This window comes from Saccharopolyspora spinosa NRRL 18395 (assembly GCF_000194155.1).
GTDB classification, from domain to species: domain Bacteria; phylum Actinomycetota; class Actinomycetes; order Mycobacteriales; family Pseudonocardiaceae; genus Saccharopolyspora; species Saccharopolyspora spinosa.
This window is the reverse complement of the sequence record NZ_GL877878.1, coordinates 2964554-3021703: the sequence shown is the minus strand read 5'-3', so window position 1 is coordinate 3021703 and position 57150 is coordinate 2964554. Positions and strand designations below refer to the sequence as shown.

Below are 57150 nucleotides of genomic sequence, written 5' to 3'. Positions count from 1 at the left end.
GATGATGGGCGACTGCCACACCCGGAATCGCGACGAGATCCAAGCGCTGTTCAACGGCCTGGAAATGATCGAACCAGGCCTTACGTACCTCTTCGACTGGTGGCCCGACGGCCCCCGCCTGACGGAACCCTCCGACGCGGAGCACAACTTTCTCGGCGGCGTAGCCCGCAAGCGCTGACCGTGCTTCCACCGAGTGGCTGTTGGTTCTGTGGCGGGACCGGGGGCTGCCACGGCGGTGCGGGGAGGCGGCCGCCAGATGGGGGGAATCACGAGCAGTTGGAGCACGTGGCCAAGATCGCGGAACTGCCGAACGTTCAGTTGCAGATCCTGTCGTTTGAGGCGCGAACCTACCCGTCCGTGCGTGGTAAGTCCTGTACGACGTTCCGCGTGGAGGCTCCCGGCAATGCTGGGTCTTTCGAGTTCGGAAGTACCTCGACTTCGTGAGGATGTCGAGCTGTACAGCCGCCTGTGGAGTCGTCTGGTTGGCGCCGCACTCGATCCGGTGGCATCCAGGGATATGGTGCTGGAGGTAGTCGAGCGCTACTGTGCCCAGGCACAACCCCAGAAGACAGCGCAGGTGGACGCTCAGCGAAGCGGGGTTTGGCCGTGCGGGATTGCCCGCCGTGGGGCGGCGGTTCAGGTGCAGGCTTCGGTTGCCTCTGGTGGGCGTGGTCTCGGGATTGTCCGGCGGAGGATGTTGTTTTGTTCGATGCCGGTTGGTCGGCCGCCCGGTCTTGGCGTTCGGACAGCATCCACGGTGGAGGGTTCGGTGAAGGTCGGGCGGCCGTTGACCATCGTGATCTGCCAGTTCCGGCTGTGGACGGCTCGGTGGTGGTGGCCGCAGAGCATCACCAGGTTTTCCAGGTCGGTGCTGCCTCCATCGATCCAGGATTCGATGTGGTGGGCGTCCGGGGTTCCCGGCGGGCGGTCGCATGACGGGAACGCGCACGTGCCGTCGCGATGCAGCAATGCCGCGCGGAGGTGGGTCGGGGCGGTGCGTTCGGTGCGACCGATGCTCAGCGGAACGTCTTCGCCGCCGAGGACGATCGGCAAGATTTCTGCGTCGCAAGCCAGGCGGCGGACGTTCTCGGCCGTGATCGGCTGGTTTGTCGCGGTGAGCGTGCCCGGCAGGCCACCGGTTTCGGCGGAAGCCAGACCGCGCTTGAGGTCTTCGAAGTCGATCGCGACCGTAATGTGCGGGCGTTGGCCACCGGAGCGGGGAACGCGGTCGGACGCAATCGCGATGTCCAGCACCGCTTCCAGTGCATCCGCATTGCGTTGGCCAGCCGTGCGCGGATCGTGCTCGCCGTCTTCCGAAGGACGCGGGGCCGCCAGCGGTTCGATGACGGCCCGGAACTTCGCGCCGGTTTCACGGTCGAGGCGGGCATTGATGACCGTCATCCCGTCCGCTGCCGTGCCGTAGTTCAGTTCGCGGATCTTGCGCTGGGTTTCCTCCTGCCGGAATGCCCCGTCCTGATCGAAGTAGTACCGAGTCCGCTCGGCCAGCCGGACCAGGTGGTGCGGCGCGAACTTGACGGCGTAACCGGCGAGCATCGCTTCTGCCTGTGCCAGCTGGTCGATGCTGCTGATCGGGGCCAGGCGGCGAACGCCGTCCACGATCACGCGCGCATGCTGCAACGTGATCGCCCCCGAAGCAATCGCCTCGGCAGTGGCCGGAAGCTCCGCGGGTACCGGCGCTCCTTGCGGCGTGGTCCGCTCGGTTGCCATGCGGGCTACCAGAACACGACTTTTCGCCTCGCCTGGCGCGATGTTGAGCATCTCCTGCAACCACACCTCGGTCCTGCGAGCGCTGTGCTCGGCATGAAGCCCGCGACGCTCGGCCTCGGCGATGGCCTTCAGCTGGGCGGCCATCGCCGCGCGCATGGTGGCCTCGGCCTGACGGATCGCCTCGCGGAGCTCGGCATCGGAGCGCGCGGCCATAGTCGACTGTGGACTCTGCATCTCCACAACCGACCCCGAAACCAACGCCAAGCTATCCATGCCACCAACTATCCCGACCTCGAACACCTGTTTCATCACTCGATCAGGTACGAGATCAAGAAGTCTCCGGCGTAGCACCGTCGATCCGAGCTGACGTCTCAAGGGGACCAGCCTTGGCGACCGGTGACAGGGCTTGGTGTTTTTCGGGGGATTGACCTGGGTTTCAAAGATCGACGCGAGAGGTTCCCGGAGGAGATCGCTTGCTTGGCCTTCGTTGATCTTGCACCCCTGCTATTCCCCTTTGGCCTGCTGTTTTAGTTTGCGAGTGGTTCTTACCTGGGGGTGTCGGCATTGCGCCGCTCGCATTTGGATGACTGAGCTCGCCTCTGGGGCCTGGACATCGCCGTTTCTGGTCCGTGGTGTCGTCGGATGGCGAGTGAAGGCGTGGGCTCGACGCGAGCAGATACCCCCTTTCCGCCGGAGCGTGCGGCTGAGATACCGGTGGCGATGGGCCGGCCTACGCCGGGGGACGCGCCATCGACTGTGTTGTTGAGCCGGATCACTCCGTTGCGCCGGACTGAGCGGTCGACCTCGATCCGTCGATGTCTACCTGTGGCTAACGTCGCTGGGCAAGATGACCGGCGGCGTTACGCGATGCCGTGGCGGCGACTTCTAGTAAATACCCTCAATCGGAGGTACGAAACCATCTTTTGCGCATGAATCTTGACTTGGCGGGCGAATTTTGATAATGAAGGCGTAATTTTCGGGGATCTAGTGTGATTTCCTTGACGTCTTGAGAATTCGAGCTCTACCTTAATCGCGGTCGGGGGATAAGTGCAGCTGACTACCGAGTACTGGGGAGTATCAGGGTCATGCACAGTTTCAAACGGGCAGCGGTTGTGACTGCAATTTCCGCCGGATCACTATTGGCGGCCGCGGTGCCAGGCTTGGCGGCGACTTTTGGGTGGAAAATGACCGGTGTGCACACCGGTTTTACCTCGAGGTCCTGGGATCAAGGAGCCGGTACCACCAGCATCAGGGTCAACTACTGCAAGTTCGGTTACCCGGGCGCGGGCACTCCGGATGTCGACCTCGAGCTCTGGTACAACCGGTCTTTAGCGCCCGACTACCGCACGGCGGTTGGTACCTACGCTTGCCAGGGCGGCTTCGGTGGAGACCGGTTCTTTGGCAACCAAGCCGCAGGTCGTTACTACTTTCGGGTGGGTGACACTGGTGGCAACAAGTTCGGTTTTGGCGCTCACGGCGCGATAGGGTACCCGGGCTGAGAGTAACGCCGGTCCACGCTTGCGGTGGAGTGGGCCGGCACGCTCCGGTTATGAAGCTCATCGGTTTCCTCCTGACTGATTGTGAAAAATACGTCGTGAGTGTTGTTCGCGTCGACAAGGTGAGTCATTCGTACGGGTCTCACGCGGCTTTGTATCGGGTATGCCTGCGTCTTCCTGTTGGCGCGACGGCATTACTCGGGCCCAACGGTGCCGGCAAAAGCACATTGCTGGGGCTGCTGTCGTCAGCGCTGCGCCTTCAACGAGGCTCGATCGATGTTGATGGGCTGACCCCGGGGCGAGATTCGAGGCGCTACCGAGAAGCGATAGGTTTTCTTCCGCAGCAGTTTTCAGTGCCTCATCATTTGACGTGCGCGGAGTTTCTCGAACTGTCCGCGTGGTGGCGAAAAGTCGCTAAGCGGAATCGCAAGGACGTGGTTCGGCACGCGTTGCGCGCGGTAGAGCTGGAAAAGCGAGCCGCTACCAAGATCGGTAAATTGTCCGGTGGGATGGTGCGCCGTTTGGGGATCGCCCAGGCGCTGGTGAACTCACCTAAGGTTTTGTTGCTCGATGAACCGACAGTCGGGTTGGATCCACGCCAACGTGCTGGTCTGCGGGACGTGATCGTTGATCTGGCGCGGAGTCAGACGGTTCTGGTCAGCACACACCTCGACCAAGGCCGCGTGGTGTTCGACGGGGATCTTGCGGAGATGGCGGGAAAGCCCGCACCCACCGCGCCAGATCTGGATCGAGCCTATGACGATTTGGTCGGGGACGGTGAAGCGGTGTGAGTCTCGCGGGGATCGTCGTGCGACGCAGCACTGCCCTACCGGCCGCTCCGCTGATCGTCGCTTTCGGCTGGTTCGCTGGAAAACAGCTCGAAGAGCTGTGGGCGGTCGACTGGGCATTGGGCTCGGGACAGGTCAACAGATCGTTGTTGTGGCCGGTCGCGCTGGTAGCAGCCGTCGCGGCCTGGGACACCTCTCGAATGCGTCGTCTGGACGCCGACATGCTAGAGCGCACGTATCCGCGGTCCGGGATCGCGTACTTCGTGTTGAGCGGTGTGCCGGCGTTGGTCGTCGGGATGTTGTCTTCGGTGGCGGTGTTGCTCGCCGTAGCGACGTCGATGCGCGGCGGTGGCCAACCATTGTGGCTGTACCTGCTGGTCGCTGAGCTGATGTTCGTCGCGGCCGTGGCGATCGGTGTTGCCGGCGGTTACGTTCTGCCTCGGTATCTTGCCGCTCCGGCGGTGGGTATCGGGCTCTGGCTTCTCCTGGCCTATGGCTCGATCAGCGACAACACCGTCATTCGCCGGCTGGTTGTGAGCGACATCGAGTGCTGTGATGTCTCGCAGGACTTGGTGGTGACCACGCTTGCTGGACAAGGCTTGTGGCTCGTTGGCGTTGCGGTCATCTGTGCCGCGATCGTGTGCTGGCGTCGTCCGCGGAAAGCGTGGAGGTTCGTCGGACTGGCCGCTGTGGTGATCCTGTCTGGGTTCGGATTGCTGGACCGTGGCAACTTCCAGTTGCTGACGATGCGGCAACCACGCGAGGCGGTGTGCCAGGATGTCACTGGCGTGCGCGTGTGTATGTGGCCTGAGCACCGTGACCAGCTTCCTCGGTGGTCGGCCCTCGCACAGCAGTACCGTGCGATGTTCTCTGATCTCGGTCCACAACCGGTGTCGTTCGCTGAAAATGGCACGGACTGGTCCGCCGCAGCTATGCCGATTGGTGTGATCCGCCCTGGCCAGTCTGACCAGGATCTGCTTCAGTCTCTTGGCCTTTCAACGCTGCAGTACCCGCCGGAGTGTGCACGTGTGGATGCCGGCCAACCAGCTGTGATGAGCTATCGCCTCTATCCCGGCATGGAAGGCCGTGACCTGGTGGCGGCATGGATGAATCATCGGATCCGTCCGGAACTGCCGCCCAGATTGCTCGGAGCGCCGGAGCGCACAAGCGAGGTCGAACGACTGTTGGCAGCACCCGAACCTGTCCAACTAGACTGGGCGCGGCAGGCAATTCGCGCCAACAGCGACTGTGCTACTCCCGCACCGGAGCTGCCGTGAGCATCCTTGGCCTGATGCTGCGAGCCACGCATTGGCCTCTGTTCGCCGTGGGATGCCTGTGTTTGGCGTCGGTGAACGCGTTTTTTGGCCCGGAACAGTTGCCGGTGCCGGTACCCAACGTTGGACCGATCGAGATCCCGTTGGGATTGTTCAGTCCCTTGGTGATGGCCTGTCTGATCGGGATCCACCTGAAGCCGCCGACTCAGTTGTGGGACACCAGTTCACGCAGACACTGGCTGATACGGGCAGGACAGGCATTCGCTGCGTTCCTCCCTGCGCTGCTGGCATGCACGCCGCTGCTGCTGCACGGCGAACAGCTTTGGACAGCTGCGGTGCGCAACACTATTGGGCTTGGCGGGATGATCCTGCTGGCCACCGGCGTCATTGGCGCGACAAGAAGCTGGATGCTGCCCTTCCCGTACGTGCTTGCCGCATTACTGCTGGGCTCGCACGGAAACACATTCGTCGGAGGCCGACCAAGTCACGGCTGGTGGGCCTTCGTAGTCCAGGACGCCAACGACATCCGCGGTGTTCTACTGGCGGGCGCGCTGCTCTCGATCGGTCTCACCGTTTTCCTGCGTTCGGGACCACGCATGGAAAAACACAGTTGACGTCAGGAGCCGCGACCTCTGGACAGACCACGAAGGGACAGTCATGGGAGGTTTGCGGAGACTAACGTGGCGGTCTGGGCGTTGTCGGGAACCGCGACACACCAGAGCGTCGGGTCGCCACCATGACCGATTGGTGCAGGAGTCTGCCGACGGCAGGCCGTGGCGAGGGCTTTGAGCCTGATCGAGACGAAGCCGCTAGTGGTGGATGTTGCTGGTAGCGAAAGACCAGCCGCCGGACGGCCTCAGCTTCACCACTCCAGCTAGGTGGCACCGAACCGGAGTTCCGGCCGTCCGCCGCCGAATGGGGTGCTCAGCCGCCGCTGATGCTGCGGGCGTCGTGCAGCAGGTCGGTGAGGAAGTCGTCGGGACGTACGGCCTCGACGTTGTGGTCTGGAAGCGTTTCGGGCGAGAAGCCGCTGAGGTTGTAGTTAACGATGAGATCTTGAAACTGCGGGGTACCACTCGGCAAATCAAGTATCCCGCCAGCATGGCGAAAATGGCCGCTAGAGGAGCCAGGTGACAGCGGCAAGCACGACTGCCACGGCGAGCAGGACCACGCCGAGGACCAGGACAGTTCGCCGCGGAGCAGCTGTCGCTCGGATTTCCGGCCCCTGCTTGAGCCACGATTCTCCCCAACCCTGCGCTGGCCCGCCGTAGGAACCGGGCGGCAGGTGCTCCGGTGACGGCACCCAGTCTGCGCGGTCCGGGACCTCCAGCCAGGTCGGCTCGGGCTGCGGCGGAACGGCCGGTGCTTGCGGAGGCGGCGCGGTCGGCGTCGGCGGTGGGGCGGGGGAGGCCGCGCGGCGTTGCAGCCGGAGGCCGTACACCGTCAGGATCAGCCCGACGAGCCCGATCAGGGCCGACAGCACCGAGCCTAGCTTGTCCGCGATCTCCAGCACCCGAACAGATTGCCAGAACACCACCTGGAAAAGGGTTAGGCCAGCTGGATTCCCGGCCATTCCCCGGCCGCTGCCATCTGCCGCGTCACCACCGAGATGCCCTCCCGAACCGCCGCCACGGCGTCCCGGGCCGGGTAGTACTCGACGGCATTGCAGACCGCGACGCTCCGCGAGATGACCGGATTGCGGATTCGCCGCACCCCGAGCTCCCGGTGGTTCGCCTGCTCCGCGACGCTAGACAGCGGCAGGATCGTGCACGCCTCGCCGCTGGCCGCGATGCGGATCATGGCGCCCAGCGAGTCAACGTCCGCGACTATGGACGGCACCAGGCCCTGCGCGGTGAAGGCCCGATCGATCAGCTCCCGCAGGTTGCTGCGGCCGCCCGGCACCACCAGCGGAGTGTTCTGCAGATCCACCAACCCGATCTCGTTCTCGTCGGCAGCGGGCGGTTTCGGTTGCCCGATGAGGAAGAGGTCCTCCGAGTACAGCAGGGTCTCGGCGGGGCGGACGGTGTCGTCGTCGCGGTACAGCACGGCCAGGTCGAGGCGGCCGAGGGCCAGCAGCTCCTGGATGTAGCCGCTCATCGACTCGAACAGCTGGAGGTGGATGCCGGGGTGGTGGGCTTTCGTCCAAGAGAACAGCGCCGGTGCCAGGCGCACCGAGACGGTTGTGGGCAGCCCGACGGCGACCGGTCCGTGGATGCGGTCGCCGCTGAGCACATCGCCCGCGATGCGGTCGAACTGCCGGACCAGCTGCTGCGCGTCGCGGTAGAGGGCCCGGCCCGCCGCGGTGGGCGTCACGCCGCGCGGCCCGCGTTCGAGCAACCGGACCCCGAGCTCGGATTCCAGGTGGGCGATCCGCTGGCTCAGGGCCGGTTGCGACACGTAGAGCTGGGCGGCGGCGCGGGTCAGGCTGCCGGAATCGACGACGGTGATGAAGTCGCGCAGGTGGGCGATGTCCACGTCGACCCCCGTTCAAGCGCCTCGTCCACGAACCTCGAGCCGGATTCAACCACGCATCGTCCGGAGCGTTCGGGGACGCCGGTTTCGCGCGAAATCGTCGTTTGGTGGGGCGGGGACGCCGGTTTCGATGCTCGAAATCGCCAAGCCATCTCGCCGCTCGACGCGACGTCAGTCCGCCGCCCGCAGCAACCGCCGTGCGCGTTCGACCACGGGCCGGTCAATCATCGCACCGTCCAGCGAAACCGCAGCTCCGAGCGCCTGCGCGTCCGCTTCGACCACGCGCCGCGCCCACGCGACATCCTCGGGGCTCGGTCGCATGGCGTCGCGGACGACCGGCAGCTGCGCTGGGTGGATGCACAGCTTCCCGCCGAAACCCCACTCCTTGGCGCGGCGCGAATCCCGTTCGACGGCTTCGGTGTCGTTGATCGACGGCGTGACACCGTCGAGCGGCGAGGGCAGCCTGCACGCCGCGGACCACCGGACCAGGTCGCTGCGCGAGGTGTCCAGCGCCGCGTCGCCCGTGACGCCGAGGTCCAGCGCCAGGTCGATGCTGCCGAACACCAGCCTGACAAGTCCCGGGGCGGCGCAGATCTCGCCGAGGTTGACGAATCCGCGCGCCGTTTCGACGAGGCCGAGCACCGGGCTTCCGGTGGCTTCGGCGGTTACCTCGACGTCCTGCGCGCTTTCGGTTTTCGGCAGGATGACGGCGGCAGGGCCGAGTTCCCGGCAGAGCGCCACGTCGTCGTCGAACTCCGGGCTGCTGCGCCCGTTGATACGCACCGCCACGCTGTAGCCGATCGGCCACGCGGAGCGCAGGTTCTCCCGTGCCGCGGCCTTGGCATCCGCCGGGACGGCGTCCTCCAGGTCGACGATGACGACATCGGCGCCCGCCCCGGCGGCCTTGGCGAACCGCTCAGGACGTGAGCCCGGCACGAACAGCCAGGTGACCGCGTTCTGCATCACACCACTCCGTCTCGAATCAAATCGTCCACATCGGACTCCCGGCGGCCGAGCTCCGCCAGGATCTTCCTGGTGTGCTCGCCGACGTCCGGGATCGGATCCATCCGCGGCTCGGGGTTGACCGGCCCGGGAGGTGCCAAGGCGGGCACCGGGCCGCGCGGCGTCTGCACCTCGTGCCACCGGCCGCGCGCCGCCAGCTGCGGGTGTTCCCACACGTCGGCGAGGGTGTTGACGCGGGCGCAGGCGACCGGCACGGAGGTCAGCAGCGCGGTCGCTTCGTCGCCGGTCAGGGCAGCGAAGCGGGCGGCGATGATCTGGCCCAACTCCTCGCGGTTGGCGTTGCGGTTGGCGTTGCCCGCGTAGTCGGGGTGCTCGGCGAGCTCCGGCTGCCCCAGGAACCGGTCGCAGAACGCCCGCCATTCCCGCTCGTTCTGGATGCTCATCATGATGACCTTGCCGTCGCCCGCGATGAACGGGCCGTACGGGTAGATCGTCGCGTGCGCCGCACCTGCGCGCGGCGGCTGCTCGGCGCCGTCGTAGGTGTAGTAGAGCGGGAACCCCATCCACTCCACAGTGGATTCCAGCATCGAGACGTCGATGTGCGTGCCCTTGCCGGTGTTCGCGCGTTCCAGCAGCGCCGCGAGGATCGAGCTGTAGGCGTACATCCCGGCGGCGATGTCCGATACCGAGATGCCGACCTTGGCCATGTCGTCGCCGGAGCCGGTGACCGACAGCAGCCCGGCTTCGCTCTGCACCATCAGGTCGTAGGCCTTCATCGACTCGTACGGGCCGCCCCGGCCGTAGCCGGAGATGTCGCACACGACAAGCCCGGGGTTGTCGGCCTGCAGCTCCTCGGCACCGAGCCCCATGCGGGCCGCCGCTCCCGGCGCGAGGTTCTGGATGAACACGTCCGCGGTGCCGAGCAGCTGGCGCAGCACGGCCATGCCGCGCGGGTCCTTGATGTCGAGCGTCAGCGATTCCTTGCTGCGGTTGACCCACACGAAGTGCGAGCTCAACCCGTTGACGCGGGAGTCGTACTGGCGCGCGAAGTCGCCCGCGCCCGGCCGTTCCACCTTGATCACCCGCGCTCCGAGGTCGGCGAGCTGCCGGGTGGCATAAGGCGCGGCGATGGCCTGTTCGAGGGCCACCACGGTCACGCCACGGAGCGGTTGCACTTGCTTCCCACCTCTCAGTACAGGTTGGCGTGGGCGATGAGCGCCACGGTCACCGTGATCGCGCCGCCGATGCGCGTCGCGATCTGCGCGAACGGCATCAGCGCCATGCGCCGGGTGGCGCTGAGGATCGCGACGTCGCCAGTGCCGCCCATGCCGGTGTGCGTGCCGACGACGATCGCGGTGTCGACGGGGTACATGCCGATCCAGCGACCCACCAGGAACGCGGTGGCCATCATGGTGCCCACGGTGGCGACGATGGTGATCACGGTGGCGACGGTGAACGCCTTGAGCAGCTCGTTCCACGGCGTGGACGACACCCCGATGGCGAACAGCAGCGGGTAGGTCACCGCTGTCGACATGAATCCGTAGACCAGGCCCGAGTGGTGTTCGAGGCTGCGCGGCAGCCAGCGGCTCAGCTTCAGCAGGAGGCCAGCCGAACAGCGCGTGCGTGGCCTCGCCCAGCAGGTACAGCGCGACGGCCATGAACCCGGCGGCGGCCAGCTGGCGGATGTCGAAGGCGACGTGCCCGCGATCGGCGAGGTCGAGCTCGTCGTCCTCGGTGGGCTGGATCTTGCCGAAGCCGGTGGTCTGCGGGAAGCGCTGTCCGATCATGGACAGCACGCTGGAGAACACGATCGCGCAGACGTTGGCCAGCAGCACCACCGGAAGCACCTGCGCCAGAAGCGTTTCCGCCTGGCCGGCGCCGGACTGCGCGTAGCCGAGGGTCAGCGGGATGGCGCCCTCGCCGAGGCCGCCGCCCATCACCGGCACGACGATGAAGAACACGGTCCGGTGCAGGTCGCCGGTGATCGCCCAGCCGACCAGCGAGCCGGCGACCAGCGCGGCCGCCGAACCCGCGGCCAGCGGCACGAAGATCTTGAGGAAGCCTCTGATCAGCACCGTGCGGTTCATGCTCAGGATGGAGCCGACGATGATCCCGGCGATGAACACGTACAGGAAGTTCGTGGACTTGTAGAACGTCGAGATGTGCTTGGCCAGGTCGGCGGGGATCCACTGCGCGGCGACCAGGAATGCGGGCAGGAAGGTCACCAGGATGACGGGCCCCCCGATCGAGCGGAAGCCCGGGATGCGCCGCCCGACCTCGTAGCAGGTGTAGCTGCAGACGCCGAGCAGCGCGGCCATCGTCGGGATGTCGGCCGCCAGGTCGTCCTGCCAGGCGAGCACCGCGAGCACGACGACCAGCAGCGCGTAGAACGGCAGCGGGATGACACCGATCCGGACCGACCAGATGGGCCGGGGTTGCTCGGTGGGAGCCACTTGCTCTGCCGATACCGCGTCCGGGGGTGATGCCATCTCGCTACCTCCTCGTAGGGATAGCAGGCATCAAACCCCCGCCCCCCGGGCTGCGAGTAGAGGCCGATTCCCGAGGTGGGCATAAGCCGCGCTGATGGCTCGGCTGCCGAATCGCTCCTACGCCGGTGCGCGCAGGAGGCTGGCGACCAGGCCGCGGGCGTAGTGGGCGTCGGTGCCGTGGGGGCGGAACAGGATGCGGTACATGATCGGGGCGACCACCCGGTCGAGAACGGCTTCGACGTCGGGGGCGGGCTCCTCGCGGGCAACCGCGCGGGCGAGCATGACGTCGATCTGCTCCGCGGCGTAGGCCGAGCACTGGCCGGCATTGCCGCCGTCTGGGGAGCCGAGCAGAGCATCGCGGAGGTAGGCGCGCCCGGGCGGCGAGCTCATCTCGTCGAGGAACTGCTCGGCCCATGCGGTCAGGTCGGCCGTCAGCTCCCCGTGGTCCTCCGGGGGAGTCTCGGGGCGGAGCCGCTCGACCGCGACGTCCGACAACAGCTCGTGGAGATCGCCCCAGCGGCGGTAGATCGTCGACGGGGTGACCCCGGCGCGGGCGGCGACCAGCGGCACCGTCAACGCCTCGCGCCCCACCTCGGCGACCAGTTCACGCACGGCGGCGTGCACCGACTCCTGGACGCGTGCGCTGCGGCCGCCGGGGCGGACCATCGGTTTCTTCCCCACGTCGACAGCTTAAAGCGAAATCCTTGCATCTAGTCGCCAGCTGTCGCCGGGGCGAGCGGGCGGGCGGGTTCGCCGCGTTCGTAGGCGTGCCCGACGCGCAGCAGCGTCGCCTCCTCGAACGGCCGCCCGAGGAGCTGCATCCCGATCGGCAGGCCCATCCGGTCGTGGCCGACCGGAACCGACAGCGCGGGAAACCCCGTGATGTTCGCGGGAGCAGACAGGCGCACGTAGGCGTCGGACACGCTTTCCACCGTGCCGTCCGGCCAGGTGATCGATTCCTGGCCGGACGGCACGGCGGTGGCCGGGACCGTCGGAGCGGCGATCACGTCCACCGTCTCCAGCAGACGCGTCCACTTCTGCCGCATCAGCGTCCGCGCCCGCTGCGCGCGCAGGTAATCCCCGGTGGTCAGCAGCTCCCCGGCTTCGAGTAGCACGCGGACGTCACCGGTGTAGCGATCGGGAACCGCGCGCAGGGTCCGCTCGTGGTAGGCGGAGGCCTCGGGGACCATGAGCCCCCACTGCGTCGCCTGGACGTAGCGGGTCATCGGGATCTCGACGTCGACCAGTCGCGCGCCGAGCGCCGCCAGCCGGGCGATGGCGCGCCGCACCGCGGCGGCAATATCCGGCTCGACCCGGTCGAAGAAGTAGTTGCCGGGTACGCCGACGCGCAGCCCAGCGAGGTCCTCCGCCGCCGGCCGGTAGCGCGCGGTGGGCGCGGGCACCGATGCCGGGTCGCGCGGGTCGTGCCCGGCCAGCACCGACAGCGCCAGCCCGGCGTCCTCGACCGTGCGGGTGATCGGCCCGACGTGGTCCAGCGACCAGCTCAGCGATGTCACGCCGTGCCGGGGCACCAGGCCGTACGTCGGTTTGAGGCCGACGACCCCGTTCAACGCGGCCGGAACCCGGATCGATCCGCCGGTGTCGGTCCCCAGCGCGAACGTGGCCATGCCCGCCGCGACGGCCACCGCCGATCCGCCGCTGGAACCGCCGGCGATCCGGCCGGAATTCCAGGCGTTGCGGGTCTGCGGCGTGGTGAGCCCGTAGGCGAACTCGTGGGTGTGCGTCTTGCCGACCAGCGCGGCACCGGCGCCGGTCAGCCGCGCGGCCACCGTGCTGTCGGCGTCCGCGCGATGCCCGGCGCGCACCTGGGAGCTCGCCGTGGTCGGTTCGCCCGCCACGTCGATCAGATCTTTCAGCGCCACCGGAATCCCATGCAGCGGACCTCGCTGGTCCCCGGCCGCAGCCTTGCTCGCCGTTTCCCGCGCACGCTCCGCCGTGACCGCGACGAAGGCACCCAGCTGCGGGTCCAGTTCCTCGATGCGCCGCAGGACCGCTTCGGTCAGATCGACCGGTGACAGCCGTCGCGCGCGGATCGCTTCCGCCGCAGCTGCCAGGGACAACTCATGAGGCTCCATTGCCGGCCCCCTCGCCGGCGCGGTAGCCGAACGCGGGCGGGACGTCGCCGAAGTCCAGTTCCCGCAGGACCGCGACGACGGAGCGGATGTGCTCGGCGGTGACCGCCACCTCCGCGTGCCGGGCCGCATCCAGTGGAAGTCCGGCGCGGGCGGCCCAGCGGGCAGCCTCCGGTGGCGTGAGTTCCTCTGCGGGCATGATTCCCCTTCGATATTAAAGCTAACAGTTTGCTTTAGTGGACTGTACGACCTAGGCTGGATTAACGCAAACACATAGCTTTTATGGCAGGATCTGGCGTTGCGACCAGCGTCGACGCATCGATCTCCACCTGCGAATCGAGGGAACATGCCCGCACATCCGGTGCCGTCGTGGACCGTGGGCGACGTCGTCGTCCACCGCATCGACGAAACCCCGCTGCCCCCCGAAACCGGCCCCTGGCTGCTGCCCGACGCCACTGCCGACGTCGTCACCCGGCACGACTGGCTGCGGCCAGACCTCGCCGACCCCGACGGAGTCCTGCGCCTCGCCAGCCACAGCTTCACGTTCACCGCCGGCGGCCTGCGCATCCTCGTTGACACCGGCATCGGCAACGGCAAGAACCGCGCGAACCCGGCCTGGCACGACCTGAGCACCGACTACCTCGAACGCCTCACCGCCGCCGGATTCCCGCCCGAATCCGTCGACTTGGTCGTCCTCACCCACCTGCACACCGATCACGTCGGCTGGAACACGCGGCAGCAGGACGGCGCATGGGTCCCGACGTTCCCCGGCGCCCGCTACCTCGTCACCCGCGTTGAACGGGAATTCTGGGCAGGACGAGCGATGGACGAGCCGCGACGGCAGATGTTCCGCGACTCGGTGCACCCCGTCGAGGACGCCGGTCTGCTCGACCTCCTCGACGTCCCGGCCGAAGGCGCGGACATCGCGCCCGGTGTGCGCCTGCTGCCCACTCCCGGGCACACCCCCGGGCACGTCGCGGTCCGGTTGACCAGCCTCGGCGACGCGGCGCTGATCACCGGCGACTGCGTCCACCACCCCGTCCAGTTCGCCCACCCCGGCATCGGCAGCTGCGTCGACATCGACCCCGAGCAGTCCGCCGCTACCCGCCGCACGCTGCTTGGCTCCCTCGCCGGTGCGGACACCCTCGTGCTCGGCACCCACTTCCCGCCGCCCACCGCGGGCCGCGTCGCCGCGCACGGCGACGCCTATCGCCTGATCCCGGTCCCGCCGGAGCAGTAACCGGAAGGCTTCGTGCGGCCTAGCGCGCAAGGGCGCCCGCTGGCGTCAGCGGGTCTGCGGCGGGTCAGGAGCGAGGGTGCCGTCCGGGGCGATGTGCTCGAAGATCTGGTCGACCAGCGCCACCACGTGCGGGTCGTCGACGGTGTAGAGGTGGCGGCGGCCGTCGCGGCGGGCGGTGATGACACCCGCCAACCGGAGCTTGCTCAGGTGCTGGCTGACCGTCGCGATGCTGATGCCGACCCGCTTGGCCAGCGTGCCCACGTCGTAGGAACCGTGTGTGATCAACCACACAAGATGTAGTCGTGGTGGGCTGGCGAGCAGCGCGAACGTCGCCGCGGCAGCGGTCAGCTGGGCCCCGGTCGGTTCGGCGTCCCGCCTGGGCAGGTCGGATTCTGCGGCGGACGGCGCGGGATTTTTCGGCATGACGAGCTCGATTGTTCCTGACCGCGCAACCCCCGGGTGGACACCGCGCAAACGCTTCGTTGGTTGCGAAAACTACGAAATGAATGCCAGGGTGATCTCGTTCCGAAGGGGAGTAGTCCGCAAGCCCACCGTTCGACACGCTGAGATCTTTCTCCGGCGGTGGCGCCCGCGACGCGGGTGGACGCGACCTTCGGCCAGCTGATCTGCGCCTGGCCGAGACTCCTGGACGTCCCGGCCGAGGCAGGCCACGGCCCGGGAAGGTGTTCGATGTCCACCAAGCTGCTGCGACCGCTCGCGCTCTGCGGATCACTGGCGGTGCCCGCGTTGGTCCTCCGGTTCTCCGGGCTCGCGCCGAACCCGGTGCTTGGATTGCTGCTGTTCGGTATGGCAGTGGTGGCCTCGTCGTTCGTGCTGGCCTGGGCTGCGGAAGCGGCGCAGGTCGACATCTCCGGCGGGCTGGCGATCGCGATCCTCGCGGTGATCGCCGTGCTGCCCGAGTACGCGGTCGACCTCTACTTCGCCTACACCGCGGGCAGCAATCCCGAGTACGTCGCCTACGCCGCGGCGAACATGACCGGCTCCAACAGGCTCCTGCTCGGCCTGGGCTGGTCGCTGGTGGTGATCGTCGCGCTCGCGCTGGCCACGCGGCGCACCGGGAAGTCGGTGCGCGAGTTGACATTGGAGTCCGACAACCGGGTGGAGCTCGGGTTCCTCGCGATCGCCTCGGTGGTCGCGTTCCTGGTGCCCGCGACCGGTCAGATCTCGCTGCTGCTCGGGTTCGCGCTGCTCGGGTTCTTCGTGTTCTACCTGTGGAAGGTCTCGCGCGCCGAGGCGGAAGAACCCGACCTGGTCGGCACCGCCGCCACCATTGGCGGACTGCCCAAGCACGTCCGCCGACCGCTGGTGATCGCGCTGTTCGTCTTCGCCGCAGCGATGATCGTCGTCTGCGCCGAACCCTTCGCCCACTCGCTGATCGAAACGGGCACCAAGCTGGGCATCGACCAGTTCCTGCTCGTGCAGTGGCTCGCGCCGCTGGCCTCGGAAGCGCCCGAGTTCATCGTCGCGATCCTGTTCGCCGTCCGGGGCAAGGGCGCGGACGCGATCGGCACGCTCATCTCCGCCAAGGTCAATCAGTGGACGCTGCTGGTGGGCAGCCTGCCGGTGGCCTACCTGTTCGGCGGTGGTGGGACGGCGCTGCAACTAGACGCCCGCCAGGTGGAGGAGTTCCTGCTCACCGCGACCCAAACGGTGCTCGGGGTGGCCGCTCTGCTGGCGCTGCGCTTCCCGCGCTGGACGGCGTGGACGCTGCTCGGGCTGTTCGCGGCGCAGTTCGCGTTGCCCGGACAGACCGCCCGCTACGTCCTGTGCGGCATCTACGCCGTGATCGCGATCGCCGCGCTCATCCGCAACCGCCACCACATCCTGCCCACCCTCGCCGCGCCCTTCCGGCGCCAAGGCGACGACAGCTCGGCAGCCCCCGAACCTGCGAGCGCCGTCCGCTGATCGAGCGGCTGTCCATCAGCGGGCGCACCCCCAGCTTCGCGCCCGCTGGTGAGCAGCCTTCACGTGCTGCGCAGGGCGACGCAGCACTCCCCGGGCCGCGGGTCCAGGGCGGCCTCCACGGACCATGCCTGCAGCCCGGCCAGGAAGCCCTGCAGGAAGGCGTGGTTGAGCCCGCAAACCAGCTGCGGCGACCTGGCGGTCAGCGGGTGGAACGGGCAGTTTCGCAGCCGGACGCAGGTCGGGGTCTCCCGGTCGGGTTCGAAGCCGTAGCGGCTGAGCACCTCTTCGGTCCTGGTCAGCGCGCGTTCGGCGCCGAGGCGGCCGGGGCGGCTGCGGAGGCGTTCTTCGGCGCCGAGGCGGTGTCCACGTTCGCGTGCGGTGCGCATCGCCGACTCGATCGCGGTCTCGCGCTCGCCCTCGGTGAGCACCGCGTCGAGCAAGATGTCGGCCAGCAGGTCGGGACGCCTCGGCGGGATGCTCACCCCGATGTGGGCGTCGGTGGGTTCGTAGACCTTCGGCGTGCGGCCGACCTTGCGGATGCCGCCCACCGGTTCGAACCGCGCGCACAGCAGCCCGGCGTCGACGAGCTTGTCCAGGTGGAAGGCGGCGAGCTTGCGAGAAATGCCAACCGCGGCGGCTGCCTCATCCCGGCCGACGGGCCGACGGGCACGGCGGATGAACTCGAACATCCCGCGCCGCAGGCCGTCCGCCAGTACTGCGACCGCCGCCATCGAGCCCGCAGCTGGCTCATCGCTGGACACCATGCCTTCACGGTAACGCCTCTCACGCCCAATTTGGTGTCTGAAATTGGCATGGAGAGGTCACATGCTGCTGCATTGACCCGATGGCATGAAAAAGACTAGCGTTCATTGGTGAAACTAGTCCGGGTGGCCGAGCCGGGTAGCCTGGCGCAACCGACCCAGAGGATCGCCTGATGTCCGCACCTGTCCTGCACGTCGCCCACCAGCCCGACGGTGAGATCGATCTCGCCGCCGCCGAGAAAGCGGCCGGTGATCTGCTGCGGGCGTTGGGGATATCCACCGATTCCGAGAGCCTGAGCGGCACGCCGGGGCGGATGGCACGCGCCTACGCGGAGCTGTTCACGCCGCGGCCGTTCGACCTGACGACGTTCCCGAACGAGGAGCAGTACGACGAGTTGGTGCTCGCCCGGGCGATCCCGGTCCGCTCGGTCTGCGAACACCACCTGCTGCCGTTCGTCGGCACCGCGCACGTCGGCTACCTGCCCGGCGACCGGATCCTCGGGCTGTCCAAGCTGGCCCGGGTCGTCGAGCACTTCGCCTGCCGTCCGCAGGTTCAGGAACGGCTGACCAAGCAGGTCGCCGACTGGCTATGCGAGCAGTTGGAGCCCAAGGGCGTCGGCGTCGTGATCGAAGCCGAGCACACCTGCATGACCCTGCGAGGTGTGCAGGCCACCGGCTCCAACACCGTGACCTCGACGCTGCTGGGCACCCTGCGGCAGGACGCGCGGTCGCGGCAGGAATTCTTCGCCCTCACCGGCGTCAACGCCTGACTCAGCCCGCCCGGGTGGGCGCGGGGGCCTGCCGGGTTTGGTGGAGCAGCGCGTCGAGCGCGAACGGTCCGGCCCCCAGCACCGCGAACAGTAGGAAGAACCAGCTGTACAGCACGGCCGGAACCCCGCCGTTCAGGATCGGGAGCAGTCCCCGGGGCTGGTGCACGGTGAAGTACGCGAACGCCATCGCGCCGGAACACACCAGCGCCGCCGGCCTGGTGAAAAGTCCGAGGAGGACCAAGGCCCCGCCGACGACCTGGATCAACCCCGCCCACCAACTCGGCCACACGAACAGCGGTACGGAGTAGGGGGCGCCTAGAACGCCGAACAGGCCGGCCACGCCGTGCTGGATGAACAGGAACGACACGACGATCCGCGTCACGGACAGCGCGATCCCGCCGAGTCGATCAGGAATTTCGTGAGTCACATTCCCGCCCCCCAAAAAAACGGTCGGGTTTTCGCGACACCCCTAGGTGTTTCCACCCCGGGGCGTTCTCAACCTGGCGGACGACGCGAAGGACCGCCGTTGGCCGAGGCCGGCGCCGGGCAGCTCACGAGACGAGTGGTCCCGATGTGGATGAAGGTCGAGCAAGGAGCGCCCGGACTGCTCCTCCTCGGAGCATCGTCTTCGCCGACGGCGAGCAGATGCGATCCCTGTTCACCACCAAGCAGGAACGCGAGTCAAGTTTAGGTTTTGTCACGCCGGGACATGCCGCACGCGGCGGCCGTGACCAGTTGAAGCGGCTTGTACAACGCCGAGCAGACCGCTCGCGACCATCGCGGCGATCGAGGTGAGGGGCACCCTTGGGCGGCACAGTCGCTCAAGGGTGCCCCTCACCACCCGCCCTCCGCTGATCGATGATCAATGAGGTGGAGGTGTGCTCGGCATCGACGACCAGGCCGCCGCGAGGCTGGGAGTCGGAGCGTAGCGCGGCCGCCAGCCGGTCGAGGTAGCCCGCCAAGCGCTCTCGCTCGGCACCGTCGTAGCGGCCCTGCTCCAAGTCACCGACGGCAATCCCCAAAGCGAGGACCACGCCTCGTGTCATTTGCGCAAGTTGGTGGTCGTCCGGCGTGGTTGTCGCGTACCGACCGGGTGCCGTGTCGCCGGTCATGGCCGCACCTCGCCACGAGCCTGCAAGATTCCGGCGCGGCAGTCGCCGCACTCGGGCATCAGCGTCCAGTCGAGCGGCGACGCCTCATCTAGGTTGACCTGCTTGCGGCACACGGTGTGGCACTCGGCCTCCTGGCCGTCCCAGCGTCGACCCCAGAACGCATGACGCGTTCCTGCTCGCACCCGCGGCCCTTCCGCAACCTCATCGACTGCCGGTACCTGTTGGTCGGGTACCGGCATCCAGAACACCCGGTGGGTGTGTGGGTTGGCGAAGCGGCTGTCGACCATGCTCATACCCAGAACGTATGAGCATTGATCGTCGGTCGGGTAGGACCCTTTGTCCTACTACCCGATCAGCTCACTCCGAGTGTGGAGGCCAGGTTTCGAAGCGTGCTCGATCGCTGTTTGGTGGTGTGCAGCAGCTCTCGCACGACGACCTTCGGCAACTGCTGGTGCTTGGCCCAGTTCGGCGACGACTGCACCGCCGTGGACATGAGCGGCAGCGCCGTTTCGGGCTGGCCGAGCCGAACGTGGGCAAGTGCCCGGTCGGCAAGGTGACGGCAGCGCGCCATCGTGGGCAACGCGGCGCCTTGATTCGGCAGCGTCGCCGCGGCGTCCACCGCCCGGTCGTAGTCGCCGAGTGCAATGTGGACGTCGGCGGACTGCATCGCGATCAGCGACGGGCCGAACGTGGTGCTGTAGTCGTTTCGGTCCTCGCCGACCCGTTGGGCAACATCGGCGGCAGCAGCCAGATAGTCCCGTGCCGCGGGGGCATTCCCGTTTCGTGCTGCTGCGTTGCCCGATTGAAGCAGCAGAGACCCATAGGCCGACAAGTGCGGCGCCGCTGCGGCACCGTGGGGCTCGATGCTGGCTGCGGTTCGTTCAGTCAGCCTCATCGACTCGGCGTAGCGACCGGCGACCATCAGCTGCCACGCCAACGACCCTTGGACAGTGGCGTGCATCCACGGGTCGTTACCCTCAGCTGCCAACCGCACCGCCCACCGGGTGGCAGCGGATGCAGCGTCGTTGTGCCGCAGATGCATCAACGTGGACCCGGCAGCCCACAACGTCCGGGCCAGCGCGTAGGCGAGTGCAGGTTTGTCAGGCAAGTTCGCGGTGGAGTACCCCGCGCGCAGTCCGTAGATCAGGTTCGGAAGCGCCGCAGCTGCGGCGTCGTGGTCCCCTGACCAGTAGATGCCCCACGCGTAGACATCGGCACGTTGGGCGGCGTCGACGCCGACCGGTTCGACATCGGCGGGCGGGCCGATCAGGTCGTCGAGGTCGGTCACGGCGTGCCGCAGCTCCACCGCACCCTCTTGCGGCGCCTGGTCCGGGACGCGGGCCGGACCAATCAAGTCCGCAAGCGTGACGTCCAGGGCGCGGGCCAGCTTGTGGAGGCTCGCGACGCTGGCAGTGGTTCGCGTGCCCTGTTCGAGCTTGCGCACCAGGTCGACGGACAGCCCGGCCTTGTCGGCGAGTTCCCGTTGCGTGTAGAGCTTGCCGCGCAGTTGGCGGGTGCGGTCGCCGATCGGCTGGCCGGGTTCGATGAAGCTACCCATGATCACCCTCGATTCGCGGAGTCGGGGTCTCTCGCGGAATGCCCCGGCGGCCAACCGGGGGCGTCGCGAGCTCCGCGAGAAGGTGCACCGCCAGCGTAGCGGCGAAACGATCAGGCGACGACCAAGATCAACAGCGCCCTGCCCCGGCGAGCTGGTGAGGCGGGGTGTTCGCTCAGTGCCGGTCGCCCACCGCGGCCTGGTGGTGTGCCTCGCGTGCCCGCTCGTCGGTGGCGGACGCGCCGTAGCGGGCGACCATTTCGCGGGACCTCTGCCCGTTCAACCGCATCAGGTCCTGTTCTTGGCCGCTGGCGGCCGGGCGGGTTCACCAGCGTTCGCTGACCGCGACGTCGGAGTGGAGACCCAGGACGTCTACATGGATCGGAAGTCCACCGGCGGCTCGGCGGCTGACGCACTGGAGAAACCTGCTCCGGCGAGCTGAGCCAAAGATGGGGGTAGAGTGGTGGTTGATCTTGAACGAGATCAACCACCACGTCGTTTAACAGGCGTTTTGCGCCCCCAGCAGGACTCGAACCTGCGACCTAAGGATTAGAAGTCCTTTGCTCTATCCAGCTGAGCTATGGGGGCCGATCGGAGCGCAGCTCGTCTGAGCTGCAGCAAGCAGGGTAGCCGCAGTCGCCCGCAGGTGTGGCACTGACGCCGCACCGTTGCCGAGCCGGTATCGAACGGCAAGCTGATCGACAACCAGGCTCCGCCCGATCAGGCCGGTGGCAGCTTGTGCAAGGCGGCGGCCGTGAGCTTGCCCAACTGGTCAGCGGTGTCGGCCGCGGCCGCCCCCTGCATCGAGAGCATGGTCAGCAGCGTCCGGTCGGACCGGATCGCGGTGGCCGCCGTGCAGGTCTGGTGGCTGTTCACGAGTTCGCAGTACAACCAGGCCGAATGCCCCTCGATGTTGAGCTGCACGCCGCGCGGTTGGCGCCGGGACACGACCTCGTAGGGCTCGTAGAAGCCGGCTGCGGCGGTGTTCTCCCGGCCGCTGGTCAACAGCTGAGAGCAGGTCCCGGCGATCGGGTTGTCCGGGTGTGGCGGCCCGACCGGACCGCCGACGACCGCGAGGTCCGCCGGTGTCAGCAGGGTGCATGGATCGATCCCGTCGAAGTTGCGCGGGATCGCGATGTGCGCCTGCACGGCGTCGGTCGATCTCGGCTGGGCGGGCTCTGCCGGGTGGTTCTCGTGGAACCCCGCCGCAGGGATCGGCTCGCCCGGGATCTTCGAGGCGCAGCCGGCCACCGTGCACAGCAGCAACATCGGCAACATGAACGCACAGCGACGGACAGTGGTCACTCCGCAACCGTAGCGGCCCGCACGTGCGGGAAACCAAGCTCCCGACCGCCATCCTGCAAGGTGGCCGCCCGGGACTGGCCGTTACGCTCGGTATGTGCCATCCGAGACCCCCGCTCCAGCACCGGAACGGCGCACGTCGAGCACGGTCGGCGTGCTCGTCATCACCGCCGGGGTGCTGGCGGCGCTGATCGCCGCCGCTCTGACCGCGCTTTCCGCTGGCGCTTCCTACGCGTTGCTCGGCTTGCCGGACCCTGGGCCGGTCACGCAGTACGGCTTGCCGGTCGTCCGGGTGGTGGCCGAATCCGGCGCGGTGGTGTGCATCGGCTCGCTGCTGCTGGCCGCGTTCGGGATTCCGGCGATGCGTTCGGGCCCGCTGGCCGCCGACGGTTACGCCGCCGTGCGGACCGCCAGTTGGGCGGCCGCGGTGTGGTGCGTGGGTGCGGCGCTGATGGTGCCGTTCATCGCCGCCGACGCCACTGGGCGCCCGGTGGGGGACGTGCTCAGCGTCGACGTGCTTTTCGGCCTGGTCGACGCGTTGGAAGAAGCCAAGGCGTGGGCGCTGACCGCGCTGATCGCGTTCGTGGTCGCCCTGGTCTGCCGGGTGGTGCTGTCCTGGGGCTGGACCGTGATGGCCTTTGCCCTGGGTCTGGTCGGGTTGTTCCCGGTGATCGCCACCGGCCACTCCGCGAGCGGCGGCGCGCACGACATCGCGACCAACAGCCTGCTCGTCCACCTGTTCGCCGCGGTCCTGTGGGTGGGTGGTCTGGTGGCGCTGCTGGCGCACGCCGCCCGCCGGGGTGCGCACCTTCCCCTGGTGGCCCGGCGGTTCTCGCAATTCGCCCTGGTGTGCTGGATCGCGATGGCGCTTTCCGGCGTGATCAACTCGCTGGTCCGGGTGTCGCCGACGGACCTGTTCACCTCCACCTACGGTGTCCTGCTGGTGCTCAAGGTCGTCGGCCTGGTGGCGCTCGGCGCGTTCGGGTACTTCCAGCGCCGCAGCGTCGTCCGGCGGTTGGACGACGGGGCCGGTGCAGCCGCGCTGCTGCGGCTGGGCGCGGCGGAGGTGCTGATCATGTTCGCCACGATCGGCGTCGCTGTCGCTCTCGGACGCACCCCTCCGCCGGCGGGGGGCAAGGCAGTGCCGGGCCGGACGGAGCTGCTGATCGGCTACCCGCTGGACGCCCCGCCGACGCTGTTCCGGCTGCTGTTCGACATGCGGTTCGACCTGATCTACGGCACGTTCGCGCTCGCGCTGGCCGGGCTGTACCTGTTGGGCGTTTACCGGCTGCGCAAGCGCGGCGACGCCTGGCCGGTCGGGCGGACCATCGCCTGGATGTGCGGGTGCGCGACGATCTTCATGGCCACCTCGTCGGGTATCGGCAAGTACGCGCCCGCCCTGTTCAGCGTGCACATGGGCCAGCACATGCTGATGTCCATGCTGGCGCCGGTCTTCCTGGTGCTGGCCGGCCCGACTTCGCTGGCGCTGCGCGTGTTCAAACCCGCCGGGAAGACGCAGCCGCCCGGGCCGCGCGAATGGCTGCTGGCGTTCGTGCACTCGCCGGTGGCGCGGGTGCTGACCAACCCGTTCGTGGCGTTGGCGCTGTTCGTCGGCTCCTTCTACGCGCTGTACTTCTCCGGCCTGTTCGACGTGGCGCTGACCCAGCACTGGGCGCACCTGGCGATGAACGCGCACTTCCTGCTGGTCGGCTACATCTTTTACTGGCCGGTGATCGGCATCGACCCGGCGCCGCGCCCGCTGCCGTCGCTGGGCAAGGTCGGCCTGGTCTTCGCCTCCATGCCGTTCCACGCGTTCTTCGGAATCGTGCTGATGATGTCGCAGACGGTGATCGGGGCGGCCTTCTACCGCGGCCTCGACCTGCCCTGGATGACCGACCTGCTCGCCGATCAGCGGCTCGGCGGCGGCCTGGCGTGGGCGTCGGGCGAGGTGCCGCTGGTCGTGGTGATGCTGGCGCTGCTGATCCAGTGGTCTAGGGCCGATTCCCGGGCTGCCCGGAGGATTGACCGGAAGGCCGATGCGGACGGCGGCGCGGATCTGGCCGCGTACAACGAAATGCTCAGGCAACTCGCCGAGAAGGACACCCCTCGTAGCAAGTGATCTGGCCGATCGGCCGGGATGTGCGCGAAACGTGGTAAATCTGTTGCGCTGCGTGACATCGCTCGGGCAATCTCCTGGTCGTGGGCCGGAAATCGGTCTCGCGGGACCGAGCGGAGCGACAGATGTCCGAGACGCAGGTGACGGTGGTGGGCAACGTCCTTCTACGCCACGGTGAACTGCTGGAAGTGGCTGGCCGACGGGGTCGCCAGCGCGGTGGGCAAAGGAGATCCGGTGGTGGCGACCGGACGGTTGCGCACCCGCGATTACGAATCGGGCGCGGAAGTGGCGCACCGTGGTCGAGTTGGAGACCAACGCGAGCGGGCTGGACCTGGCGCGCGGCGCGCCACCGGAGGTGACCGGCATGTCAAGACCACGTCCGGGACGCGACCGCGGGCCGGTCTCCTTGCCTGGCGGCTGATCGCGACCTTCGCGGCCGACCAGCGACAACTTCGATCTGGAGGAGGTGATAGCCGTCGGTACGAGGCGGATTGATGCCGACGGCGAGGGGCTGGGGGACCGCGTGCGCGGCCCGACACGGGGCGCAACTACGATTCATGTCATGGCCGAGTTCATTTACACCATGAAGAACGTGCGCAAGACGCATGGTGACAAGGTCATCCTCGACAACGCGACCATCCAGTTCTACCCCGGCGCCAAGATCGGCGTCGTCGGTCCGAACGGGGCTGGCAAGTCGACCGTGCTGCGCATCATGGCGGGACTCGACCAGCCGAACAACGGTGAAGCGTTCCTCACGCCGGGTTACACCGTCGGCATCCAGCAGCAGGAGCCTCCGCTCAACGAGGAGAAGACGGTCCTCGGCAATGTCGAGGAGGGCGTCGGGGAGATCAAGCAGAAGCTCAACCGCTTCAACGAGATCGCCGAGCTGCTCGCGACCGACTACTCAGACGAGCTCATGGAGGAGATGGGCAAGCTCCAGGAGGACCTGGACCACGCCGACGCGTGGGAACTGGACTCCCAGCTGGAGCAGGCGATGGACGCCCTGCGGTGTCCGCCGCCGGACGCGGAGGTCAAGAACCTCTCCGGTGGCGAGCGCCGCCGGGTCGCCCTCTGCACGCTGCTGCTGAGCAAGCCCGACCTGTTGCTGCTCGACGAGCCGACCAACCACCTCGACGCCGAGAGCGTGCTCTGGCTGGAACAGCACCTCGCCACCTACCCGGGCGCCGTGCTCGCCGTCACCCACGACCGGTACTTCCTGGACAACGTCGCTGGCTGGATCCTGGAGCTGGACCGCGGCCGCACCTTCCCCTACGAGGGCAACTACTCGACCTATCTGGAGAAGAAGGCCGAGCGGCTGGCCGTGCAGGGCAAGCGCGACGCGAAGCTGCAGAAGCGCCTCAAGGGCGAGCTGGAGTGGGTTCGCTCCAACGCCAAGGCCCGCCAGACCAAGTCGCGTTCCCGTCTGTCGCGCTACGAGGAGATGGCCGCTGAGGCGGAGAAGACCCGCAAGCTCGACTTCGAGGAGATCCAGATCCCGCCGGGCCCCCGCCTGGGCAACGTCGTGGTCGACGTCGAGAACCTGAAGAAGGGCTTCGACGAAAACCTCCTCATCGACGGGCTGTCGTTCACGCTGCCGCGCAACGGCATCGTGGGTGTCATCGGGCCGAACGGCGTCGGCAAGACGACGCTGTTCAAGACCATCGTGGGCCTGGAGCAGCCGGATTCCGGCACGGTCAAGGTCGGCGACACCGTCAAGCTGTCCTATGTGGACCAGAACCGGGCGAACATCGACCCGAACAAGAACGTTTGGCAGGTCGTGTCCGACGAGCTGGACTACATCCGGGTCGGCCAGGTCGAGATGCCTTCGCGCGCCTACGTCAGCGCCTTCGGGTTCAAGGGCCCGGACCAGCAGAAGCCGGCCGGGGTGCTCTCCGGTGGTGAGCGCAACCGCCTGAACCTGGCGTTGACGCTCAAGGAGGGCGGCAACCTGATCCTGCTGGACGAGCCGACGAACGACCTCGACGTGGAGACGCTGAGCTCGCTGGAGAACGCGCTCGAACAGTTCCCCGGCTGCGCCGTGGTGATCTCCCACGACCGGTGGTTCCTGGACCGCGTCGCCACCCACATCCTCGCGTGGGAGGGCGACGACGAGGACCCGGCGAAGTGGTTCTGGTTCGAGGGCAACTTCGGTGGCTACGAGGAGAACAAGCTCGAGAGACTGGGGCCGGACGCGGCCCGCCCGCACCGCGTGACGCACCGAAAACTGACCCGGGGCTGAACGGAGGCGCCTTGGCGAGCGTGCCCGCTTCACCGAACACAAGCTCGGCACAGGGATTGCTCGAACCCGCACGGCAGATGCGGTGGCGAGTCCCCGAGTTGGCATTGGTGCTCAGTGATCGCGCGGTTGCGCTCGCCAGGCGCGCCGGTGATCGGGCGATTCGGCTGCGCGCCGAGGCCGTCGCGTTGTTCGCCTCGAACCGGCTGGGCCGCGGTGTCGCGGCCAGCAGTCGGGCGCTCGCGGCGGTCCGCGACGCGGAGGCGGCGGGCGACGCCGAGGTCGAGGCGGAGCTACGGGTCGAGCTGGCCTGGTGCGCCAGCAGCGCGGGCAGCGGCGAGGTCGCCGTTCGCGTGCTGAACCCGGTGCTGGAGCAGGACCGGATCGCGCCCGAGGTGCGGGCGCATGCCCTGCTCGCGTTGGCGGCGTCGCTGCCCGCGCACGGGCAGGACGGGGACCGTTCCGAGGCGCTCGACGAGGCCGAGCGGCTGTACGAGGCGTGCGGGCTCAGCCGGGACACCGCCCGGCTGCTCAAGGCGCGGGTCTGCGCTGCGCGTGCGGCGCATCGCCGCAGGCTGGGCGAGTTCGACGAAGCCATCGCGGTGGCCGGCGCCGGACTGGCGCTGCTCGGGCAGCTCGGCGACCCGGCTGCGGACAGCGGGGAGATGCGCGCCCGGCTGGTGCTGGAGCGGGTGCTGTCGCTGCTGGAACTGGGGCGCCGCCCGGAGGCCGTCCAAGCGACTGAATCCGTGCTGGCGCAGCCGGTTCGCGCCGCGGCGGCCGGGCCGGTCGGCTGGTTGGGGCTCGCGATGGCCACCCGCGTGCACCTGCCGGACGGCAACCACGGTGCGGCGGTGCGGACGCTGAACGACACTGCGGCGATCTCCGAGCGGCACAAGCTGGACGGGCTGCTTGCCGAAACCCTGAACACCCTGTCCCACGTGCACGAACGCGGCGCCGAGTTCCCCGAAGCGCTTCGCGCGCTCCGGGGCGCGTATTCCGCCGACCGGCGCTGGCGCGCGACCGTGCACACCGCGCGAGTCCGGTTGCTCGCGGATTACCCGTTGCGCTCGGGCGATGTCGAGGTGCCTCGGCAATCGAGCGCTCCAGCCGAGCCGGGACCGGCGGGGCCGGCGGTGCCGGTCCCCGAACGGGCCGGGGCCCGGGCAGCCGAACCCGAGCAGCCGGAGCCCGTGGCGCCACAACCTCGGCGACCCGAACGGGGCCTGCTCGAGCAGGGCTTTCCCGAGCCTTCCGAGCCGGAGCAGGCGACGTCCCGGCACCGGTCGGGGTATGAGGAAACGCACGACGCGGCACGCCGGTTAATGGAGACGCTCACCAATCGGACCGCTGAGCTGCGCGAAGGCGGACACCGACGGCAGGAGCTGCCCGAACCCCGGACCGCCGGGGAGCCGGAAGCCACCGAAGAAGCGGCGTCGCAGACGATCATGTTCGACTCGTCGGCATTGGAGTCCCAGGCGGCCGGGATCGGGCACCACGACTGGCAGGCGGCCGCCGAACCTGAGGCCGCCCAAGAGGCCCGGGTGATCCAGGTGCCCCAGGTCGAGGCGGTCGCCTTCGCGGAGTCGGCCGACCAAGGTTTTCCGAGCCACGAACCGGTTTCCGAGGAATACGCCGAACCGGTCGCGACGACGGCGCAGGCGAGCTGGTGGCCGTCGGAAAATCCGGACCAGCCGCAGAACGCCGAGCGCACCGTCCCCGAGGTGCCGGTGGCGCACGAACCCCAGCCCACCGAGTCGCATCAGCCGCTGTCGGTGGAGTTCCAGCCTGCCGAGTCTCCGCCGGTCGAGCTGCTGCCCAGCACGGCAGTGCTCGCCGCAGCGGCAGACGACATTCACCGGCCGACGCCCGCCGCCAATGACGATCACGATGTGATGGACGCCACGACGATCCTGCCGGTGATCGGCGGCCCGGCCGGACCGGCCGATCTGCCGGGAACCGGATCGGCAGCGCGCACCCGACCGGAGGAATCGTCGCCGGACGGCCTGTACCCCCGGGAATCGCGGTACGGGGATTCGCAGGGCGGCCGAGACCTGCCGGGGAACGACCTCCACGCCATCGAACAGCCGGGTAGCTACCAGGTCCACGACGCACCGCAGGACGTACCGGCTCGCGGCAGCCGCGAAACCGAACCGGCAGCCGAGACACCAACGGGTGGGACTCCGGCGGCGGAGGTGACCCCGGCGAGCGGGACTTCGGTGCCCGAGGCTCGCCCGGGCGGGACGCAGCGGCGCGAGGGCGGACGCCGGGCGCGTGGCAAATCGCTGGCCGAGATCCGCGCCAGCCTCCAACTGTCCGCGGAGCCGCGCAGGAGCCGTCGCCGAGCACGGCACGCCGATCTGGCCGAACCGGTCGAGTCATCCGACACACGAGAAACGTCCGAACCTGCGGTCGCACCACCAACTCCAGCCGCGGAAGTGCTGGGCCGTCACCGCCAGGACTGGGCGACCGAACCGAACCTCCCGGTGGTCGAGGGGCATCGAACGGAGGAACTTGCCGGCGACGGAGACGCCGCTGAGCCGCCAGCCGCCGAGCCATCGATCCCAGTGCCGCTTGCTGCGGAGTTAGCGACCGCAGAGCAGCCGGGGGAAGAGGCACCGGCCGCCGAGCCCGCAGCCGAGTCGGCGGGAGCGGATGCGAGCCCGCCGGGGAAGATCGGGCTCGCCGAGCTGCTGACCGAGGCGCTGATGGCCTACGAGAGCGGTCGGCGCGAGCAGCCGGAAGCCGGGGAAACCGCGCCGTCCGGTCGGCACAGCGAAGCGCGTGTGTCCGGAATCACCGGACCGCCCCAGGTCTCCCACGCGACACATTCGTCCACATCGGACGATCGCGGTTCGGGCCTGGCCGCCCGGCACCGCCGCCCCGCGATCGACTCCACGGCGGTGGATCCGCTGTTCTGAAAGCCTTTTTGCCGAAATCGCGCGGCCAGTTCGTCCAATGCGCAAGTCGCGATCTCCGGCGGCGCGGTGCGAAGCGGCCGCGCGGTGCAGGTGACCCCACAGTCTTTCCGGGGCGGTTCTTGGCGGGGTTCGGCGCGAAGGGATTCAAGATCGTTCTTCTGAAACGTCCAAGACATCGATCTTTGTGCCGCTTTTAACGTGTTCGACTGCGTTGCCGCCCTCCGCCTCTTGGCGGAACTGGCAGTCTTAAGGTGGAACCTGTTGGCACAATGAGGTGCCGTCAAGCGTGGAGCTGCCTGAAGATGACCTCGAACCCCGGACAGTTGAAGACCGGAGAACGCTCGCGAGCCGATGGGGATGACGCGGCCGGCGAGCGCTCCGAGAACCCCGAACTGGCCAAGCGCCGCCTCCTGGACAGAGCGGTCGAGTTCGCCCCTGAACTCGCCGAGCTGTTGCACGCCTACTACCGGCACGTGCCCGCCGAAGAGCTCGTCGACGACGAACCCACCGACCTCGTCGGAGCACTGCGGTCGCACTACCGGCTGGCCTCGGCGCGTGTCGCCGGACGCCCGCTGGTGCAGATCTCCAATCCGGACCGCGACGATGACGGCTGGCAGAGCCAGGCGACGGTCGTGCAGATCGTCACCGACGACATGCCCTACCTGGTGGATTCGGTCATCGCCGAGCTCGGCCGCGATGGCGCCGAGGTGCAGCGCATCATCCACCCCATCTTCGTGGTCCGCCGCGACGTGGCCGGCGAGCTGCAGGAAGTGCTGCCCGGTGCGGACCCGGCGGAACCGCCGGCCGACGCGATCGCCGAGAGCTGGATGTTCGTCGAGGTCGACCGGGTCGTCGACGAAGAGCGGCTGAGCGTCCTCCAGCACGGCCTGACCGACGTGCTCAACGACGTGCGCGAGGTCGCCGAGGACACCGAGCGGATGCACGCCACCGCCAAGGCGCTGTCCGACGAGCTGGAGCGGACCCCGCTGCTGCTGCCGGGCGAGGAGGTCCACAACGGAGCCGAGCTGCTGCGCTGGTTGGCCGACGGCCACTTCACGTTCCTCGGCTACCGGCACTACGAGCTGGTCAACGGTTCCGGACCCGCGCTGCAGGCCGTGCTGGCCTCCGGGCTGGGCGTGCTGCGCAGCGACAGCGTCGCCGCGCGCAGCCTGACCGCCGGGCCGGACGTCCTGGCCAGCGCGCTGTCCAAGGACCTGCTGGTGCTCACGCAGGCCAGCGCACCGTCCACAGTGCACCGTCCGGTGCACCCGTTTTACGTCGGTGTCAAGACTTTCGACGAGTCCGGGCAGGTCAACGGGGAACACCGGTTCCTCGGGCTGTTCAACACCGCCGCGCTGCACGAAGACGTGCTCGACATCCCGTTCATCGAGCGCCGGGTGCGGGAGATCATCCACCGCGCCGGGTTCCCGATGGAGTCCTACTCGGGCCAGCGGATGCTGGAGGAGATCCAGAACTACCCGCGCACCGAGCTGTTCTCCACCGACCCGGACACGCTGCAGGAAACCATCACCGGCGTGCTGGCGCTGGCCGAGCGGCGCAAGCTCAAGCCGTTCCTGCGCCGCGACCCGTACGGCCGCTTCTACTCCTGCCTGGTGTACCTGCCGCGGGACCGCTACACGACCAGTTCCCGGCTGGCGATGCAGGAGGTGCTGCTGGAGGAGCTCCACGGCACCGGCCTGGAGTACAGCACGAGGGTCGGCGAATCCACCCTGGCGCGGGTGCACTTCGTGGTGCACACCGACCCGGAGCACCAGGTCGAACCGGACCTGGCGCGCATCCAGCGGCGACTCGACGAGGCCATCCACACGTGGGACGACCAGATGATCGAGGAGGTCGACGCCGAGCAGTCCGGCGCCGGCCGCGACGGGCACCACGCGACGCGCAGCCTGTCGGAAGCGATCAGCCAGATCGGTCAGAGCTGCGCGTCGAGCTTCCCGGAGTCCTACAAGGAGGACTTCACCGCAGCCGAGGGCCTGGCGGACCTGCGGCGGCTGGAATCGCTGTCGGGTTCCCGCGACCTGAAGATGTCGTTCTACGCGCCGCGGGACGCCAGCGCGGGCCAGCGCCGCTTCAAGCTCTACGTCGGCGGCCGGGTCACCCTGTCTCGGGTGCTGCCGGTGCTGCAGAGCATGGGCGTCGAGGTCGTTGACGAGCGACCGTACGAGGTGATCGTCGGCGACACCGACCAGCAGTACTGGATCTACGACTTCGGGCTGCGGCTGGACCCGAGCTTGCTGGACAGCGCGACCAGCGGGGGCCTGCTGGACACCCTGCGGGAGCGCTTCGAGGACGCCTTCCGGGCCGCCTGGCTCGGTGACGCCGAGGTAGACCGGTTCAACGCGCTGGTGCTGCGCGCCGGGCTGAACTGGCGGCAGGCCTCGGTGCTGCGCGCCTACGCCAAGTACCTGCGGCAGGTCGGCGTCGCCTACAGCCAGGACTACATCGAGGACGCGATCCTGGCGCACCGCACCACCACGACGACGCTGGTCAGGCTGTTCGAGACGCGCTTCGACCCGGCGCTGGGCGCGGACGACAGGGCGTCCCGCGAGGCGGACCTGACCGACGATGTCGCCAGGCTGATCGACGAGGTCACCAGCCTCGACGCGGACCGGATCCTGCGCAGCTACCTGAGCCTGATCCGCGCCACGCTGCGGACCAACTACTTCGCCAGGGACGAGCAGCGCGAGCGCTCCTACCTGGCGTTGAAGCTGGAGCCCAGGGAGATCCCGGGGCTGCCGGAGCCGCGCCCGCAGTTCGAGATCTTCGTGTACTCGCCGTGGGTCGAGGGCGTGCACCTGCGGTTCGGTTCGGTGGCCCGCGGCGGTCTGCGCTGGTCGGACCGGCGGGAGGACTTCCGCACCGAGATCCTGGGCCTGGTCAAGGCGCAGGCGGTGAAGAACGCGGTGATCGTGCCGGTCGGCGCGAAGGGCGGCTTCGTGGTGAAGCGGCCGCCGACGCCCACCGGCGACCCGGCGGTTGACCGCAAGGCCACCCTCGACGAGGGCATCGCCTGCTACCGGATGTTCATCTCCGGGCTGCTGGACCTGACCGACAACCTGGTCGGCGGCGAGGTGGCCCCGCCGCGGGACGTGGCGCGCCACGACGGCGACGACACCTACCTGGTGGTGGCGGCCGACAAGGGCACCGCGAAGTTCTCCGACATCGCCAACGACGTCGCCAAGTCCTACGGGTTCTGGCTGGGCGACGCGTTCGCCTCCGGCGGCTCGGTGGGTTACGACCACAAGGCGATGGGCATCACCGCGAGGGGCGCGTGGGAGAGCGTCAAGCGGCACTTCCACGAGCTCGACGTGGACACCCAGTCCGAGGATTTCACCGTGGTCGGCATCGGCGACATGGCCGGGGACGTCTTCGGCAACGGGATGCTGCTGTCCGAGCACATCAAGCTGGTGGCCGCGTTCAACCACATGCACGTGTTCATCGACCCAGCCCCGGACACGGCGGTGTCCTTCGCCGAGCGCCGCAGGCTGTTCGAGCTGCCGCGGTCGACCTGGGACGACTACGACCGCACCAAGATCAGCGCCGGTGGTGGTGTGTGGTCGCGGTCGCTGAAGTCGATCCCGCTGAACCCGCAGATCCGGCAGGCGCTGGGCATCGACGAGTCGGTGCGCCAGCTGGCCCCGGCCGAGCTGATCAAGAGGATCCTGCTGGCCCCGACCGACCTGCTGTGGAACGGCGGCATCGGCACCTACGTCAAGGCCGCGACCGAAACGCACGCCGAGGTCGGCGACAAGGCCAACGACGCGGTCCGGGTCAACGGAGCCGACCTGCGGGTGAAGGTCGTCGGCGAGGGCGGCAACCTCGGGCTGACGCAGCTCGGGCGCATCGACTTCGCCCGCGCCGGCGGCAAGGTCAACACCGATGCGCTGGACAACTCCGCCGGTGTGGACTGCTCCGACCACGAGGTCAACATCAAGATCCTGCTCGACCACCTGGTGACCGACGGGAAGCTGACCGGTGAGCAGCGCAACGAGTTGCTCGCGGACATGACGGACGAGGTCGGCGAGCTGGTGCTGGCCGACAACCACTCGCAGAACGCGGTGCTGGGCATCTCGCGGGCGCACGCCGCCCCGATGGTGTCGGTGCACGCCCGCCAGGTGACCGCCCTGGAGAAGAGCACGGGGCTGGACCGCAAGCTGGAGGCGTTGCCCACCCCGAAGGAGTTCCGCGACCGAGAGAAGGCCGAGGAGGGACTGAGCTCACCGGAGCTGGCGACGCTGATGGCACACGTCAAGCTGTCGCTGAAGCGCGATGTGCTGGCCAGCGGCCTGCCGGACGCCGAGGTGTTCAGCAGTCGGCTCCCGGAGTACTTCCCGAAGCCGCTGCGGGAGCACTACGGCAACGCGATCGCGGCACACCCGCTGCGCCGGGAGATCATCACGACGCTGCTGGTGAATGAGATGGTCGACGGCGCGGGCATCTCCTACGCCTACCGCCTGTCGGAGGAGATCAGCGCTTCGACGACCGACGCGGTGCGGGCGTTCGCGGTGGTCACCAACGTCTTCGGGCTGCGCGAGCTGTGGGCGCAGATCGACGCGCTGGGTCGTTCGATGCCGAGTTCGGTGGCCGACGAGCTGGTGCTGGAAAGCCGCCGACTGCTGGATCGGGCGGCGCGCTGGATGCTGACGAACCGGCCGCAGCCGCTGGCGATCGGCGCCGAGATCAGCCGGTTCCAGCCGGTGGTGGCGGAGCTGTCCGACTCGGTCCGCGGACTTCTTCGCGGCCGGGCGGCTGAAGGCACCACCGAGATGGTCGACGGCTGGGTGGCGGCTGGCGTCCCGGAGGACCTGGCGGAACGCGTCGGCGTGCTGCTGGATTCGTTCGCGCTGCTGGACATCCGGGAGATCGCCGAGCTCGCGGAACGCGACGCGGGGGTCGCGGCGGAGCGCAGCCCGGGGGAGAGCGCGGACCTGTACTACTCGCTCGCGGAGCACCTCGACGTCGAGCGGATGCTGCTGGCGGTCAACGAGCTGGAGCGCGGGAACCGGTGGCACTCGCTGGCCCGGTTGGCGTTGCGGGATGATTTCTACGCGTCGCTGCGTGCGATCACCATCGACGTCCTGCGGACCAGCGATCCGGAGGACAGTCCGGAGGAGAAGATCGCTCGTTGGGAGTCGACCAACGAGTCGCGACTGGCGCGGGCCAACTCGTCGATGGAGCAGATCAAGAACTCCGGTCGGCTGGATCTGGCCACGCTGTCGGTGGCGGCCCGCCAGCTGCGCAGCATGGTCTGGTGAACGTCGGGTGGCTTGCGATCGTGCTGGCCGCAAGCCACCCGAACGGCAGAAAGGAAGCTCGCCAGTGGGCGCGTTCGTAGCCGAGGTGTCCCTGCGCTGGTCCGACATGGACGCGTTCGGGCACGTCAACCATGCCAGGACGATCACGCTGCTGGAGGAGGCGCGGGCCGAGCTGCTGTTCTCCGAGGCGGAACGGCAGGGCCTGCTCGGGATGGCGGAGGGCATGGTGGTCGCCCGGGTCGTGGTCGATTACCACAGTCCGCTGCTGTACCAGGCGAGGTCACTGCAGGTGCGGATGTCGGTGCGGGAGCTGAAGGCCGCGTCGTTCATCGTCGACTACACGGCCTACGCGCAGGAGGCGGTGGCCACCGCGGAAACCCTGATGGTGCCCTACGACCTGCGGGCGGGGCGGCCGCGGCGGCTGACCTCGGAGGAGCGCGACTTCCTCGCGGAGTGGCAGCTCGAACCAGCGAAGTCGGAGTTGGGCCGTGCCTGAGCTGCGGATGCCCGACTCGGTCGAGCGGGAGGACCTCGGAGCGTTCGTGGCCCGCGCGGTGCGGCTGGACGGCCAGGCGCTGGTGCGCTTGCGCAACAGGCCTGGCGCAGGCCGCGTCGACGTGTGGGCGGCGACGCCCTTCGACGCGCTGTCCACCAGGTCGGTCGAGGGCGAGGTCGAGCCGTCGGACGTGACGGTGTCCGGGAACGAGCTGCTGGCCACGTTGACGGTGGCGGGCGCCCCGGTGATGGACCCCGGACCGCCGCGGGATCTGATGTGGCGCTCCGAACTGCCGCCGGTCGAGGGCTGGCACCGGGTGGACGACCTGCCGGCGAAGCTCGTCGGCGAGGTCGCGGAGCGGGGCATCGACGTGGCCAAGGACAACGTCGGTCCAAAGGGGACACCGCCGGCGTCCCTGCTGGACCAGGAGGTCTTCACGGTCAGCGGTTCCGGTTTCGAGGTGAAGGTTCCGCTGCGCTGCCTGTTTGTGTTGTCCGGCATGGGTTTCCTGGTGCCCAAGCCAGCGGAGTCGGAGATCGTCCGGGTCAGCGCAACCGACGCTTGGCTGCGACTCGACTCCCGCTACGGCGCGGTGGTCCGCCGCCGCCACGCCCTGCTGCCGCTGCTGGTCTGATCGTCCTCAGCCGAGGTCTCCAGCGGCAAAGTCGAGGTGGGCGATCCGTTCCTCGACGGTGACAGCATTGGCTATGACGTCGCATGCCTGCCTGGTGAGCTCGGTTAGTTCGGCGAGGTGTTGTTCCGCGACATCTCGGCCGATTGGGGTTTCGGACAACACCTGCAGCGTCACCTCCCGCAACTCGAACTCGGTCGTAGTAAGGAACGCCAGCAATTCGCGCTGTTGTGCTTCGGTGATCAGTAGGCTGTGATCGCGATCCGCGTCGTCGGGAACTTCCGGATGACGTGTGACCATCGCAATGAACTCCTTGTTCTGCCTGAGTTCATTACCGTACCGCCGGGCCGGTAGAGCCGTTTGCAACCTGGCCAAAAAAGACCAGCTGACAAAACAGGTGTCCGAAGGCAAGCTGCGGTCAAAGTTCGACCGCCTGCAGATCGATGGGCGTGCGGCGGCGAGTGCCACCAGCGAGAGTGGCACGGCCGCGCGGATTTGCTCCGCGATGTTCGACGTGGGCGGCGGTGTGATCCTTGTTGACGTCAGCGAGTTCCGGAATCAGGGCTTGGACGAGTGCGGTGAGGCGCTGAAGGTGGCGCAAGTGATCGCGCCACGTATGCCCCGGTGAGCTGTTGGTCAGGGGATAGGGAGGTGGAACGGGCAGGGGGAGGGGACTGCCCGGCCCACCTGGGCGGTCTGGCACCCACGGAGCGGGGTCGGGTGCCAGACGTTGTTCAGAGAAGCGATCCGGTTTAGGGTCGGGCGTCAGGTCGGCTCGCGCAGGCGATGTCGTCTGATGCCGGATTCCTCTTGCGCCGCTTGACGTTCCGCCTCGATCTCGGCGATCAGGTGCCAGACTGTGTAATCGCCTTCGCGACTGCCGCTGTGCCGCGCTTTGGGTAAGCCCGAGAACACCATGCCGAAGATGATGACGTTGATCAGCACGCGCGTCGCGACCTAGAGCCAGAACATGGTGGTTTCCGTCGCTGCCGAATCCGGATGTGGTTGAGCGCTACTGGCGGGATGCGAGGACCTGTCAGCACGCCATGCAGGTGCTCTCGCGTATCCAGGCGATCTCCGGGGCGATCCGCTGCAGTCCGACCAGCCCCGGCGCGGCGTTAGTTTTGGGGGATTGGTGAACGTGCGTGATGGAGTGCACAACGAGTCGGCAGCCCAGATTGCTGGACACAGCGCGCAAACCGGTCGGATTCACGGCGACGTGCACTTCCACCATGCGCACGAGGAAAAACTGGTCCCGCGACAATTGCCGGTCGCTGCTCGCCACTTCGTAAATCGGGCGGTGGAGCAAGACGCGCTCACGACGCTACGCGACAGCCGACAGTGACAGGTCCGTACTGATCTCGACGGTTGATGGGGTCGCGGGAGTAGGTAAGTCGACGTTGGCCGTGCACAGGGCGCACCGCGTGAGGGACCGGTTCCCGGACGGCGACCTCTACGTGAACCTACGGCGCTTCGACCCGATTGCCGAGCCGTTAGAAGCCGCCGATGCCTTGGTCAGTTTCTTGATCGCCTTGGGGGTCCAAACAGAGCGAATGCCTCAGGAATTGGACGCTCGTGCGGGGCTGTTCCGCATTCTGGTGCACGGGAAGCAGATGCTCATCCTGCTTGACAATGCCCGCACAGCCGAGCAGGTCCGGCCGCTGCTGCCTGGCACCTCAAGCTGCTTGGCGCTGGGACGAAGCAGAGCTGCTCTGCCGGTGACCACGAGCAGGCCGGAACTCACTGGGAACAAGCACTCACGGTCTTCGAGGAACTCAATGATGCCGAGGCCGATGCTGTTCGACAAGAATTGGATTCGTAACGGCAACTGCGTCGAGGTGGCTGTCGGGGTGAGCGCACCGGGGTGCGGGACACAAAGGATCGGGCCGGTGGTGTCCTGATCGTGCCAGCTGGGCAGTGGACGACTTTCATCGCGGCCGAGAAGTCCGGTCGGTACCACCGCTGATCTGTCCCGTTGCTGCTGGGCTGATCGTCGTCAGTCGAGGAACGTGACGGTCTGCGGTACACCGGCCACATCTGCGGGCAGCTGTGCAGTCCGTCGCCAGGTCCATCCCGCAATTTCAATGGAAATTGGACCTCTGATTTCAATGGAAATTGGACCTCTGATTTCAATGGAAATTGGGGCACCGGATGCCTTCAGGACGTGCCGCGATCCGTGGTGTAGGCCGGCGCGGCCGTACTGGGGTTGTGATTCGTCGTGGGATCAGTGGTAGGTCCCGTCGCCGTCGTGGTCGGCGTCGGTTCCGGCGTTTGCGTCGGTTCGTGAGTCGTCGTGATTCGCGTCGGCGGGTTGGGTGCCGTGTTTTGTGGTGGTTGGTGGGTGTGGTGGTTGGTGGGTCGTGGTTCGCGTCGGCGGGTCGGGTGCCGTGTTTTGTGGTGGCTCGTGGGTCGTCGTGGTCTGCGGCGGAGCGGTCGGTACCTTCGTCGGTCCGTCAGAGATCTCCGGTGGCTGGCCAGGTGGCTGGCCAGGTGGCGGGGCGGGTGGTGAGGCAGGTGGCGGCACGGCCGGCTTCGCCGGAGCAACGCCGCTCTGCTGCCCGGCCGGTTCCGGGGCCCGGATGGGCGCCGCGTCAGACCCGGTCGAGTCGTGTGGCCTGGTGCTGACGGCCGGCGAACCCGCCGTCCCGTTGCTAGCCCCCGTCTCCAGCGGGGCTGAGGCGGCGGCCGCGCTCGGCGGCGGAGGGGGTGGTTGGGGCGGCCTCGGAGACCGCGCCACGAGCGGCAGCCCGGGAACCACCACGTCGTGGGGCGGGTTGGTGTTGAGCAGGGGCGCCTCACCATCCGGCGCGGGCACCGTGTTCTCGGCGAACGGCGGGAGCCTGCTGAAGATGCCCGGCGGGATCAGGCCGAAGAAGGGATCCGCGAGCGGCGCCGTCAACGTGTAGGCGGCCGCGGCGATGCTGGCACCGAGCGCCGCCGTCGCCAGCGAGAGGCGGAACTGCTTCCGCAGGGGCAGGGCCGTCGGCTCCTGTGGCGGGATGGGCGAGCCCAGCGGCTCGCTCACCAGCCACCGCCGCACCGCCGTGCCGTCGCGCGCGAACGCGGCCCAAACCCGGCCGAGCCAACTTGTCGCGTTGCCCAGGTGGTCTTGCAGCGCGGCTACCGGGAGCGGACTCGTCGAGAGGGGACCGCCCAGCCCGGATGGGCTCGGTTCCGCGTTGCGGAGCAGGTCGGCGAGGCCGTCGAGGCGTTCCCGGAGGATCGCCGGGTCGGTCGGGGCCGACACCGCTCAGCCCTCGACTTCCCGGAAACGCAGGCTCGACAGCGCAACGCCGTCGTAGCGCCACCACCGCTCGGTCGAGAGGTCCAGGATCCAGGCCTCGTGCTCGCGCACGATCAGCCCGACGCCGAGAGCGCGGCGGCGGAAGGTCGCGTCGTCGATGCTGCCCTCCTCCAACTCGTCGAGCAGCGACCGGTAGCTGGCCATAGCTTTGCCGAGGGCGGGTGGGATTCCGACTGCGTCCGGTGCGTCGTCGGGCCGGTGCCGGAAACTCATCAAGATCACCTCCGGATGGGCGACGCCATCCCCAACGCAACGACTTCCGGCGCGCGGCTGTTAAGAGGCGAAAGTCCCACCGATTCTGAAGCCCCGCCGTTCTACCTGCTCAGGGCTGGCGGGCGGAACGCCCGGTAACCCACCGGACGGTCTCGCTGATGGCCGCCTCGAGCGGCCCGCGGCGGAAGAACCGCTTCCAGACCAGCGGGAAGACGATCGAGAAGATCAGGAACACCTCGGGCATGTAGGTGTTGACGAACGCCACCACGCCCTCCGGGTGGTGGCCGTCGCGCGGGAACGCCGGCATGTTCGGGACGTCCGTCGGCAGCGCTGGGCCCATGCTGGCCAGCTGGGCCAGGGTGTCCGGCACGCCGCTCAGCGGCCAGCCGCCGACGACGATCTGCCAGGCCAGCGTCAGCGCGTGGATCGCGTACAGCGTCAGCGCCATCGACCCCGCCGTGGCCAGCGGTTTCAGCGCCCGCCCGGTCCGGTCGGCCAGTTCCAGGCAGACCGCGAGGATCACCAGCGCGATGCCACCGGAGTCCAGCAGTTCGAACGTGGTGCCGCTGTGCGCGGTGGCGGTCAGCAGCCACTCCGGGTGGTCGATCGGGACGGTGCCCTCGCTCGGTCCCGGCGGCAGTGCCGTGCCGGTGGCCTCCACCAGCCAGTTCGACAGCTCGTAGCCCGAGTGCGACACGGCCAGCCCGGTCGCGCCGAGCCAGATCCGCACTTTGGTCGACCGCAGGTCCAACCGCCCGACGGCCATCCCGGCCAGCACCAGCGGCAGGTACGACGCCGCCGGGTAGAAGCCGAGCAGCAGCAGGTCGAACAGCCCCTCGTCGGCGATCAGGTGCCCCGGGTCGATCAGGTCGATCGCGTCGACGACCGCGCGCAGCGGCGTGTCCCAGGCGATCCAGGTCCGCAGCACGAACGACAGCTGCGGACCCACTGCGGCCGAGACGACCGAGGCGATCAGCAGCCCGCGCGCCCGCAACCGGATGAACGGCACTGCCAGCAAGAAGTAGAGCCCGTAGAACGGGATGATCACGGTGAGCAGGAAGCCCGTTGCGCTGGTCGCCCGCGCCAGCGCGAGGCCGACCACCAGCAGCAGCACCGCGCGCACCGCGACCCGGACACGGGCGTCGCGGAGCGCGCTACCGATCGGGGGTTCGCTGCGCCCGGTCATTATCGCCAGCGACACCCCGGCCAGCAGGGTGAACAGCGCGGTGGACCGGCCGCTGGAGAACTGCGCGACCCAAACCTCAACGTCGCCCTGCGCGAACGGCACGCCGAAGTGGATGCAGAACATACCGAACACCGCGACGAACCGGGCGATGTCGACGCCGACCAACCGGCGGGTGCGTTCCGTCGTCCGAGGAGGGCTCAGCTCGGGCGCACGGGCAGACATAGCATCCAGCGGGTCGTCAGGGGCGGCTTTACCAAAATTTACCGCCACCCGCTCCGGCCCACTCGCGCCCGGTCGCCTAGGCGAGGTCAGGCTCACACCAACCAAGCGGCGGTGCCCGGCGGCAACTCCCCGGATTCCAGGGGGCGCGACGTCAGCAGCACCTCGCCTGGGGGCAGCGGCACTCGGTCCGGCGAGGTGTTCAACGCGCAGATCAGGGTCGTGCCGGTGCGCCGGAACGCTAAGCACCCGTCAGGCGCCCCGAACCACTCGACGTCGTCGCCGGTGAACGCCGGATGCCTTCTCCGGGTCTCCAGCGCGTGCCGGTACAGCGACAGCGTGGACGTCGCGTCCTCCAGCTGGGCCTCCGCGGTGAACGTGACCCAGTCAGCCGGGATCGACGACCAGTCGGCTTCGGCGGTGGAGAAGCCGAACGGCGGCCGGTCGCCCTCCCACGGCATCCGGACGCGCTGGGTCCCGGGCAGGCCGAGCTCCTCGCCGTGCCGCAGGCAGACCGCGCCGGGCAGCGCCAGCTGTACCAGGGCCATCGCGCGGACCGGGGTCAACGCCGCGTCGTCCCGGCACTGCTCGGTGTCGCGGCTGGCCATCGCCCACGCCTGGCGCGACCCGGGGGAGGCGAACACGTCCGTGATCGCCTTACGAACCCGTTCGGCGTCGAAACCGGCGACGGCCAGGTCGAGGTTGAACGACAGGTGCCAATCGCCCGGTCCGCTGCCGATCACCACGCGATCCGGGTAGCCGGCGAGCGCTGCGACGATTGCGCCGGCCGGGTCGGGACGCGGCGCCAGGTGGAACCCGTCGGCGCCGTGCTCCACCCAGGGCAGCAGCACCGGTCCGGGGTCGCTGCGCGCGGGATCCACATCGAGCGAGACCATCACGCGCATGCTGGCCTTGCGCGCCTCGCCGAGCAGCTCGGCGAACGGCGCTGCCGACGGGTCCAGCCCGGCTGCCCCGGCCAGCACGACCGCGTCGACGCCGAGCAGGTCCAGGTAGCCGAGCCGACCGGTCAGCCCGGCGAGGTCGCCGACCCCGTCGCCGTCGCCGTCGGCGAACGAGCCGACGTCGACCTGGTAGCACACCGCGTCCCACCACCACGGCTGTTCGCCGCGGCCCGCATGTGCGTCCGCCCGTCGCATGACCAGGTCCTTCGTCTCAGTGGCTGTGTTCGAATGTTCTCGGTCTTGTCCTTGAAGTGGTGCAGTCGTCGTGCACGAGTCGCCAGCGAGGCGATGTCGGTAACTCCCGCAGGGGTGGCGACCGGCGTCGCCGCGCAGGACGAGCTCGTCAGAACCAGGAGTTGATCATGCTGTTGGCGGCCATCTCCATGTACTGCCACAGCTGGTCGCGGTGCTCCGGTTTGAGGTCGACCTCGTCGATCGCGATCCGCATGCAGCGAAGCCATGCGTCCCGCTCCCCCGGGCCGATTTTGAACGGGGCGTGCCGCATCCGCAGCCGGGGATGGCCGCGGCGGTCGGAGTACGTGTGCGGGCCGCCCCAGTACTGCATCAGGAACAGCCGCAGCCGTTCCTCGGCGGGCCCGAGGTCTTCCTCCGGGTAGAGCGGCCGCAGCAGCTCGTCCTCGGCCACCTCCTCGTAGAACCGAGCCACGATCCGGTGGAAGGTCGCCTCGCCGCCGACCTGCTGGTAGAAGGTCTCCACGGAAGTCACGGCTCCATCCTCTCAGGGGCGCGCTGGATTTTGGACGACCTGGCGGACGAACGCCTCACACCTGCGCCCACGTCGGCCGCGAGCCTCCCGGCAGCGATGGCGACCCGAGGACTTACGGCCGGCATAACCAGCGGCTAGACGACCGGGCCGGAAGGCAGCGGCCGACCGTACGGGTACGGCGGCTCGATGTCCTCCTCGTCGTAAGCGCGCTTGATCTCCGCGCGTAATCGCCGCTGCACCGCCCACTGCCTGCCGGGGCGAACCTTGGTGGTCATGCGCAGGGTGATGGTGTCCGCGGTGATCTGGTCCACGCCCAGCATTTCCGGCGGATTCAGCACGTCCTTGGTCAGCGGCTCGCGCGAGGCCGCCTCGGTGGCGACCTTGGCGGCCACCTCGATGGCCTTCTGCACGTCACTGGTGTGCGAGATCGGGAAGTCCACCACGGCCACGGCGAAGCCCTGGCTGGAGTTGCCGACCCGCAGGATCTCGCCGTTGCGGACGTACCAGACGGTGCCGTTGATGTCGCGCAGCGTGGTGACCCGCAGGCCGACGGACTCGACGGTGCCGCTAGCCTCGCCGAGGTCGACCACGTCACCGACGCCGTACTGCTCCTCGACGAGCATGAACATGCCGGACAGGAAGTCCCGGACGAGGTTCTGGGCGCCGAAGGCGACCGCGACACCCAGCACACCGGCAGAGGCCAGGACCGGGGCGATCTGGATGCTCAGCACCTGCAGCACGTAGATCGCGGCGAGGCCGAAGATCACGAACGAGGCCATCGACTTGAGCACCGAGCCGATCGTGCGCGCGCGCTGGACGCGCCGCTCCGACAAGAGCTCGGCCGTCATCGTGTCGGCCCGGCGTTCTTTCAGCGGAGTCAGCAGTCTCGGGGGTTTGCCGTTGCCGCGGGTGAGGCGGTTGATCGTGCGGTGTACCAGCCATCGCACGATGAATGCGACGACCAGGATGAGCACGATGTTCACCGGCTTGGCGATGAGGAGGTCGGCGTAGGACGCCAGCCACTGGTTGCCGGTCCATTCGGAGATGGTCCGGCACCATAACGAGTCCGCGGCACAGTTCGGTTGGGTCAAAAGCGGCAGATCCATCATGGGTCGGGGGTTCTCCATGCTGTCGTTCAGGGCCCGCGGTGGTGACCGGCACGGGGGTGCCGGATGCGTTGGGGCACATCACCGGGTCGGCAACCGGCCAACCGAGCATCGTGCGCGCCCCGCCGCGCACGAGTCTCGAACAGCTGACCGCCGGGACCGAGTTCGGGCTCAGTCCAGGGCGAGTCCGGTGGCCTCCGCGAGGAAGGCGAGCTGGTCGGTCGCCAGACCCACGGTACGGGACACCGAGCGCGCGGCATGCCCGACCTCGGTCTCCCGGCGCAGCAGAACCGGACGTTTCGCTGGGTCGGAGCTGGTGGCGTGCTGCAACGCCGCGCACATCTTGCGGGCGTGGTTCGGGTCGACCCGGGAGTCCGATTCGAAGACGGTGAACAGCACCGACGGGTAGTCCGTCTGGTCGGTCACGTTGTGGTACGGGGAATAGGACAGCAGCCAGCCCAGTTCCTCCGCATCGTCGGCGGTGCCGTACTCGTCGTTCCACGTGCGGCCGAGCAGGAACTGCTCGTAGCGGACCATGTCCAGCAGCGGTGCCGAACACACCACCGCGCGGTAGAGGCCCGGGCGCTGCGTCAGCGCCGCCCCGACCAGCAGGCCGCCGTTCGAGCCACCGGAGATCGCCAGTTGCTCGGCGGTCGTCCAGCCCTCGTCGATCAGGTGCTGTGCCGCCGCGTGGAAGTCGTCGAAGGTGTGCTGCTTCTGCTCGCGCATGCCCGAGACGTGCCACTCCTCGCCTTCCTCGCCGCCGCCGCGCAGCGAGGGCAACGCCCAGACGCCGCCGGCGGCGACCCACGCCAGCGCGGAAGGCGTGTAGCCGGGCTCGCGGGACAGCGAGAAACCGCCGTAGCCGGTCATGAACACCGGCCGGGGGCGGTCGGGTTCGCCCGCCGGGCTCAGCAGGACGTCCAGCGAGCGGTAGGTGACCTGCTGGGTGTGCACCGCAGGCAGCTCGACGGTGCCCGGCGCCTGCTGGTCCAGCGCGGTCTGCCCGGTGCGGCGGGAGTAGGCGTGCACGCACGGCGGGGTGGCGAAGTCGGTCCAGCCGATCCACAGCCGGTCGCGGTCGCCTTCGGTGGCTTCGTCCACGGTGGCCAGCGCGGTGACCTGTCCGGTGCTCGGCAGCGGGACCTCTGCGGTCCGCCGACCGGTGGCCGGATCGTGCAGCGTCACCTCGGACACCGCGTGCCGGGTCCGCAGCACCACCAGCTGCGGGTCGCCGTCACCGGTGTCGAACCAGCGCACGGCCTCCAGCACCGAGTCGGGTTCCTCGGCGATCAGCTCGGTCCAGTTCGCCGGCGCCGGGTTGGTCGGGTCCGCCACGCACAGCCGCCAGCGCGGGGCGTCCAGCGTCGTCATCACATACAGCCGGTCGTCGCGCTCCACCCAGGCACCGACCCGGTACCCGTCGGAGGTGTCCACGACCTGCCGGAGGTTCGGCACGTCGCCGCCCTCGGAGAGGTCGGCGATCCACACCGAATCCCGCCGCGCGGTGCCCGGGCTGCCCTCGATGACCAGCCAACGGCCGTCCCGCGAAACCCGGGTTCCGTAGTAGTAGGTGTGGTCCAGGCCCTCGCCGTGCACCAGCAGGTCCTGGTCGGGGTCGGCACTCACCCGGTGCCGCCACACCCGGCGGTGGAACTGCTCCTCGCCGTCGGGCACCAGCTCCGGTGCCAGCCGCCGGATGTAGAAGTACTCCTCGCCGCCGGGTAGCCACGAGATCGTCGAATAGCGGCACCGGTCGATCGGGCCCTCGACGAGGTCGCCGGTGGCGACGTCCAGCACGTGCAGCAGTGACTCCTCGTCGCCGCCGACGGAGATCTGGTAGGCCAGCCGGTCGCCCTCCAGGCTCGGCGTCCAGCTGTCCAGCGTGGTCAGCCCGGACGGGTCCAGCTCGGTGACGTCCAGCAGGACCCGCTCGGCGCCGTCGGGCTCGCGCACGTAAAGCACGGGGAACTCCTGCCCGGGCTCCCGGCGGGTGAAGAACGCCCGCCCCGCGCGCCAGGCCGGGGCCGAGACGGAACCGGCGGCCAGCAGCGATCGCATCCGCTCCGCGACCGCTTCGCGGCCAGGCAACGTGTCCAGCCAGGTGCGGGCGAGCTCGTCCTGCGCCGTCGACCACGCCTCGGTGCGCGGCTCGGCCGGGTCCTCCAGCCACCGGTACGGGTCGGCCACCTGGTGGCCGTGCAGGTCTTCGACGATGTCGTCGCGGTCGGCGCGGGGGTAGGTCAGATGCGCTGCTTGCACGTCGTTCACGGCAGCGACGATACGTGCATTCCGTGGTAGACCGTTGATCTCGGCGTGATCATTTCACTGGAGCCCGACCCGATTCACCCGGAATGATCATTGTTGTCTCGCGGTCCATGATCGGGAATGATTAGTGTGCGTTCGGCAGTCACCAGGCGTGGCGTGTCGAATCACACGTGCGTTCGGGCAGGGTTGTGTGTTCGACTAGGCCCGACACCGGTGGAGGTGGTCGCGTGCCCGACCGACAACCGATCCGACAACCGGCGCTGAAGGCCAACGGCCTCGCGTCGCGGGTCGCGCTGTGCCCGCCTAGCCGCGCTGGCACTTCGCCGCCGCAGTCGGACCGGCCACCCGGTCACGGACCGTCCTGGCGAAAACGCCGGGTGCTCCTGCTCAACACCACGTTCGAGCCGTTGACGGCGCTTCCGCTGCGCCGAGCGATCGTGCTGCTCGTCTGCGGCAAGGCCGAGGTCGTGCACGGCGATTCGGCCGGCATGGTGCTGCATTCAGCGACTGCCAGCGTCGAAGTCCCGTCGGTGATCAGGTTGAGCAACTTCGTGCGAGTGCCGTACCGCGGCCGAGTGCCGTTGACCCGGGCCGCGTTGATGCTGCGGGACAACTACCGGTGCGTGTACTGCGGTGCTCGCGCCGAAACGATAGATCATGTCGTGCCGCGAAGCCGCAGCGGGCCGCACACTTGGGAGAACTGCGTCGCCTGCTGCACGAAGTGCAACCACCGCAAGGCGGACAAGACGCTCAACGAGCTGGGCTGGCGCCTCCCGGTGGCACCGCACGCGCCGCGCGGGCGGCACTGGCGGTTGCTGGCGGGGCTTTCTGAAACGGACCCGCTGTGGTTGCCGTACCTCGGTGAGCCCGCAGCCTGAAGTGCTGGTTCGGGCGACCGGAGAACGCTGCGCGCCGGGTTGGCGGGAGTCCAATGCCACGTGGGCTGATCAGCTGATGCGGACCCCGTGCTGCCCGCTGATCCGCACGCCCTGACGCCCGCTGATGCGCACGCCTTGCTGATGACCGCTGATGCGGACGCCGTGCTGACGACCGCTGATGCGGACGCCGTGCAGACGACCGCTGATGCGGACGCCTTGCTGTCCGCTGATGCGCACGCCGTGTCGGCCACTGATGCGCACGCCGCGCTCGCTGCTGATTCGGACACCGTGCTGTCCGCTGATCCGCACACCGCTGGAAATCCGCACGCCCTGGCACCCGCTGATCCGCACGCCTTGCTCGCCGCTGATCCGCACACCTTGCTGTCCGCTGATCCGCACACCTTGCTCGCCGCTGATCCGCACGCCCTGTCGACCGCTGATGCGCACGCCTTGCTGTCCGCTGATGCGCACACCTTGCTGTCCGCTGATCCGCACGCCTTGCTGCCCGCTGATTCGGACGCCCTGTCGACCGCTGATCCGTACGCCTTGCTGTCCGCTGATCCGCACACCGCGGTTGCGGCCGCTGATCCGGACGCCGTGTTCAAGCAGTGGCTGGTTAATGATCGGAAGAGTGAGGGCGGTTTCGATGATCGACATTGTGTGCCTCCCGCATTCAAAGGACGCTTTGAACGCATGTGATCAAATATGCAAGACCCATACAGGTGAAAAACTAGGAGCAGGAACCCGTAGGGACAAGCCGCCAAGTCGCCGCGCATTGCAACCGTCTGGTTGGACCCCATTCGGGGGCAGCGATTAGTCTGAACGAGTTACCATAAGTGATGTAGAACACTCTTGACTAGTAACCGTGCGTAGTTTCTGGGTTCCTGTATGCAGGTTCCGACCAGCGGGAATCGCATTGCGGGCGACTTTGCTCGTCGTCGAATCACTCGAACGTGTCGCGACGGTGGCTCGGCGTCAACTACGGCTTCGATCATGCGCCGCACAGGTCGAGCACACGAAGCAGGGGCCATCGGATACCGTATTCGCGTGACTGTCCTGGAGACTGTTCTCTTCCTGGCGGTGATCCCCGCGGCCATCTACGGCCTAATCGTGCTCATCGCCATGTGGCCTCGGCTCACCCGTCCGCGTTACCGCGCGGGGCAGGAGTGGGATTTCGCGCCGGTGTTCTGGGTGTCCAACCCGGCGGGCGTGAACACCGCTGCACCGATGGCGGACGTGGATTCGGAGGCTGCGCAGAGCGATGCGCGGCCCAGCACTGCTCGGGGAGGCGCACGTGGCAACTGGTGAGATCGCGGGGCGGCCCGCCGTGGACGCCGGTGAGCTCGGTATCGGCGAAGCGATGATGGCCACCGGTCGGCTGTCCGTCGCCCGCCACGTCGAGCCCGACCGGCCGCGGCTGCCGTTCGGCCCCGGCCAGCTCGCGCGACTGGACGAGGCGTTGGCGCTGTCCAGCCGCAGCACCGGGCTGGAGTTCGCGATCTACCTCGGCGATCTCGGCGAAGACACCCGCAAGCAGGCCGAGGAGTTGCACGCGAACCTCGGGGCGATGGCCTCGGACAGCGTGCTGATCGCGGTTTCGCCGGGCCAGCAGAAGTTCGAGATCGTCACCGGCGAGGAAGCGCACCGGCGCATCCCGGACCGCAGCTGCCAGCTCGCCGCGATGAGCATGGTCGCGTCCTTCAAGGAGGGCGAGCTGATCGACGGCCTCATCGGGGCCCTGCGGATGCTCGCCGACACGGCCGGCACCAGCTACCAGCAGTCCCGCTCCCGTCGCTAAGGGTGTTCCCGGCTCGTTTGCGTAGCGGTGCGGGTAGCGGAACCTCAGGCACTTCTCGACTCCGGGATCCCCGACTCATGTATGACCAGTTCGCGACGCTGCGGACTGGCATCGTCAAGAATCCCGACGGGGTGGGCGCAGCCTGAGAACCCGCGGCGGTGCGAGTTTCGTTCGTGGGAAAAGAGAAAGCGGCTGACCTCCGCTTGCCTGACGCCACCTGCGGTCAAGCCTCAGGTGGCGTCGACTCGTTTTGCTTGGCGTTCAGGCTGCGTCCCCGGTAGGCCGAAGTGCGCGGAGGAGATCAGAGCAGGTCGAAGCTCTGGAGGTTCTGGAACATCTCGTAGGCCGACGACGTCGTGCCGACCGCGCCCAGCTGTCGCGCTTGTTCGCCGTACTGCTGCTGGGCCCGCTGGCTGCTGTAGACGATCACCGGGGTGTCCACGCCCAGATCGCGCAGTTCGCGTAGCAGCGCGAGCCCGGCGTCGGGGCGCCACCGGCCGTTCTCCTTGCGGCCCATGTCTTCCACGATTAGCCGGTACTGGCGTTGGGACAGCTCCGCCAGCGCAGCATCGTTGGTCGTCGTCATCGTCACCCGCACGCCGTTGTCCCGGAGTTGCTCCGCCAGGATTGCTTGCGCCTCCGGCTTCTCCGCGACCCACAGCACCGCGAGCGGCTCCGGCCCGGCTGGCGAGTGCACCGGCGGCAGTTCGACTTCTGCCTCGTGCCTGCCGTCGCCGTTGCCGGAGATCTCGGGTGCTTCGGGTAGTGCCGGAACGGGCACCGGCGCCTCCGCCGGGGCGCCGGTGCGGTCGCGTTCCTCCAGCTGCTTGCTGAGCAGGCTCAGCTGCCGCTGCAGGTCCTGGATCATGTCGTTCTGCTGATCGTTGAGCTGGTGCATGGTGAGCCGCTGGCCGCCGATCTCGAACTCCAGCTCCCGCTTCTCGGCGGTGCGCAGCACCCGCCAGATGGCGCGGCGAAACACGAAGATCGCCATCAGCGCGATCAACGGCCACAGCAGCTCGGAGATGGCGGAGATCAGTTCGGGCATCGACGCTCCCACCCCTCGCATCGGGCAGATCAACGAAATCTTACTCGCCGTATCCGCCACGACACGATTCGTGCTCACCCGCCCGGGAAACGCGGTAAAAGGCACCATCGAGCCAGTGAGTTGCTCGAAGGTGCCCTCCACCTCTCACCCGCAAGGGGTCAGGAGCGATCGAACTCCCGGGCCGCGAGGGCGCGCACGATGCCCGCGCGACCCTCCGACACCAGGCGGCGCAGCGCCGACGGGTGCTCGTTGGCCAGCCAAGCGTCCGATTCCGCCACCGTGTCGTCGGTGACCGCCCATGACGGGAACAACCCGATCACCGTCGGCTGGGCCCGCTCGCTGGAACGGCGCTGCCAGACCTCGTCGATCTCTTCGAAGTAGCGACGCACGTATGGCGCGAGCAGTTCGCGCTGGGCCGGGTGCTGGAAGCCCGCGATGATCGAGTCGCTGACCGCGTTCGGTAGCTGGTCGTCGTGCACCGCCCGCTGCCAGGCCTTCTCCTTGGACTCCGGAGTCGGGATCAGCGCCCGCGCCCGCTCCGCGCGCCGCCGACCGGTTGCGGTCTGGTCCTTCTCCAGCTCGGCGTCGATCTCGGACTCGCCGGCCGCGCCGTGCGCGACCAGCGCCTGCAGCAGCTGCCAGCGCAGGTCGGTGTCGACGGTTAGCCCGGCCAGCGGCGCCGACCCGTCCAGCCAGCCGCGCAGCTCGGCGACCTGATCGGCTGAGAACACCGATCCGGCCAGCGAATTGACGAACGCGAGCTGGTGGTCCGAACCGGGCTCGGCGGCGCGGGCGAGCTCGAAGAGCCGACCGGTGAACCGCCGCCACCCCTCCGGCTGCCACGACGGGTCCACATAGGACGCGAGTGCGGTCTGGGTCTGCAGCAGCACCCGTTGCACCACGCCGATCTCGCTCTCGGCACCGATGCCGCCCTCCGCCGATGCACCCAGCACCAGCGTCACGAAGTCGCGCGCCTTCAGCTCGGCCTCGCGGGTCATCTCCCACGCGGTGGACCAGCACAGAGCCCGCGGCAACGACTCGTCGATGTCGCCGATCCGGTCGATCAGCGCGGCCAGCGACTCGGGGTCGAAGCGCAGCGAACAATAGGTCAGGTCGTCGTCGTTGACCAGCACGAGCTTGCCCCGATGCACGCCGACCAGGTCGGGCACCTCGGTGCGCTCACCGGTGACGTCGAGCTCGACGCGGTGCTTGCGCACCAGCTTGCCGCCCTCGTCGTCGTAGATACCGATCGCCAGCCGGTGCGTGCGCAGCTCGCCCGCGCCGGGCCGGGCGCCGTTCTGCACCACCTCGAACGAGGTGAACCGGCCCTCGTCGTCGGTGGCGAACCGCGGCCGCAGCATGTTCAGGCCCGTGGTCTCCAGCCACTGCGCGCTCCACCACGACAGATCGCGACCGGAGGCCTCCTCCAACGCCCGCAGCAGGTCGTTGAGGGTGGCGTTGCCCCAGGCGTGCCGGTTGAAGTAGATCCGCAGCCCGGCCAGGAAGTTGTCTAGGCCCACGTAAGCGACCAGCTGCTTGAGGACCGAGGCGCCCTTGGCGTAGGTGATGCCGTCGAAGTTCACCTCGACGGCCTGCAGGTCCTGGATGTCGGCGGCCACCGGGTGGGTGGACGGCAGCTGGTCCTGCCGGTACGCCCAGGACTTCTCCACGCTGGCGAACGTCGTCCACGCGTGGCCGTACTGGGTGGCGCCGACCTGCGCGAGCACGCTGGCCCAGGTCGCGAACGACTCGTTGAGCCACAGGTCGTCCCACCAGCGCATGGTCACCAGGTCGCCGAACCACATGTGCGCCATCTCGTGCAGCACCGTCTCGCAGCGCCGCTCGTAGAGGTAGCCGGTGACCTTCGACCGGAAGACGTAGTCCTCCAGGAACGTGACGCAGCCGGCGTTCTCCATCGCGCCCGCGTTGAACTCCGGCACGAAGCACTGGTCGTACTTGCCGAACGGGTAGGGCACCCCGAACGCCTTGTGGTAGAAGCCGAAACCCTGCTTGGTCTCGGTGAACAGCCGCTCCGCGTCGAGGTGCTCGGCAAGCGAAGCGCGGCAGTAGATGCCCAGCGGGATCTCGTCCTGGCCGTCCTCGCCGGGGAAGACGTCGCGCCACTCGGCGTACGGCCCGGCGACCAGCGCCACCAGGTAGGTGGACATCGGCTTGGTGGTGGCGAATTCGTGCCGCTTGCCGTTCGCCGAGTCGGTGACCTCGGCGGTGGCGTTGGAGATGACCTTCCACGACTCCGGGGCGTCCACCGTGATCTGGTAGGTGGCCTTCAGATCGGGTTGGTCGAAGCAGGTGAACATCCGCTTCGCGTCGGCGGTCTCGAACTGGCTGTAGAGGTACACGCCGCCGTCGACCGGGTCGATGAAGCGGTGCAGGCCCTCGCCGGTGTTGGTGTAGGCGCAGTCGGCGCGCACCACGAGCTCGTTGTCGGCGGCCAGGTTCGGCAGCCGGATGCCGGTGGACTCGTCGTAGTCGGAGACGTCGAGCTCGACTCCGTTGAGCACGGCGCTGTGCACCCGGTCGGCGACCAGGTCGATCCAGCTGTCGGCGCTCGCCTCGTTGCTGCGGAACCGCACCGTGGTGGTGGAACCGAACGTCTCCACGTCCGGGCCACCCGCGCCAGCACTGAGATCCAGTTCGATCACGTACGACTGGACCTCCAGCAGGGCCGCGCGCTGCTCGGCCTGGTCGCGGGTGAGGTTCGGCGGGGCCACGGATCACCTCGTTGCTCGTCGGGAACTCGTCATGCCAGGGGCGCCTGGCGCACCTGGCGCAGGCATCAAATCACGTCCGCGTGCGGGCGTGCTGCCGGGCGGGTCCGCCTTCGTCGTCGGCGTGTCGGGTCGGGTGGGAAGACATTCGGCTCTACCGGGGTTGGTACCCATGACGACGCGTTCCGGAACGCGTCCGCGACCGGATTTCTCGAACGCCGGGGCGCCGGGCGATCCGTGCCCGTCCCGGAGAACACTGGAGGCTTGATGAGCGCCGCAGCCCGACCCAGGGTCGACTTCTACTTCGACCCGGCGTGCCCCTTCGCGTGGGTTTCCTCGCGCTGGATCCTGGAGGTCGCGAAGGTCCGCGACATCGACCTGAACTTCCGCGTGATGAGCTTGGCGGTGCTCAACCAGGGCCGCGACCTGCCCGCCGAATACCAGGAGCTGCTGGAGAAGGCGTGGGGTCCGGTGCGGGTGGCCATCGCCGCCGCCAAGCACCACGGCGAGGACGTGCTGTCGCCGCTCTACACCGCGATGGGCACCCGCCTGCACGACCAAGGCAACAAGGACTTCGAGCAGGTGATCAGCGAGTCGCTGGCCGACGTGGGCCTGCCCGCGTCGCTGGCCGAGGCGGCCAGCAGCACCGAGTACGACGAGGAGCTGCGCGCCAGCCACCACGCGGGCATGGACCCGGTCGGCGACGAGGTGGGCACGCCGACCATCCACGTCGATGGGGTGGCTTTCTTCGGCCCTGTGATCACCCGCATCCCACGTGGGGAGGAGGCGGCGAAGCTGTTCGACGGCGCCGTCGCGATGGCCAGCTACCCGTACTTCTTCGAGCTCAAGCGCACCCGCACCGAGTCGCCGCAGTTCGACTGACGTCTCCGGCTGGGAAGGTGCGGGGCCGGCACCTTCCCAGCGTGCTCGGCGAGAACGCCCTGTTCGGCGGCTACAAGCAGTCCGGCAACGGCCGCGAATTCGGCCGCTTCGGGATCGAGGAGTTCCTGGAGATCAAGTCCATGCAGCGCTGCCCTCGGGGTCGCGGCTCCTGTGCCAGCTGCAGCAGCCCAAAGACTCACGGGCCCGTGCCCGGACTGGCATACGATCGACGCGTGATCCGCGTCCGTGACCTGCACCCGTGGCCCTCGACGGAAGCCGAAGCCGTTGCGATCCAAGAGCGGCTGCGCCCGTTGGTCCGGTTCGACGGCGAACCGGCCGAGGTGCGCACAGCGGCGGGTCTGGACGTGGCGTACCGCGAGTCGGATCAACTGGTCGCTGCGGTGACGGTCGTCGAGGTCGCGACATTGTCCGTCGTGGACAGTGCTGTCGTGCGCGGCTTGACTGATTTTCCTTACATCCCAGGGCTGTTCGCCTTCCGCGAAGCTCCGCCGCTGCTCGAGGCGCTTTCCAGGCTGTCGGTGGTGCCGGACGTCCTGGTCTGCGACGGGCAAGGCCTGGCCCACCCCCGCCGCTTCGGACTGGCTTGCCACCTGGGTTTGCTGACGGAGATCCCGAGCATCGGCGTCGGCAAGACGGCAATGGGCCGCTACGAGCCGCCAGGCGAGGAGCGGGGGGAGTGGGCGCCGCTGCGGATGGACGACGAAGTCGTCGGCCGGGCGCTGCGCACGCAGCGCGGGGTGAAGCCGGTGTTCGTCTCGGTGGGCCACCGCTACACCCTTGACGGGGCCCGCGACCTCACCCTCCGCCTAGCCGCGAAGTACCGCCTCCCGGAGACGACCCGCACGGCGGACCACCTGGGCCGAACCCGGGACTGAGGCGAGATACCGCCGGCCCGTGCGGTTGACCCGCACCTACGGGAATGGCGAGAGGTTACGCGGCAAGCCTCACTCCCCGGAAAGGAGATGCTGCGGCAGATATTCCGATTCGACTTGAATGTCCATGCTCGACTGCTTCGCAAGCACCGAGACTGCGAGTGGTCCGAGCGCGATCATTCCCTCGGAATTGGTCATGCGATCTGGCTTCGACCAGTAGCGGCGATGTGCTTTCAATGCTCCCGAAAGCGACTCGTTGAATTTATCTGAGTCGCGTCGAAGCATGAAGTAGAACATCTCGATCGGGGGATACAGCAGGTCGAGGAGGACTTCTTCTGAAGCTATTGAGACGACATCGGGGTTGGTGCCGTCCATCGTTGCGACGAAAGAGTCCTGAAGGCCGGTGCTGTGCTGGAAGAATTTCTGCAATGAGTCTACCCACGAGTACATGAATTCGTCGTACTCTGCACCGGATTCTCGCAGGGTGGAAATCGGGACCGATACAATATTGTCGATCTTCTCGCGGTCGCGGAAAATTACTGCGAGCCAGAGCGTGATCAGCCATCTTTCCACTCGGTGATAACGCCTTGGTCCGGTTTTCTTGAGGGTGAACTCTCGTCCTAGGATTTGGTAGCTCACGGGGTCTGCGGGTCCGTCTGAAGCTACGAAAAGGCCGAAACCAGCTTCCAGTGCCGCAGCGAAATGACTACGTGTTTCGGCGGCTTCGGCAGCTGGGTCGACTGCGCAGCGCAGTTCTCCCAGCATCAGTGATTCGCTGAAAACCCTGTCTACGATCGCGTTCTTCGTGCCAAGGCGGCTGAAAGCCCACTCCAGTTCGGGCTCCAGCGAATCTATCCGGGCCTGGATCTTATTGGTGTCGACCTCGTGACGCGCAAGGTATTCCACGATGCCCCTAGTCCTCGTCGTCGTACAGGTTCACCGGCTTACGAACCCAGCCATCGTACACGTCAACGGTTTTGCCGGTGTTTTCACCATTCTCGGCGGTTCCGCCGTCCGCTCCGTCTGGAGCATCTTCTTTACGGGGATCTTTGGCTCGAAGCTCCTCGTAGTGAAGACGTTCTTCGTCGAGCGCCCGCTGGAGGTCTTTGCCGAGCTGGTGTTCAGGAGTTCCCGCGTCGTGCTGCTTCAAGTTCTTGATGACATCTTCGAGATAATCGCGGCGGCATTGCTGGACGTACCTGCCGTCCGGCAGTTCGCGGGAGGCGCGTGGTGCGTGCGGGGCCTTCGCTTCAATAACGTCATACCTGGTTTCGGGCGGCGTCGTGCGCAGATCCTTGACTTCCCAGACGCTGTCGAACTTTCCGCTCCCGGCGCCAGGAGGCTGGCGCTGCTCGGCAGTTCCGACGACGTTTCCGTCGCTGTCCTTGATCTCGATGTAGTCCCTGCCGTCCGGAGTTGTCGACGGGTGGAGGGTGTTCTCGTTGCTGCCCGGTTCGTTGAAGTCGGCTTCCAGCTTCTCCTTCTGGGCGTGGTCGCTGACGACCTCCCCGAATGTTTCCGATTGGCTGCTGACCTTTCCAAGGGTTTGGTTGTATTCGGGGCTTCCCTCGCGGTACTCGTCCTTTGCGGCATCGCGCTCGTCCATCCGGGCGCGACACTCCTCGATAGCTTCGTCGATCTTGTGCAGGCTCTCCTCGCGCCAGTCTTGAGTGCTCGGGTGATCCTGGTCGTCGAGGTCGGGGTTGCCGTCGCCGCTGGAGGACTCGCCGTCGGGTGTTGCGTCTTGCGAAGGGGGGACATCTTCAGCTGGCTTCGGATGTCCTTCGCCGTATTCCCACTCCTTCGGGTCGGCGAATTCCGGGCTCTCGCCCTTGCGCTTGGTTTTCGGATTCTCCTCGTAGACCGGGTTGCCATCCTCATCGGTTACGGGGCCATTCTCGTCGCGCTTGCGGCGGATAGGCGGCGGCTCTTCGCCGTCCAGATCCGGTGAACGATTGGGGTTGACGGCGATGACTTCTTTTCCGTCTTCCCGCGTGTAGGACGTGTAGTGGTGGTCTACGTAGTCCTGGTCCTGGAGCTTCTGCTCCCTGGTCATCCCCGTCGGGTACTCCGGTTCCGGGACATCCCGTGCTTCGGCGTCGTCGGGACGGTCGCCGGGGTCTTCGCCGTTCTTGGACGGGTGGAAGGCGTCGTCGCTGGCCGGGGAGTTGGAGCCGTCGGGGTGGTGGGTGTCCCAGCCGCCGTCCGGGGGCCAGGTGGGGCCGCCGTCGGGTGCTCGGCTGCCGGCGAAGACGTTGCCGTTGGTGTCGGTCCAGGCCAGGCCGCGCGGGGCCGTGACGTCCACGTCGAGCTTCTTGGCCAGGTCGCTGGCGAAGTCGCCGGAGTCGCAGCTGACCAGGCGGATCGGGCTCTCGCCGTCCCAGCCGGAGCGGCGCAGCACGTCGGCGAACTCATCCGGCGAGTAGCTGCGGCCGCCGACGTCGATGCGGCCGTCCGGGCCCATGTGGGCGTCGACCGTGAAGTGCTTGCCGTCGTCCGGGACACGGTGTGCGAGGTCCCGCATGTTCGGGTCGGTGTGACCGGAGGCGCCCGCATCGGTGCGGTTGTTGTCGAGGGTGTCGGCGCCGTCGTTGATCTTCTGGTCGTACTCGGGCGTGCCCGGCTCCGGCTTGTCGGCGTCCGGATCGTTCGGCTTGTCCGCGTCGTCCTTCGGCTTGTCTGGCTCGGAATGCGAGTCCGCCCCGTCCTTCGGCTTGTCGGGCGCTTCGCCGGCGTCCGGCTGCTTCGTCGTGTCCGGCGACTTGCCGGCGTCGGGGGACTTGGGCGAGTCCGGTGATTTCGGAGAGTCCGGCGTCTTGGGAGGCTCCGGTGACTTCGGCGCGTTCGGAGCCCCCGCATCCGGGCGTTGGCCGGGTGGGTTCGTGCCTGCCGGCCGCTGGGAGGCGGGCGCGTCGGTGCGCGGTTGGGAGCCGCCGGGGCCCCGGCCATCCGGGCCGGGCCGCGATGGCGTGTCCGGACCGCGTCCTGGTGCGTTCGGAGCGCTGCTGTCGGGGTGCCGAGGCCGTGGCGTGTCCGGTGAACCGCCGGGTCCGCTGGGGCGGGATGGCGTGTCTGGTCCGCCCTGGGGGTGTGTTGAACCGCCGGGTCCGCCTGGCCGTGTCGGGCCGTCTGGTCCGCCGTGGGGTCGCGTCGGGCTGCCGGGTCCGCCTGCTCCGCCGGGCCGCGATGGCGTGTCTGGTCCGCCTCGCGGAGCGGCGCTCGGGCGCGTGCCGCTGCCCTCCGGGCCGCGGGGCCGCGGTGGGCCGTCCGGGGTCGACGGCGGGCGTCCGGC

At 68.2% G+C, this 57150-nt stretch carries 53 protein-coding genes, 1 tRNA gene and 3 pseudogenes (1 of these 57 running past the window's edge); 24 read left to right on the top strand and 33 right to left on the bottom strand.

What is annotated here, in order from left to right; translation table 11 throughout:
• Both SSPN_RS0115170 and SSPN_RS62625 read left to right on the top strand, forming a co-directional pair.
• Positions 1-178: the final stretch of an SAM-dependent methyltransferase gene (locus tag SSPN_RS0115170; RefSeq protein ID WP_029535357.1), read on the top strand. It extends 638 nt beyond the left edge of the window; 178 of the gene's 816 nt are visible here — the last part of the coding sequence; the start codon falls outside the window, past its left edge; it ends in the stop codon at positions 176-178.
• The gene (locus SSPN_RS62625; protein WP_420187764.1) at positions 100-444 is read left to right on the top strand and encodes a Scr1 family TA system antitoxin-like transcriptional regulator; all 345 of its coding nucleotides are present in this window, start codon (positions 100-102) and stop codon (positions 442-444) included. The genes SSPN_RS0115170 and SSPN_RS62625 overlap by 79 nt, the downstream gene beginning before the upstream one ends.
• A gap of 192 nt (positions 445-636) precedes the next feature.
• Here SSPN_RS62625 and SSPN_RS48880 read toward each other — a convergent pair whose 3' ends face one another.
• Positions 637-1962, bottom strand: coding sequence for an HNH endonuclease signature motif containing protein (locus SSPN_RS48880; protein WP_237710549.1), 1326 nt, complete (start codon positions 1960-1962; stop codon positions 637-639).
• A gap of 851 nt (positions 1963-2813) precedes the next feature.
• Here SSPN_RS48880 and SSPN_RS0115160 point away from each other — a divergent pair.
• The 4 genes from SSPN_RS0115160 to SSPN_RS0115145 are packed head-to-tail and all read left to right on the top strand — an operon-like array spanning position 2814 to position 5900.
• Positions 2814-3227, top strand: a complete 414-nt coding sequence (locus SSPN_RS0115160) for a hypothetical protein (protein ID WP_143539491.1) — start codon at positions 2814-2816, stop codon at positions 3225-3227.
• 50 nt (positions 3228-3277) lie between these two features.
• Positions 3278-4015, top strand: coding sequence for an ABC transporter ATP-binding protein (locus tag SSPN_RS0115155; RefSeq protein WP_085982075.1), 738 nt, complete (start codon positions 3278-3280; stop codon positions 4013-4015).
• On the top strand, positions 4012-5289 hold the full coding sequence (locus tag SSPN_RS0115150) for a DUF7224 domain-containing protein (protein ID WP_010695961.1): 1278 nt from the start codon (positions 4012-4014) through the stop codon (positions 5287-5289). Before SSPN_RS0115155 ends, SSPN_RS0115150 begins: the two co-directional genes overlap by 4 nt.
• A complete protein-coding gene (locus SSPN_RS0115145) occupies positions 5286-5900 on the top strand; it encodes a hypothetical protein (protein WP_010695960.1) in 615 nt (204 codons plus the stop codon). Before SSPN_RS0115150 ends, SSPN_RS0115145 begins: the two co-directional genes overlap by 4 nt.
• Positions 5901-6210: 310 nt before the next feature.
• Here the strand turns inward: SSPN_RS0115145 and SSPN_RS56720 are convergent, their stop codons facing one another.
• The 10 genes and pseudogenes from SSPN_RS56720 to SSPN_RS0115105 form a co-directional block, all read right to left on the bottom strand.
• Positions 6211-6369 carry a hypothetical protein gene (locus SSPN_RS56720; RefSeq protein ID WP_010695959.1) on the bottom strand — a complete coding sequence of 53 codons (159 nt, stop codon included), beginning with the start codon at positions 6367-6369 and terminating at the stop codon, positions 6211-6213.
• A 34-nt stretch (positions 6370-6403) separates the two neighbouring features.
• Positions 6404-6820 carry a hypothetical protein gene (locus tag SSPN_RS43905; protein WP_148271966.1) on the bottom strand — a complete coding sequence of 139 codons (417 nt, stop codon included), beginning with the start codon at positions 6818-6820 and terminating at the stop codon, positions 6404-6406.
• Between the two features lie 14 nt (positions 6821-6834).
• A complete protein-coding gene (locus SSPN_RS0115130) occupies positions 6835-7761 on the bottom strand; it encodes a LysR substrate-binding domain-containing protein (RefSeq protein ID WP_010695955.1) in 927 nt (308 codons plus the stop codon).
• Positions 7762-7929: 168 nt separating this feature from the next.
• Complete coding sequence (locus SSPN_RS0115125) at positions 7930-8721, bottom strand: HpcH/HpaI aldolase/citrate lyase family protein (protein WP_044572938.1); 792 nt, start codon at positions 8719-8721, stop codon at positions 7930-7932.
• A pseudogene (locus tag SSPN_RS62620) lies at positions 8721-9875 on the bottom strand (CaiB/BaiF CoA transferase family protein); the annotation flags it as partial. The pseudogene SSPN_RS62620 and the gene SSPN_RS0115125, both read right to left, overlap by 1 nt.
• 35 nt (positions 9876-9910) lie before the next feature.
• Complete coding sequence (locus SSPN_RS62615) at positions 9911-10270, bottom strand: 2-hydroxycarboxylate transporter family protein (RefSeq protein ID WP_420187957.1); 360 nt, start codon at positions 10268-10270, stop codon at positions 9911-9913.
• A gap of 70 nt (positions 10271-10340) precedes the next feature.
• A pseudogene (locus tag SSPN_RS62610) lies at positions 10341-11210 on the bottom strand (2-hydroxycarboxylate transporter family protein); the annotation flags it as partial.
• Between the two features lie 117 nt (positions 11211-11327).
• On the bottom strand, positions 11328-11891 hold the full coding sequence (locus SSPN_RS0115115) for a TetR/AcrR family transcriptional regulator (protein WP_010695952.1): 564 nt from the start codon (positions 11889-11891) through the stop codon (positions 11328-11330).
• Positions 11892-11920: 29 nt separating this feature from the next.
• The gene (locus SSPN_RS0115110) at positions 11921-13291 is read right to left on the bottom strand and encodes an Asp-tRNA(Asn)/Glu-tRNA(Gln) amidotransferase GatCAB subunit A (protein ID WP_010695951.1); all 1371 of its coding nucleotides are present in this window, start codon (positions 13289-13291) and stop codon (positions 11921-11923) included.
• Between the two features lies 1 nt (position 13292).
• Positions 13293-13502 carry a hypothetical protein gene (locus tag SSPN_RS0115105; protein ID WP_010695949.1) on the bottom strand — a complete coding sequence of 70 codons (210 nt, stop codon included), beginning with the start codon at positions 13500-13502 and terminating at the stop codon, positions 13293-13295.
• Between the two features lie 147 nt (positions 13503-13649).
• Here SSPN_RS0115105 and SSPN_RS0115100 point away from each other — a divergent pair, with 147 nt between their 5' ends.
• Positions 13650-14543 (top strand): MBL fold metallo-hydrolase, encoded by an 894-nt coding sequence (locus tag SSPN_RS0115100; protein WP_010695947.1) that lies wholly within the window; start codon positions 13650-13652, stop codon positions 14541-14543.
• Between the two features lie 45 nt (positions 14544-14588).
• On the opposite strand, the gene SSPN_RS0115095 is transcribed toward SSPN_RS0115100, so the two are convergent.
• Positions 14589-14966, bottom strand: a complete 378-nt coding sequence (locus SSPN_RS0115095) for an ArsR/SmtB family transcription factor (protein ID WP_010695945.1) — start codon at positions 14964-14966, stop codon at positions 14589-14591.
• Positions 14967-15233: 267 nt separating this feature from the next.
• On the opposite strand from SSPN_RS0115095, the gene SSPN_RS0115090 reads away from it, so the two are divergent.
• A complete protein-coding gene (locus tag SSPN_RS0115090; RefSeq protein ID WP_044574053.1) occupies positions 15234-16469 on the top strand; it encodes a sodium:proton exchanger in 1236 nt (411 codons plus the stop codon).
• Between the two features lie 59 nt (positions 16470-16528).
• Here the strand turns inward: SSPN_RS0115090 and SSPN_RS0115085 are convergent, their stop codons facing one another.
• A complete protein-coding gene (locus SSPN_RS0115085; protein ID WP_029535353.1) occupies positions 16529-17233 on the bottom strand; it encodes a helix-turn-helix transcriptional regulator in 705 nt (234 codons plus the stop codon).
• Positions 17234-17403: 170 nt separating this feature from the next.
• Between SSPN_RS0115085 and folE the strand changes: the two genes are divergently transcribed.
• Entirely contained in the window at positions 17404-18000 is a 597-nt protein-coding gene (gene folE / locus SSPN_RS0115080; RefSeq protein ID WP_010695939.1) for a GTP cyclohydrolase I FolE, read from the top strand.
• Position 18001: 1 nt separating this feature from the next.
• Here the strand turns inward: folE and SSPN_RS0115075 are convergent, their stop codons facing one another.
• The 6 genes from SSPN_RS0115075 to SSPN_RS0115040 all read right to left on the bottom strand — a co-directional run bounded on the left by SSPN_RS0115075 (position 18002) and on the right by SSPN_RS0115040 (position 21972).
• Positions 18002-18427, bottom strand: a complete 426-nt coding sequence (locus SSPN_RS0115075; protein ID WP_010695937.1) for a DoxX family protein — start codon at positions 18425-18427, stop codon at positions 18002-18004.
• A gap of 394 nt (positions 18428-18821) precedes the next feature.
• Positions 18822-19112: a hypothetical protein gene (locus tag SSPN_RS0115070; RefSeq protein ID WP_010695936.1), complete on the bottom strand. Its 291-nt coding sequence runs from the start codon at positions 19110-19112 to the stop codon at positions 18822-18824.
• Positions 19109-19405, bottom strand: a complete 297-nt coding sequence (locus SSPN_RS53715; protein WP_010695935.1) for a hypothetical protein — start codon at positions 19403-19405, stop codon at positions 19109-19111. The genes SSPN_RS0115070 and SSPN_RS53715 overlap by 4 nt, the downstream gene beginning before the upstream one ends.
• 59 nt (positions 19406-19464) lie before the next feature.
• Positions 19465-20670 (bottom strand): helix-turn-helix domain-containing protein, encoded by a 1206-nt coding sequence (locus SSPN_RS0115055; protein ID WP_010695934.1) that lies wholly within the window; start codon positions 20668-20670, stop codon positions 19465-19467.
• Between the two features lie 511 nt (positions 20671-21181).
• Positions 21182-21255 (bottom strand) — tRNA-Arg (locus SSPN_RS0115045).
• 132 nt (positions 21256-21387) lie between these two features.
• Positions 21388-21972, bottom strand: coding sequence for a DUF3558 family protein (locus tag SSPN_RS0115040; RefSeq protein WP_237710548.1), 585 nt, complete (start codon positions 21970-21972; stop codon positions 21388-21390).
• Between the two features lie 151 nt (positions 21973-22123).
• Between SSPN_RS0115040 and SSPN_RS0115035 the strand changes: the two genes are divergently transcribed.
• The 6 genes from SSPN_RS0115035 (at position 22124) to SSPN_RS0115005 (ending at position 35648) form a co-directional block, all read left to right on the top strand.
• Positions 22124-24088, top strand: a complete 1965-nt coding sequence (locus tag SSPN_RS0115035) for a bifunctional copper resistance protein CopD/cytochrome c oxidase assembly protein (RefSeq protein WP_010695929.1) — start codon at positions 22124-22126, stop codon at positions 24086-24088.
• A 559-nt stretch (positions 24089-24647) separates the two neighbouring features.
• Positions 24648-26324: an energy-dependent translational throttle protein EttA gene (gene ettA, locus SSPN_RS0115025; RefSeq protein ID WP_010695927.1), complete on the top strand. Its 1677-nt coding sequence runs from the start codon at positions 24648-24650 to the stop codon at positions 26322-26324.
• A gap of 107 nt (positions 26325-26431) precedes the next feature.
• Positions 26432-29242 (top strand): hypothetical protein, encoded by a 2811-nt coding sequence (locus tag SSPN_RS43895; RefSeq protein WP_143539492.1) that lies wholly within the window; start codon positions 26432-26434, stop codon positions 29240-29242.
• A gap of 302 nt (positions 29243-29544) precedes the next feature.
• Positions 29545-34518, top strand: coding sequence for an NAD-glutamate dehydrogenase (locus tag SSPN_RS0115015; protein WP_010695923.1), 4974 nt, complete (start codon positions 29545-29547; stop codon positions 34516-34518).
• A 64-nt stretch (positions 34519-34582) separates the two neighbouring features.
• On the top strand, positions 34583-35014 hold the full coding sequence (locus tag SSPN_RS0115010; protein ID WP_010695921.1) for an acyl-CoA thioesterase: 432 nt from the start codon (positions 34583-34585) through the stop codon (positions 35012-35014).
• The gene (locus SSPN_RS0115005) at positions 35007-35648 is read left to right on the top strand and encodes a DUF8010 domain-containing protein (protein ID WP_010695919.1); all 642 of its coding nucleotides are present in this window, start codon (positions 35007-35009) and stop codon (positions 35646-35648) included. Before SSPN_RS0115010 ends, SSPN_RS0115005 begins: the two co-directional genes overlap by 8 nt.
• A gap of 6 nt (positions 35649-35654) precedes the next feature.
• On the opposite strand, the gene SSPN_RS0115000 is transcribed toward SSPN_RS0115005, so the two are convergent.
• Positions 35655-35945: a hypothetical protein gene (locus tag SSPN_RS0115000; RefSeq protein WP_010695918.1), complete on the bottom strand. Its 291-nt coding sequence runs from the start codon at positions 35943-35945 to the stop codon at positions 35655-35657.
• On the opposite strand from SSPN_RS0115000, the gene SSPN_RS43890 reads away from it, so the two are divergent.
• A complete protein-coding gene (locus tag SSPN_RS43890; RefSeq protein WP_237710547.1) occupies positions 35938-36273 on the top strand; it encodes a DUF3558 domain-containing protein in 336 nt (111 codons plus the stop codon). The genes SSPN_RS0115000 and SSPN_RS43890 overlap by 8 nt on opposite strands.
• 137 nt (positions 36274-36410) lie before the next feature.
• Here SSPN_RS43890 and SSPN_RS0114990 read toward each other — a convergent pair whose 3' ends face one another.
• Complete coding sequence (locus SSPN_RS0114990) at positions 36411-36590, bottom strand: hypothetical protein (protein WP_010695910.1); 180 nt, start codon at positions 36588-36590, stop codon at positions 36411-36413.
• Positions 36591-36681: 91 nt separating this feature from the next.
• Positions 36682-36930, bottom strand: a complete 249-nt coding sequence (locus tag SSPN_RS0114985) for a hypothetical protein (RefSeq protein WP_010695908.1) — start codon at positions 36928-36930, stop codon at positions 36682-36684.
• Positions 36931-37069: 139 nt separating this feature from the next.
• Between SSPN_RS0114985 and SSPN_RS59745 the strand changes: the two genes are divergently transcribed.
• Positions 37070-37546, top strand: coding sequence for a hypothetical protein (locus SSPN_RS59745; RefSeq protein ID WP_237710546.1), 477 nt, complete (start codon positions 37070-37072; stop codon positions 37544-37546).
• Positions 37510-37611: a DUF397 domain-containing protein gene (locus SSPN_RS62605; protein WP_238935400.1), complete on the top strand. Its 102-nt coding sequence runs from the start codon at positions 37510-37512 to the stop codon at positions 37609-37611. Before SSPN_RS59745 ends, SSPN_RS62605 begins: the two co-directional genes overlap by 37 nt.
• Before the next feature lie 258 nt (positions 37612-37869).
• Here the strand turns inward: SSPN_RS62605 and SSPN_RS56715 are convergent, their stop codons facing one another.
• The 7 genes from SSPN_RS56715 to SSPN_RS0114945 form a co-directional block, all read right to left on the bottom strand.
• Entirely contained in the window at positions 37870-38892 is a 1023-nt protein-coding gene (locus SSPN_RS56715) for a hypothetical protein (RefSeq protein WP_010695904.1), read from the bottom strand.
• Between the two features lie 3 nt (positions 38893-38895).
• A complete protein-coding gene (locus SSPN_RS0114970) occupies positions 38896-39162 on the bottom strand; it encodes a hypothetical protein (RefSeq protein ID WP_044572935.1) in 267 nt (88 codons plus the stop codon).
• A 109-nt stretch (positions 39163-39271) separates the two neighbouring features.
• A complete protein-coding gene (locus SSPN_RS0114965) occupies positions 39272-40570 on the bottom strand; it encodes a heparan-alpha-glucosaminide N-acetyltransferase domain-containing protein (protein ID WP_049887595.1) in 1299 nt (432 codons plus the stop codon).
• Between the two features lie 92 nt (positions 40571-40662).
• A complete protein-coding gene (locus SSPN_RS0114960) occupies positions 40663-41724 on the bottom strand; it encodes an alpha-amylase family glycosyl hydrolase (protein WP_010695899.1) in 1062 nt (353 codons plus the stop codon).
• 148 nt (positions 41725-41872) lie between these two features.
• On the bottom strand, positions 41873-42256 hold the full coding sequence (locus SSPN_RS0114955; protein WP_010695897.1) for a globin: 384 nt from the start codon (positions 42254-42256) through the stop codon (positions 41873-41875).
• 134 nt (positions 42257-42390) lie between these two features.
• On the bottom strand, positions 42391-43365 hold the full coding sequence (locus tag SSPN_RS0114950; RefSeq protein ID WP_010695895.1) for a mechanosensitive ion channel family protein: 975 nt from the start codon (positions 43363-43365) through the stop codon (positions 42391-42393).
• A gap of 168 nt (positions 43366-43533) precedes the next feature.
• Entirely contained in the window at positions 43534-45633 is a 2100-nt protein-coding gene (locus SSPN_RS0114945; RefSeq protein WP_010695893.1) for a prolyl oligopeptidase family serine peptidase, read from the bottom strand.
• A gap of 224 nt (positions 45634-45857) precedes the next feature.
• Between SSPN_RS0114945 and SSPN_RS0114940 the strand changes: the two genes are divergently transcribed.
• From SSPN_RS0114940 to SSPN_RS0114925, 4 genes are all read left to right on the top strand, one after another.
• On the top strand, positions 45858-46508 hold the full coding sequence (locus SSPN_RS0114940) for an HNH endonuclease (protein ID WP_010695891.1): 651 nt from the start codon (positions 45858-45860) through the stop codon (positions 46506-46508).
• An 87-nt stretch (positions 46509-46595) separates the two neighbouring features.
• Positions 46596-47207, top strand: coding sequence for a hypothetical protein (locus tag SSPN_RS54715; protein ID WP_010695889.1), 612 nt, complete (start codon positions 46596-46598; stop codon positions 47205-47207).
• A 348-nt stretch (positions 47208-47555) separates the two neighbouring features.
• Complete coding sequence (gene ctaJ, locus SSPN_RS0114930; RefSeq protein WP_010695887.1) at positions 47556-47816, top strand: aa3-type cytochrome oxidase subunit CtaJ; 261 nt, start codon at positions 47556-47558, stop codon at positions 47814-47816.
• Positions 47803-48306, top strand: a complete 504-nt coding sequence (locus SSPN_RS0114925; RefSeq protein WP_010695885.1) for a DUF5130 family protein — start codon at positions 47803-47805, stop codon at positions 48304-48306. Before ctaJ ends, SSPN_RS0114925 begins: the two co-directional genes overlap by 14 nt.
• Positions 48307-48607: 301 nt before the next feature.
• Here SSPN_RS0114925 and SSPN_RS0114920 read toward each other — a convergent pair whose 3' ends face one another.
• Both SSPN_RS0114920 and pepN read right to left on the bottom strand, forming a co-directional pair.
• A complete protein-coding gene (locus SSPN_RS0114920; RefSeq protein WP_029535347.1) occupies positions 48608-49354 on the bottom strand; it encodes a response regulator in 747 nt (248 codons plus the stop codon).
• 158 nt (positions 49355-49512) lie between these two features.
• Positions 49513-52086, bottom strand: coding sequence for an aminopeptidase N (gene pepN, locus SSPN_RS0114915; RefSeq protein ID WP_010695881.1), 2574 nt, complete (start codon positions 52084-52086; stop codon positions 49513-49515).
• Between the two features lie 264 nt (positions 52087-52350).
• On the opposite strand from pepN, the gene SSPN_RS0114910 reads away from it, so the two are divergent.
• Together SSPN_RS0114910 and SSPN_RS0114905 are read left to right on the top strand one after the other, a co-directional pair.
• Positions 52351-52965 (top strand): mycothiol-dependent nitroreductase Rv2466c family protein, encoded by a 615-nt coding sequence (locus SSPN_RS0114910; protein WP_010695879.1) that lies wholly within the window; start codon positions 52351-52353, stop codon positions 52963-52965.
• Between the two features lie 17 nt (positions 52966-52982).
• Positions 52983-53861, top strand: coding sequence for an endonuclease V (locus tag SSPN_RS0114905; protein ID WP_394378604.1), 879 nt, complete (start codon positions 52983-52985; stop codon positions 53859-53861).
• A 69-nt stretch (positions 53862-53930) separates the two neighbouring features.
• Here SSPN_RS0114905 and SSPN_RS43880 read toward each other — a convergent pair whose 3' ends face one another.
• A complete protein-coding gene (locus SSPN_RS43880) occupies positions 53931-54764 on the bottom strand; it encodes an immunity 49 family protein (protein ID WP_010695875.1) in 834 nt (277 codons plus the stop codon).
• A 7-nt stretch (positions 54765-54771) separates the two neighbouring features.
• A pseudogene (locus tag SSPN_RS43875) lies at positions 54772-57150 on the bottom strand (hypothetical protein); the annotation flags it as partial.

What these genes read in the sequence shown, in the direction of transcription:
- SSPN_RS48880 (WP_237710549.1), bottom strand. Translation starts at nt 1,962, where the DNA reads ATGCAGAGTCCACAGTCGACTATGGCCGCGCGCTCCGATGCCGAGCTC.
- SSPN_RS0115160 (WP_143539491.1), top strand. Translation starts at nt 2,814, where the DNA reads ATGCACAGTTTCAAACGGGCAGCGGTTGTGACTGCAATTTCCGCCGGA.
- SSPN_RS0115155 (WP_085982075.1), top strand. Translation starts at nt 3,278, where the DNA reads ATGAAGCTCATCGGTTTCCTCCTGACTGATTGTGAAAAATACGTCGTG.
- SSPN_RS0115125 (WP_044572938.1), bottom strand. Translation starts at nt 8,721, where the DNA reads ATGCAGAACGCGGTCACCTGGCTGTTCGTGCCGGGCTCACGTCCTGAG.
- SSPN_RS0115105 (WP_010695949.1), bottom strand. Translation starts at nt 13,502, where the DNA reads ATGCCCGCAGAGGAACTCACGCCACCGGAGGCTGCCCGCTGGGCCGCC.
- SSPN_RS0115100 (WP_010695947.1), top strand. Translation starts at nt 13,650, where the DNA reads ATGCCCGCACATCCGGTGCCGTCGTGGACCGTGGGCGACGTCGTCGTC.
- SSPN_RS0115095 (WP_010695945.1), bottom strand. Translation starts at nt 14,966, where the DNA reads ATGCCGAAAAATCCCGCGCCGTCCGCCGCAGAATCCGACCTGCCCAGG.
- SSPN_RS0115090 (WP_044574053.1), top strand. Translation starts at nt 15,234, where the DNA reads ATGTCCACCAAGCTGCTGCGACCGCTCGCGCTCTGCGGATCACTGGCG.
- SSPN_RS0115085 (WP_029535353.1), bottom strand. Translation starts at nt 17,233, where the DNA reads ATGGTGTCCAGCGATGAGCCAGCTGCGGGCTCGATGGCGGCGGTCGCA.
- folE (WP_010695939.1), top strand. Translation starts at nt 17,404, where the DNA reads ATGTCCGCACCTGTCCTGCACGTCGCCCACCAGCCCGACGGTGAGATC.
- SSPN_RS0115070 (WP_010695936.1), bottom strand. Translation starts at nt 19,112, where the DNA reads ATGACCGGCGACACGGCACCCGGTCGGTACGCGACAACCACGCCGGAC.
- SSPN_RS53715 (WP_010695935.1), bottom strand. Translation starts at nt 19,405, where the DNA reads ATGAGCATGGTCGACAGCCGCTTCGCCAACCCACACACCCACCGGGTG.
- SSPN_RS0115055 (WP_010695934.1), bottom strand. Translation starts at nt 20,670, where the DNA reads ATGGGTAGCTTCATCGAACCCGGCCAGCCGATCGGCGACCGCACCCGC.
- ettA (WP_010695927.1), top strand. Translation starts at nt 24,648, where the DNA reads ATGGCCGAGTTCATTTACACCATGAAGAACGTGCGCAAGACGCATGGT.
- SSPN_RS0115015 (WP_010695923.1), top strand. Translation starts at nt 29,545, where the DNA reads ATGACCTCGAACCCCGGACAGTTGAAGACCGGAGAACGCTCGCGAGCC.
- SSPN_RS0115000 (WP_010695918.1), bottom strand. Translation starts at nt 35,945, where the DNA reads ATGGTCACACGTCATCCGGAAGTTCCCGACGACGCGGATCGCGATCAC.
- SSPN_RS0114970 (WP_044572935.1), bottom strand. Translation starts at nt 39,162, where the DNA reads ATGAGTTTCCGGCACCGGCCCGACGACGCACCGGACGCAGTCGGAATC.
- SSPN_RS0114965 (WP_049887595.1), bottom strand. Translation starts at nt 40,570, where the DNA reads ATGTCTGCCCGTGCGCCCGAGCTGAGCCCTCCTCGGACGACGGAACGC.
- SSPN_RS0114960 (WP_010695899.1), bottom strand. Translation starts at nt 41,724, where the DNA reads ATGCGACGGGCGGACGCACATGCGGGCCGCGGCGAACAGCCGTGGTGG.
- SSPN_RS0114950 (WP_010695895.1), bottom strand. Translation starts at nt 43,365, where the DNA reads ATGATGGATCTGCCGCTTTTGACCCAACCGAACTGTGCCGCGGACTCG.
- SSPN_RS0114920 (WP_029535347.1), bottom strand. Translation starts at nt 49,354, where the DNA reads ATGCCCGAACTGATCTCCGCCATCTCCGAGCTGCTGTGGCCGTTGATC.
- SSPN_RS0114910 (WP_010695879.1), top strand. Translation starts at nt 52,351, where the DNA reads ATGAGCGCCGCAGCCCGACCCAGGGTCGACTTCTACTTCGACCCGGCG.